Origin of the sequence: Actinomyces sp. HMSC075B09, assembly GCF_001812395.1 — a bacterium.
Taxonomy (GTDB): domain Bacteria; phylum Actinomycetota; class Actinomycetes; order Actinomycetales; family Actinomycetaceae; genus Gleimia; species Gleimia europaea.
In genome coordinates this window covers 230,687-288,357 of sequence record NZ_KV808731.1, presented here as the reverse complement: position 1 = coordinate 288,357, position 57,671 = coordinate 230,687, and the positions used below count along the sequence as shown (strand labels likewise).

At 56.7% G+C, this 57,671-nt stretch carries 51 protein-coding genes (2 of these 51 running past the window's edge); 33 read left to right on the top strand and 18 right to left on the bottom strand.

What is annotated here, in order from left to right; all coding sequences use genetic code 11:
• The 3 genes from ppdK to feoB form a co-directional block, all read left to right on the top strand.
• On the top strand, window positions 1-303 hold the final stretch of the coding sequence (ppdK, locus tag HMPREF2854_RS02170; RefSeq protein ID WP_070618355.1) for a pyruvate, phosphate dikinase. The gene continues 2,400 nt to the left of window position 1, outside the view; 303 of the gene's 2,703 nt are visible here — the last part of the coding sequence; its start codon lies beyond the left edge, outside the window; its stop codon occupies window positions 301-303.
• 292 nt (window positions 304-595) lie between these two features.
• Window positions 596-820 carry a FeoA family protein gene (locus HMPREF2854_RS02165; protein WP_083309375.1) on the top strand — a complete coding sequence of 75 codons (225 nt, stop codon included), beginning with the start codon at window positions 596-598 and terminating at the stop codon, window positions 818-820.
• Entirely contained in the window at window positions 817-3,042 is a 2,226-nt protein-coding gene (feoB, locus tag HMPREF2854_RS02160; RefSeq protein WP_070618352.1) for a ferrous iron transport protein B, read from the top strand. The genes HMPREF2854_RS02165 and feoB overlap by 4 nt, the downstream gene beginning before the upstream one ends.
• A 286-nt stretch (window positions 3,043-3,328) precedes the next feature.
• Here feoB and HMPREF2854_RS02155 read toward each other — a convergent pair whose 3' ends face one another.
• Window positions 3,329-4,111, bottom strand: a complete 783-nt coding sequence (locus HMPREF2854_RS02155) for a DeoR/GlpR family DNA-binding transcription regulator (protein ID WP_148130871.1) — start codon at window positions 4,109-4,111, stop codon at window positions 3,329-3,331.
• 164 nt (window positions 4,112-4,275) lie between these two features.
• On the opposite strand from HMPREF2854_RS02155, the gene HMPREF2854_RS02150 reads away from it, so the two are divergent.
• From HMPREF2854_RS02150 to HMPREF2854_RS02135, 4 genes are read left to right on the top strand one after another with little or no spacing between them, the layout of a single operon-like run.
• Window positions 4,276-5,694, top strand: a complete 1,419-nt coding sequence (locus tag HMPREF2854_RS02150) for an FGGY family carbohydrate kinase (protein WP_070619499.1) — start codon at window positions 4,276-4,278, stop codon at window positions 5,692-5,694.
• Window positions 5,695-5,696: 2 nt separating this feature from the next.
• A complete protein-coding gene (locus HMPREF2854_RS02145) occupies window positions 5,697-6,881 on the top strand; it encodes an ethanolamine utilization protein EutH (RefSeq protein ID WP_070618346.1) in 1,185 nt (394 codons plus the stop codon).
• Window positions 6,871-8,259 (top strand): NAD(P)/FAD-dependent oxidoreductase, encoded by a 1,389-nt coding sequence (locus tag HMPREF2854_RS02140; protein ID WP_070618343.1) that lies wholly within the window; start codon window positions 6,871-6,873, stop codon window positions 8,257-8,259. Before HMPREF2854_RS02145 ends, HMPREF2854_RS02140 begins: the two co-directional genes overlap by 11 nt.
• Window positions 8,252-9,496 carry an NAD(P)/FAD-dependent oxidoreductase gene (locus tag HMPREF2854_RS02135; RefSeq protein ID WP_222563158.1) on the top strand — a complete coding sequence of 415 codons (1,245 nt, stop codon included), beginning with the start codon at window positions 8,252-8,254 and terminating at the stop codon, window positions 9,494-9,496. Before HMPREF2854_RS02140 ends, HMPREF2854_RS02135 begins: the two co-directional genes overlap by 8 nt.
• Before the next feature lie 136 nt (window positions 9,497-9,632).
• Here the strand turns inward: HMPREF2854_RS02135 and HMPREF2854_RS02130 are convergent, their stop codons facing one another.
• The 6 genes from HMPREF2854_RS02130 to HMPREF2854_RS02105 form a co-directional block, all read right to left on the bottom strand.
• Window positions 9,633-10,271, bottom strand: coding sequence for a sugar O-acetyltransferase (locus HMPREF2854_RS02130; protein WP_070618340.1), 639 nt, complete (start codon window positions 10,269-10,271; stop codon window positions 9,633-9,635).
• Window positions 10,271-11,293 carry a LacI family DNA-binding transcriptional regulator gene (locus HMPREF2854_RS02125; RefSeq protein ID WP_070618336.1) on the bottom strand — a complete coding sequence of 341 codons (1,023 nt, stop codon included), beginning with the start codon at window positions 11,291-11,293 and terminating at the stop codon, window positions 10,271-10,273. Before HMPREF2854_RS02125 ends, HMPREF2854_RS02130 begins: the two co-directional genes overlap by 1 nt.
• 21 nt (window positions 11,294-11,314) lie before the next feature.
• The gene (locus HMPREF2854_RS02120) at window positions 11,315-12,148 is read right to left on the bottom strand and encodes a carbohydrate ABC transporter permease (protein ID WP_052038770.1); all 834 of its coding nucleotides are present in this window, start codon (window positions 12,146-12,148) and stop codon (window positions 11,315-11,317) included.
• Window positions 12,148-13,050, bottom strand: a complete 903-nt coding sequence (locus tag HMPREF2854_RS02115; RefSeq protein ID WP_070618333.1) for a carbohydrate ABC transporter permease — start codon at window positions 13,048-13,050, stop codon at window positions 12,148-12,150. The genes HMPREF2854_RS02120 and HMPREF2854_RS02115 overlap by 1 nt, the downstream gene beginning before the upstream one ends.
• Window positions 13,051-13,118: 68 nt before the next feature.
• A complete protein-coding gene (locus HMPREF2854_RS02110; protein WP_070618330.1) occupies window positions 13,119-14,390 on the bottom strand; it encodes an ABC transporter substrate-binding protein in 1,272 nt (423 codons plus the stop codon).
• Window positions 14,391-14,422: 32 nt separating this feature from the next.
• The gene (locus tag HMPREF2854_RS02105; protein ID WP_070618327.1) at window positions 14,423-16,648 is read right to left on the bottom strand and encodes an alpha-galactosidase; all 2,226 of its coding nucleotides are present in this window, start codon (window positions 16,646-16,648) and stop codon (window positions 14,423-14,425) included.
• Between the two features lie 201 nt (window positions 16,649-16,849).
• Here HMPREF2854_RS02105 and HMPREF2854_RS02100 point away from each other — a divergent pair, with 201 nt between their 5' ends.
• From HMPREF2854_RS02100 to HMPREF2854_RS02085, 4 genes are all read left to right on the top strand, one after another.
• Window positions 16,850-18,403 (top strand): hypothetical protein, encoded by a 1,554-nt coding sequence (locus HMPREF2854_RS02100; RefSeq protein ID WP_070618324.1) that lies wholly within the window; start codon window positions 16,850-16,852, stop codon window positions 18,401-18,403.
• Entirely contained in the window at window positions 18,403-18,942 is a 540-nt protein-coding gene (locus tag HMPREF2854_RS02095; protein WP_070618321.1) for an NUDIX hydrolase, read from the top strand. The genes HMPREF2854_RS02100 and HMPREF2854_RS02095 overlap by 1 nt, the downstream gene beginning before the upstream one ends.
• 113 nt (window positions 18,943-19,055) lie before the next feature.
• Window positions 19,056-22,103, top strand: coding sequence for an FAD-binding and (Fe-S)-binding domain-containing protein (locus HMPREF2854_RS02090; protein WP_083309322.1), 3,048 nt, complete (start codon window positions 19,056-19,058; stop codon window positions 22,101-22,103).
• Between the two features lie 83 nt (window positions 22,104-22,186).
• Window positions 22,187-23,434, top strand: a complete 1,248-nt coding sequence (locus tag HMPREF2854_RS02085; RefSeq protein WP_070618318.1) for a hypothetical protein — start codon at window positions 22,187-22,189, stop codon at window positions 23,432-23,434.
• A 33-nt stretch (window positions 23,435-23,467) separates the two neighbouring features.
• Here the strand turns inward: HMPREF2854_RS02085 and HMPREF2854_RS02080 are convergent, their stop codons facing one another.
• Window positions 23,468-24,622, bottom strand: coding sequence for an alpha/beta hydrolase (locus tag HMPREF2854_RS02080; protein WP_070618315.1), 1,155 nt, complete (start codon window positions 24,620-24,622; stop codon window positions 23,468-23,470).
• Window positions 24,623-24,859: 237 nt separating this feature from the next.
• Here HMPREF2854_RS02080 and HMPREF2854_RS02075 point away from each other — a divergent pair, with 237 nt between their 5' ends.
• Entirely contained in the window at window positions 24,860-26,257 is a 1,398-nt protein-coding gene (locus HMPREF2854_RS02075) for a C40 family peptidase (RefSeq protein ID WP_070618312.1), read from the top strand.
• 128 nt (window positions 26,258-26,385) lie between these two features.
• On the opposite strand, the gene HMPREF2854_RS02070 is transcribed toward HMPREF2854_RS02075, so the two are convergent.
• Window positions 26,386-26,874: an inorganic diphosphatase gene (locus HMPREF2854_RS02070; RefSeq protein WP_016444233.1), complete on the bottom strand. Its 489-nt coding sequence runs from the start codon at window positions 26,872-26,874 to the stop codon at window positions 26,386-26,388.
• A gap of 95 nt (window positions 26,875-26,969) precedes the next feature.
• Here HMPREF2854_RS02070 and dacB point away from each other — a divergent pair, with 95 nt between their 5' ends.
• Genes dacB through HMPREF2854_RS02030 form a run of 8 tightly spaced genes read left to right on the top strand, consistent with a single transcriptional unit; the run spans window position 26,970 to window position 36,025 of the window.
• Entirely contained in the window at window positions 26,970-28,352 is a 1,383-nt protein-coding gene (gene dacB / locus HMPREF2854_RS02065) for a D-alanyl-D-alanine carboxypeptidase/D-alanyl-D-alanine endopeptidase (RefSeq protein WP_148130870.1), read from the top strand.
• A gap of 3 nt (window positions 28,353-28,355) precedes the next feature.
• Entirely contained in the window at window positions 28,356-29,477 is a 1,122-nt protein-coding gene (gene tilS, locus HMPREF2854_RS02060) for a tRNA lysidine(34) synthetase TilS (RefSeq protein ID WP_070618306.1), read from the top strand.
• A 50-nt stretch (window positions 29,478-29,527) separates the two neighbouring features.
• Window positions 29,528-30,079, top strand: coding sequence for a hypoxanthine phosphoribosyltransferase (gene hpt, locus HMPREF2854_RS02055; RefSeq protein ID WP_070619490.1), 552 nt, complete (start codon window positions 29,528-29,530; stop codon window positions 30,077-30,079).
• A gap of 35 nt (window positions 30,080-30,114) precedes the next feature.
• A complete protein-coding gene (gene ftsH / locus HMPREF2854_RS02050; RefSeq protein WP_083309321.1) occupies window positions 30,115-32,142 on the top strand; it encodes an ATP-dependent zinc metalloprotease FtsH in 2,028 nt (675 codons plus the stop codon).
• 2 nt (window positions 32,143-32,144) lie between these two features.
• On the top strand, window positions 32,145-32,714 hold the full coding sequence (gene folE / locus HMPREF2854_RS02045) for a GTP cyclohydrolase I FolE (RefSeq protein ID WP_070618303.1): 570 nt from the start codon (window positions 32,145-32,147) through the stop codon (window positions 32,712-32,714).
• Window positions 32,714-33,559 carry a dihydropteroate synthase gene (gene folP / locus HMPREF2854_RS02040; protein ID WP_070618300.1) on the top strand — a complete coding sequence of 282 codons (846 nt, stop codon included), beginning with the start codon at window positions 32,714-32,716 and terminating at the stop codon, window positions 33,557-33,559. The genes folE and folP overlap by 1 nt, the downstream gene beginning before the upstream one ends.
• Window positions 33,560-33,590: 31 nt before the next feature.
• Window positions 33,591-35,567 carry a 2-amino-4-hydroxy-6-hydroxymethyldihydropteridine diphosphokinase gene (gene folK / locus HMPREF2854_RS02035; RefSeq protein WP_070618297.1) on the top strand — a complete coding sequence of 659 codons (1,977 nt, stop codon included), beginning with the start codon at window positions 33,591-33,593 and terminating at the stop codon, window positions 35,565-35,567.
• Window positions 35,564-36,025 carry a DUF3180 domain-containing protein gene (locus tag HMPREF2854_RS02030; RefSeq protein ID WP_070618294.1) on the top strand — a complete coding sequence of 154 codons (462 nt, stop codon included), beginning with the start codon at window positions 35,564-35,566 and terminating at the stop codon, window positions 36,023-36,025. The genes folK and HMPREF2854_RS02030 overlap by 4 nt, the downstream gene beginning before the upstream one ends.
• Here HMPREF2854_RS02030 and HMPREF2854_RS08490 read toward each other — a convergent pair.
• Window positions 36,018-36,296, bottom strand: coding sequence for a hypothetical protein (locus HMPREF2854_RS08490; protein WP_083309320.1), 279 nt, complete (start codon window positions 36,294-36,296; stop codon window positions 36,018-36,020). The genes HMPREF2854_RS02030 and HMPREF2854_RS08490 overlap by 8 nt on opposite strands.
• A gap of 85 nt (window positions 36,297-36,381) precedes the next feature.
• On the opposite strand from HMPREF2854_RS08490, the gene HMPREF2854_RS02025 reads away from it, so the two are divergent.
• A complete protein-coding gene (locus HMPREF2854_RS02025; protein WP_148130869.1) occupies window positions 36,382-36,912 on the top strand; it encodes a hypothetical protein in 531 nt (176 codons plus the stop codon).
• 29 nt (window positions 36,913-36,941) lie between these two features.
• On the opposite strand, the gene disA is transcribed toward HMPREF2854_RS02025, so the two are convergent.
• Together disA and radA are read right to left on the bottom strand one after the other, a co-directional pair.
• Window positions 36,942-38,021, bottom strand: coding sequence for a DNA integrity scanning diadenylate cyclase DisA (gene disA, locus HMPREF2854_RS02020; RefSeq protein WP_083309319.1), 1,080 nt, complete (start codon window positions 38,019-38,021; stop codon window positions 36,942-36,944).
• Window positions 38,018-39,430: a DNA repair protein RadA gene (gene radA, locus HMPREF2854_RS02015; protein ID WP_070618288.1), complete on the bottom strand. Its 1,413-nt coding sequence runs from the start codon at window positions 39,428-39,430 to the stop codon at window positions 38,018-38,020. The genes disA and radA overlap by 4 nt, the downstream gene beginning before the upstream one ends.
• A gap of 159 nt (window positions 39,431-39,589) precedes the next feature.
• Between radA and ppk2 the strand changes: the two genes are divergently transcribed.
• Window positions 39,590-40,474 carry a polyphosphate kinase 2 gene (gene ppk2, locus HMPREF2854_RS02010; RefSeq protein WP_070618285.1) on the top strand — a complete coding sequence of 295 codons (885 nt, stop codon included), beginning with the start codon at window positions 39,590-39,592 and terminating at the stop codon, window positions 40,472-40,474.
• A 120-nt stretch (window positions 40,475-40,594) separates the two neighbouring features.
• On the opposite strand, the gene HMPREF2854_RS02005 is transcribed toward ppk2, so the two are convergent.
• Window positions 40,595-41,266, bottom strand: coding sequence for a potassium channel family protein (locus HMPREF2854_RS02005; RefSeq protein ID WP_034507172.1), 672 nt, complete (start codon window positions 41,264-41,266; stop codon window positions 40,595-40,597).
• A gap of 79 nt (window positions 41,267-41,345) precedes the next feature.
• Window positions 41,346-42,806 (bottom strand): TrkH family potassium uptake protein, encoded by a 1,461-nt coding sequence (locus HMPREF2854_RS02000; protein ID WP_070618282.1) that lies wholly within the window; start codon window positions 42,804-42,806, stop codon window positions 41,346-41,348.
• 222 nt (window positions 42,807-43,028) lie between these two features.
• On the opposite strand from HMPREF2854_RS02000, the gene HMPREF2854_RS08485 reads away from it, so the two are divergent.
• The 10 genes from HMPREF2854_RS08485 (at window position 43,029) to HMPREF2854_RS01955 (ending at window position 53,143) form a co-directional block, all read left to right on the top strand.
• On the top strand, window positions 43,029-43,127 hold the full coding sequence (locus HMPREF2854_RS08485) for a 30S ribosomal protein bS22 (RefSeq protein ID WP_005504750.1): 99 nt from the start codon (window positions 43,029-43,031) through the stop codon (window positions 43,125-43,127).
• A gap of 66 nt (window positions 43,128-43,193) precedes the next feature.
• Window positions 43,194-43,874: a histidine phosphatase family protein gene (locus HMPREF2854_RS01995; RefSeq protein ID WP_083309318.1), complete on the top strand. Its 681-nt coding sequence runs from the start codon at window positions 43,194-43,196 to the stop codon at window positions 43,872-43,874.
• Window positions 43,871-44,683: a DeoR/GlpR family DNA-binding transcription regulator gene (locus HMPREF2854_RS01990; RefSeq protein WP_148130868.1), complete on the top strand. Its 813-nt coding sequence runs from the start codon at window positions 43,871-43,873 to the stop codon at window positions 44,681-44,683. The genes HMPREF2854_RS01995 and HMPREF2854_RS01990 overlap by 4 nt, the downstream gene beginning before the upstream one ends.
• 207 nt (window positions 44,684-44,890) lie before the next feature.
• The gene (locus tag HMPREF2854_RS01985; protein ID WP_016444216.1) at window positions 44,891-45,346 is read left to right on the top strand and encodes a ribose-5-phosphate isomerase; all 456 of its coding nucleotides are present in this window, start codon (window positions 44,891-44,893) and stop codon (window positions 45,344-45,346) included.
• Window positions 45,347-45,550: 204 nt separating this feature from the next.
• A complete protein-coding gene (locus HMPREF2854_RS01980) occupies window positions 45,551-46,525 on the top strand; it encodes a DUF7973 family transport facilitator (RefSeq protein ID WP_034507165.1) in 975 nt (324 codons plus the stop codon).
• Between the two features lie 110 nt (window positions 46,526-46,635).
• Window positions 46,636-47,499, top strand: a complete 864-nt coding sequence (locus HMPREF2854_RS01975; RefSeq protein ID WP_070618277.1) for an HAD-IIA family hydrolase — start codon at window positions 46,636-46,638, stop codon at window positions 47,497-47,499.
• A 149-nt stretch (window positions 47,500-47,648) separates the two neighbouring features.
• Window positions 47,649-49,220 carry an FGGY-family carbohydrate kinase gene (locus tag HMPREF2854_RS01970; protein ID WP_070618275.1) on the top strand — a complete coding sequence of 524 codons (1,572 nt, stop codon included), beginning with the start codon at window positions 47,649-47,651 and terminating at the stop codon, window positions 49,218-49,220.
• Window positions 49,221-49,235: 15 nt separating this feature from the next.
• Window positions 49,236-50,606: a sn-glycerol-1-phosphate dehydrogenase gene (locus HMPREF2854_RS01965; RefSeq protein WP_070618271.1), complete on the top strand. Its 1,371-nt coding sequence runs from the start codon at window positions 49,236-49,238 to the stop codon at window positions 50,604-50,606.
• Window positions 50,607-50,746: 140 nt separating this feature from the next.
• Window positions 50,747-52,423, top strand: a complete 1,677-nt coding sequence (locus tag HMPREF2854_RS01960; protein WP_070618268.1) for a ribulokinase — start codon at window positions 50,747-50,749, stop codon at window positions 52,421-52,423.
• An 18-nt stretch (window positions 52,424-52,441) separates the two neighbouring features.
• Complete coding sequence (locus tag HMPREF2854_RS01955) at window positions 52,442-53,143, top strand: L-ribulose-5-phosphate 4-epimerase (RefSeq protein ID WP_034507154.1); 702 nt, start codon at window positions 52,442-52,444, stop codon at window positions 53,141-53,143.
• Window positions 53,144-53,287: 144 nt separating this feature from the next.
• Here the strand turns inward: HMPREF2854_RS01955 and HMPREF2854_RS01950 are convergent, their stop codons facing one another.
• From HMPREF2854_RS01950 to HMPREF2854_RS01935, 4 genes are all read right to left on the bottom strand, one after another.
• Entirely contained in the window at window positions 53,288-53,872 is a 585-nt protein-coding gene (locus HMPREF2854_RS01950; RefSeq protein ID WP_070618265.1) for a PLDc N-terminal domain-containing protein, read from the bottom strand.
• A gap of 62 nt (window positions 53,873-53,934) precedes the next feature.
• The gene (locus HMPREF2854_RS01945) at window positions 53,935-54,816 is read right to left on the bottom strand and encodes a 1,4-dihydroxy-2-naphthoate polyprenyltransferase (RefSeq protein WP_070618262.1); all 882 of its coding nucleotides are present in this window, start codon (window positions 54,814-54,816) and stop codon (window positions 53,935-53,937) included.
• Window positions 54,817-54,820: 4 nt separating this feature from the next.
• Window positions 54,821-56,146 carry an AMP-binding protein gene (locus HMPREF2854_RS01940; protein WP_070618259.1) on the bottom strand — a complete coding sequence of 442 codons (1,326 nt, stop codon included), beginning with the start codon at window positions 56,144-56,146 and terminating at the stop codon, window positions 54,821-54,823.
• Window positions 56,147-56,241: 95 nt separating this feature from the next.
• Window positions 56,242-57,219, bottom strand: a complete 978-nt coding sequence (locus HMPREF2854_RS01935) for a 1,4-dihydroxy-2-naphthoyl-CoA synthase (protein ID WP_070618256.1) — start codon at window positions 57,217-57,219, stop codon at window positions 56,242-56,244.
• 218 nt (window positions 57,220-57,437) lie between these two features.
• Here HMPREF2854_RS01935 and HMPREF2854_RS01930 point away from each other — a divergent pair, with 218 nt between their 5' ends.
• A protein-coding gene (locus tag HMPREF2854_RS01930) for a siderophore ABC transporter substrate-binding protein (RefSeq protein ID WP_070618253.1) crosses the window boundary here: on the top strand, window positions 57,438-57,671 show its beginning. The gene runs 762 nt beyond the window's last position; 234 of the gene's 996 nt are visible here — the first part of the coding sequence; its start codon is at window positions 57,438-57,440; its stop codon lies beyond the right edge, outside the window.

Below are 57,671 nucleotides of genomic sequence, written 5' to 3'. Positions count from 1 at the left end.
GGCTTCTCGCGTGACGACGTGGAGGGCACGATCTTCCCGACCTACATCCAGGATTCTGTGTTCGGTGTCTCCCCGTTTGAGACCATTGACCAGGAGGGTGTTGGCGCCCTCGTTCGCATGGGTGCAGAGCGCGGTCGAAGCACTAAGCCGAACTTGAAGCTCGGTATTTGTGGTGAACACGGCGGTGACCCGGATTCGATCCACTTCTTCCACAAGACGGATCTGAACTACGTGTCCTGTTCGCCGTTCCGCGTTCCGGTAGCTCGTCTAGAGGCCGGCCGCGCAGCGGTAATGGAGGGCTAATCAGGGCTTCTAACGAGCTTAACTGACAGCTTCTTTGTAGTTGGGGCTGGAGAGAGTTTTAAAACCTTTCTCCAGCCCCCAACACTATTTATGAAACATAAACGTTTTATGAATACAGGCATTTACGATCGTATATTGTTGCGTAGTTCATGCATTGTTACGGCTATGGGCATTTGGAGCATTGATAAATTTGCCCGCAATCACGCGAAAAAGCGATTTTGGCGTTCTTGAGGTGGGTTGATTTACGCAACGGTCGTTGCAGGTTAGGTATGCCGTATCTAATCTTTTCGGTGTGAAACTTTCTGAGTGTAAGCGCGGCGATACTGGCCAGCTGCAAAATGTTGAAATCCAACCGTGCTATCAGCTACGGGTGCAAGAACTGGGCCTGCGTTCAGGAGCGCATTTCACAGTCGTAAACCGCGCCGCCTTTGGAGGCATGGTCCTAAATATCGGAGGAACGCGAGTCGCGGTAGACCATCGTTCTTCAAAATTGATTGACGTGGAGTTAGTTAAGTGAGTTGCCCAAAGTGTTCGCCCAAAAATCCGCAGTCTTGCGATAACCCGCAGGCCAGGTCTGTTCTCTTAGACGTCAAGGATGTTCGCCATCCCCGTGACACCGTGGTGCTGGTTGGTAACCCAAATGTTGGTAAGTCCACCTTCTTTAACGCGGTTACGGGTGCTCATCAGGCGGTTGTGAACGCTCCGGGTACAACCGTGGAGCTCATGCAGGGTCGTTCTACGGCGCTGGGAGCACGTGTTATTGATCTTCCCGGCACCTACTCGCTGGTGGCCAATTCTGAGGACGAACAAGTCGTCGTCGATACCTTGGCAGGTGCAACAGGGTCTGCTACGGACATGGCGTCGGGCCAGTCTATTGACCTTGTGGTCATGATGCTGGATGCCTCGGCAATGACGCGTAGCTTGTACCTGCTTGGCCAGGTAGCACAAACGGGGCGCCCGATGGTTGGCGTTATAACGATGGCGGATGTTGTCGAGCACGAGGGTGAGGTAGTTGATGCGGCCGCACTTTCAAACACGCTCGGCATCCCGATTCTGGCGGCGGATGTGCGCACGAAGCAGGGAGTGCGCGCGGTTGAAGACATGATCCGTTCCGCTCTGATTTCTCGGCCCCGCGTAAAGTCGATTCTGCCCGATCCGACTGCTCCCGGATTTAACCAGGTGGCAGCGCAGGCAGCTTTCGAACAGATTGATAAGTTGAAGTCCCCGCAGATTTTGGGCATTGGTGAGGGCGCTCCGGTCTCGAGCGCGGTAGATTGCGGTTGCTCCGCGGCAGAAAATACCAGTAAGGGGCCGGCGGATTCTTCGGTGGAAGCGGCGCGCTTGGCTGATACGTCCGAGTTTGATCGCGCGGCAAAACTGTTTGCCTGGGTTGAGCGGGTTGAGGAACAGGCGGGACGTAAACGCGACTCTGCGCGTAAACCGTCTCGTTCAGACAAGATTGATTCCCTCCTTCTTCATCCGCTGGTTGGCATCCCGGTATTCTTCTTGCTCATGTGGCTTCTATTCCAAGCCGCGGGTAACTGGGTTGGCCCCGTGCAAGACTTCTTCGATGGGCTGTTTTCCAGCACCGACGAAGGCGCTTTCTCACTAGCTAACCTTTTGAAGTTTGCGTTCGCAGGCGTGGGCTTGTCCGGCACTTGGGTTGAGTCGCTGTTTGTTAACGGTCTCGCAGTTGGCCTGGGCGTAGTTGCCTCGTTCGTTCCGCTCATGTTCGTGATCTTCTTGGCGATCGCGATCTTGGAAGACTCTGGCTACATGGCGCGCGCAGCGTTCCTAGGGGATCGCGTTATGCGCATGATCGGCCTGGACGGGCGAGTAATCTTACCTCTGATTATGGGCTTTGGATGCAACTTGCCGTCGCTTGCGGCAACTCGCACGCTACCAAACGCCAAGCAGCGGTTGGTTACAACGCTCATCATTCCCTACACCTCCTGCGCGGCTAGGCTCACGATCTATTTGATGATCGCGCGAATCTTCTTTGAAGATAACGCTGGCAATGTCGTGTTCTTGATGTACGTTTTGTCGCTTTTCATGGTGGTGCTCGGAGCGCTCGTGCTGAAGCCGTTCATCACGAAGGGGGAGTCGAGGGCTCCACTGATGCTGGTGCTGCCGGCTTACCAGATGCCGCGTATTCTCGTGATTTTGCAAAATACTTGGAACCGGGCGTGGGCGTTTGTGAAGGGCGCCGGCAAGATCATCGTGGTTATGACTCTTGTGGTGTGGTTGATGAGCGCAATCCCGATGGCAAAGGGCTACTCCTTCGCTGATGAGGAGTTGCCGATGGAGAACTCCTTGTACGGTTCCACCGCGCGCGTTCTTGAACCTGTATTCCAGCCCGCTGGTTTTGGTGATTGGCACATGACTGGCGCACTGATGACGGGATTTGTGGCTAAGGAAACGCTGATCTCTTCGATTGTGACTTCCTACAACCTGGATGAGTCCGCGGCAGGTGACGCGGAGGACGGGGGTGACGATCTTGGTTCGCTGCCCGAGTTGGTAACAGCATCATTTGAGAGGACTGCGGGCGAGCAGTACGCGTCTTTGGCAGCGTTTGGCTTCCTGGTGTTCGTTCTGACTTACACGCCGTGTTTGGCTACGGTTGCGGAGCAAAAGCGCCAGATTGGGGCGCGCTGGACGATAGGCGCAATGATCGTTCAGCTGGCTGCAGCCTGGTTGCTGGCAGTGCTGGTGTTCCAGGTTGGTAGGCTGTTCTGGTGATTGTCCGGAACCAGCCGCCTCTTTACCGGCTGATGGATGAGCTTAGGCAAGGCGCAACTTTGGAGGCTGCCGCCCAGCGGGCGGGGCTGCGAGTTGAGATTGCGCAAGTGATGGTAGATCACTTGAACCGGTCGGGGCGCTTGCAAAGCGCAGGGTCGCTGTGCTCATCCGGATTGGGAGCCTGCGGCGGTGGAACTTCGCAAGAGGTGAAGGTCCACTGCGCAGGCTGCCCACTGTCGGTTGGGTGATGCGGGGCAGGTTCGCCACAAAACTTTTTCAGAACGACTCAGGTACGCATATTAGGGGTTATTACTCGCCCGCCGGATTGCACTATAGTCGTTCGAATTCTCTCCGGTGGGAATTCGTTTGTGATGAGTCCTGACAGTTCGTACCAGCGCGAAACCTCGAATGTGCCCATGCGATTATGCTTCGTCGAGTCGGCAACAATGAAAGTCTGATTAGATCTTGAGGCGGCAATGCGCTTGAGCTCAATTGTATCCGCGTCAAAGTCGGTTGCGCCCGCAATATCAATTCCTCCGCAAGAAATGAATGCGGTGTCGAAACGAATTCGGTCTAGAAATAATGCGGTAGAAGACCCCCTAACGTACCTCTCTTCCCGGTTTAGAATTCCAGGCGTGAGAATAGTCTCTACCTTGTTGCGGGAGGGGAGGGCTTCGGCCACGAGAAGAGAGTTTGTGAATACTGTTCCCTTCCATTGCGGGGGGAGGGCGGCTGCTATGGTTTCTGCGGTTGTGCCTACGTCAATAAAAATAGAAGTCTCATCATTGAGCAACTCCGCGGCGGTTCGACCGATTTCAGATTTAGCATGAGGGTTGATTGCGCGTCTTTCGTGAAAACCGGGTTCAGTGGTTACCTTTAAATCAGTTAGTATCGCACCGCCATAAACTCTATGAAGGAAACCCTGCTGCTCTAGATAAGCGAAATCGCGCCGGATGGTTTCCCCCGAAACCCGTAATGTACGGGCTAGGTCTAGTGTGGAAACACTACCGCTGGACCGAATCTCCTGAATGATGTATCGATGTCGCTCTTGAGCAATTTTTATGGTCACAATCCACACTATTCCACATTCGTTGAGTTGAATTCCAAACGGACTTACGCTTAAAACAACAATCTGAACAGAATTGCGGAAACGGCTGATTCCGTTGAGATTTTGTTAAGCGACGAAGGAGTCGCAAGCACGATAGCAATACTGTGATAACGAAAGGTGGCAACGTGGCTATTCTTGCATTAGACCAGGGAACTTCAGGGTCGAAGGCGATTGTGGTCGATGAGCAGGGCGTTCACGCGGTGGTGGAGAAGGAAATTTTCCCGAAATATTTGGCAAACGGGGGTGTGGAACAGGATCCGCAAGAGCTTTTGAGCTCCATAATTGAGGTGGGCAAAGAGGCTGTGGCAAAAGCAGGCCTGCCCATTGAAGGCGTCTCCTTAGCGAATCAAGGTGAGACCATCCTCGCGTGGGATCCAGAAACGGGCGAGCCTCTTACCACCTGTATTGTGTGGCAGGACCGCCGTGCGCAAACGGTCGTGGAACGGTTGCAAGAGTTCGCGGATGAGGTGCATCAGCGCACCGGTCTAGTGCTGGATTGTTATTTCACCGCTCCGAAGATGACATGGCTTCGTGAAAACCTCACCACCAAAGGTGTGGTAACTACTACCGATACCTGGATGGTTTATCAGCTGACAGGTGAGTTCGTAACGGATGTATCAACCGCTTCGCGATCTTTGCTATTGAACGTTGACTCAACTCAGTGGGATGACAAACTCCTTGAAATCTTCGGGCTCTCTAATGAACGTATGCCTAAGGTTGTAGCCTGCGATGAAATTGTAGGAGAAACGAGTGTGTTCACCGGTTCGCCTGTACCGGTAGGTGGCCTAATCGTTGATCAGCAGGCGGCATTGTTTGCGCAGAAGTGTTTTAATCGAGGCGAAGGAAAGTGCACTTACGGCACGGGCGCTTTCATCCTTGTAAATATGGGTGAGGACGCTCCTCGATTCGATAACGGCCTGACCACTTCAGTAGCGTGGACTCTCCGAGGCAAAACAAATTATTGCTCCGACGGCCAGGTATACACAGCGGCCTCCGCAGTGCGTTGGCTAGAAGAGATGGGCATCATTACCGGCGCTCCGCAGATGGATGAAATTGCAGCGGAGGATTCAGGTGGTGTTCTATTTGCGCCGTCCTTTGCAGGATTGGCAGCGCCATGGTGGAAGCCGGATGCGGGAGCCTTTTTATCCGGCATGCGCCTATCTACAGGCAAGCCACAGGTGGTTAAGGCAATGTTAGACGGTATCGCTGCACAAATTGCGGAGCTGGCTGATCTAACTCACGGAGAACTAGGCGAATCACTTAGCAGGCTTCGTGTTGACGGCGGTCTGACGAGATCTAAAGTGCTCATGCAATCGCAGGCCGATATGTTGCAAACGCCAATCGATACCTATCCATCGGCTCATGCTACTGCTTTGGGTACCGCTGCCTGCATGCGGTTGGCCCTGAATCCGGATCTGACAATTGAAGAAGGACCTTTTGATTGGGAACCTGCTGCAACTTATGAACCGCAACGAAGTGCAGATGATGTCGAGTCATATAGGTCGGCGTGGCGTGCCGCAGTCGAGTCGTCTTTGGAGCTGTAATCATGGGATTGAATCAAATTATTGTCATAATAATGGCGTTTGCCCTGATAGTTGCGGCGCTAGACAGAGCTATTGGAAGCAAGTTTGAGCTTGGTGATCAGCTCGAAGAGGGGCTTAATACGTTTGGTCCGTTAGCGCTGTCAATGGTTGGAATGATTTCCCTAGCACCCGTTTTAGCTAAGGTTCTGAATCCGGTTATTGTTCCTATATACAAGTTTTTCGGTGCCGATCCATCAATGTTTGCTGGTACCTTGCTCGCAAACGATATGGGTGGATTCCACCTCGCAGTTCAGATGGCGCAATCAGATGATGCTGCCATGTTGGCTGGGGCGATTCTTGCCTCGATGTTGGGTTGCACTGTGGTCTTTACGATTCCGGTGGGGCTAGGAATCGTGGAAGAGGAGGATCGTCCATATTTCGCCAACGGTGTCCTGGTCGGCGTTGTGACTATTCCTCTAGGAGTGCTAGCAGGCGGCTTAGTCGCCGGTTACAGCGTGGTAATGATTCTGAAGAATCTCATTCCGATTATCATCGCCGCAGCGCTTATTGCATTTGGACTTTGGAAAGCTCCTGAAGCAATGACTCGAGGATTCTTGGGATTTGGCAAAGCACTCGTCTTTATTATCTCGATTGCGCTGGGTATTGTAGCGTTTGAATTTTTGACCGGTTGGCAAATAATGCCTGCGGGTTGGGAGCTAGTGCCTATCGAGGAGGGACTGACTATCGTAGCGCAGATTTGCGTATTCTTGATGGGAGCTTTCCCCCTCATGTATGTGATTACAAAAGTCGCACGTAAACCGCTAGCGGCGTTCGGGCGAGTTATGGGGATGAACGAGGTTGCTTCAGGCGGAATCGTTATGAGCCTCGCAAATGCAATTCCCACCTTCGGCTTGATGTCGAAAATGGATAAGCGCGGGATTTTTATTAATACCGCGTGGGCTGTTTCCGCAATGGCTCTTCTTGGAGATCATCTGGGATTTACCGCAGGTGTGGCACCAGAGATGATTGTTCCGATGATCGTGGGTAAGTTGGTGGCCGCTATCTCTGCAACAGCATTGGCGTATGTAATCGCGCGTAAACGTTACCCGGCATTTGATCCGAACTCGCAAGCCGTTGTCCGCGAAACGCCAGAAACAAGTAGCCCTGTCGATCTAAAACGCACTGGAGGGGAAACAAATGTCGAATGATTACGATATCGCTGTTATCGGCGCTGGAGTTGTTGGGTCAGCAATTGCGCGAGCTTTTGCAGGAACCAAGTACTCCGTTGCGCTAGTTGACAGCCGAGAAGATGTAGTTGAAGGGACTTCCAAAGCAAACACTGCATTGTTGCATACGGGCTATGATGCTTCTCCAGGCACGCTTGAAGCGCAGCTTGTAGCGCGGGGCTATCACCTAACTAGAGAGTACTGTGCGGAAGCTGGTGTCGGAGTCGATACTACTGGCGCAATCCTCGTTGCTTGGGATGATGAACAAGCGGAGTCGCTACCTTCATTGAAAGAGAAGGCTGAGAAAAATGGGTACAAGGAAACGTACATTATCTCGCCGGAAGAAGTATACGAACAGATACCGGATTTGGGCCCAGGAGCAACTGGTGGGTTGGTAGTTCCGGGAGAGTCTGTGATAGACGCTTGGTCGGTTCCTATCGGATATGCAACGGATGCGGTTTGTCGAGGGGCCAAACTACTTCTGAATCACAAGGTTCTTTCCATTGATGTTGGTTCTGAGTATACGAAGCTAGAAACCACACAAGGCCCTCTGAGAGCTCGTTGGGTTGTCAATGCGGCGGGATTAGGATCCGATGGTGTCGACGCCATGTTCGGCTACGATCGTCTAAAGGTTCATCCAAGGCGCGGAGAGCTACTTGTATTCGACAAGCTGTCACGCCCTCTTACAGACAAGATCATTCTCGCAGCACCTTCGAAAGCTGGTAAGGGCGTGTTGATCAGTCCGACAGCGTTTGGAAACCTCATGCTTGGACCTACTTCGGAAGACATGACAGATAAGACCGACACCTCGACCACAGAAGAAGGCTTTGAATTCCTTTATGAAAAGGGATCGCGCATAATGCCCAAGCTTTTGAAAGAGGAGGTTACGGCGGCATACGCGGGATTAAGAGCTGCGAATAACCAGAAAGACTACCTTATTGAGGTCGACGATTCTAAGCGTTACATAATTGCTGCTGCCATCAGATCAACCGGTCTTACATCCGCTCTCGCGGTTGCTGAGTATGTATTCTCGCTTATGGAAAAGTCAGGCTTGGACCTGACGATGCGCGAGGACTTGCCGCCCACTTACAAGATGCCTCCACTAGCTGAAAGTCTCACTCGGCCATTTGAAGATGACGAAAAAATTGCATGCGATAGCCAATACGGCGAAGTGGCGTGCTTCTGCGAAAGGGTGACTCGAGGTGAGCTCCGGGATGCGTTCCAGTCTCCAATTCCTCCAACCACATTGTTCGGATTGAGACGCCGCACACGAGCGATGAATGGTCGTTGTCAAGGATTCTTCTGTGGCGCAAAAGTGCAAGCAATTTTTGATGAACTTGCCGGAGGTAACAATGAGTAAACAGATGCTAACCCCTACGGTTGCAATTATTGGAGGCGGACCAGCTGGATTAAGCGCAGCCAAACGGCTCGCTCCCGTGCTCGATGGCGAGGTTCTAGTTATTGAACGGGAACAGAACACAGGCGGAATTCCACGCCATGCCGACCATTTAGGTTATGGCATTCGAGATAGAAAACGCTTCATGTCCGGGCCTGCCTACGCAAAGGTACTGACGGAAGATGCTCTGCGTGCAGGTGCGAAACTTATGACGCAGGCAATGGCAACCGGCTGGAGTGACGATAGAACACTTCAAGTAACAACCCCTGACGGCCGTTATGATGTACGTCCAGATGTATTCGTTTTCGCTACCGGTGCGAGGGAGAGGCCTCGTCCTGCTCGAATTATTCCAGGTGATAGGCCTGCTGGAATCTACACCACGGGCCAGTTGCAAAACCTTGTGCATCTATACCACCAAAAGGTTGGTAGACGAGCTGTGGTGATCGGTGCAGAATTAGTTAGCTGGTCAGCGGTTATGACCCTAAAGCAAGCCGGTTGTGACACGACTGCACTCGTCACTGAGTACCCTAAAGGGGAGTCTTACTCGGCGTTCCGCTTGGGCGGGCGAGCCCTGTTCCAAGCAAAGGTAATTACTAACTCGAAGGTAGTTCGAATTAACGGAAAGAGACGAGTACAGAGCGTCGAGATAGAGCACGAGGACGGTCAACGCCGCATATTGGAGTGCGATACGGTCGTTTTTACAGGCGATTGGATTCCAGACAATGAGTTGCTGGTAAAGCGGGGGGTAGATATTGATCCTAATCATCTTGGCCCCAAGACTGATCAGACCATGCAGACGTCCGTACCCGGTATTTTTTCGGTTGGCAACGTGAACCACCCTGTAGAAACTGCAGATGTAGTCGCTCTTGAGGGTGAATATGTAGCTGATCAAGTACTAGCTTATCTGTCCGGGCAACAGAAAGCTGAACGTCCTATAGCAATTAAACCCGTCGGACCTATTAGGTGGATATCTCCGGGAACTTACGTGCCCGGAGGGGCTGATGTCGCTCGTAATCGTCTTATCGCGTGGGTTGACGTGTTTGACGCGACGCCTACGGTATCAGTGAGACAAAGAGGCGTGGAGGTGGCACGTAAACGCGTACCGTGGCCAGCAGCACCAGGCAGGGTCTTCCGTATTCCAGCTGATGTGCTTGATACGGTAGATCCGCTCGGGGGAGATATAGAGATCGCTTTAGCGTAAAACCCTGAATCGGAGGGGTGAGCCCCAAGAACGTGGAACTCACCCCTCCGATTATTTATGTGGAAACTAATGATAGTGGGCCCCTATTAAAAGGAACGAAAAGTTTCGGCGCGGGCGGCGTGTTATGCCAATTGAGCTACTTTTCGAACTCCAAAGTTCCCGGCTCCCTGTACTCCCACTCCAGGTCTTCATCGGTGATTCGCCTGATGATTCTTGCGGGCACTCCAGCCACAACGCACATGGGCGGCACGTTCTTGGTCACCACGGCTCCGGCGCCCACAATAGAGCCCTTGCCAATGGTGATTCCGGGAAGCACAACAGCGTGCGCACCGATCCACACGTCATCCTCAATGTTGATGGGAGCAGAAAACTGCGTGCCATCCTCACGCAACTTAGGGTGAATCGGGTGGTTAGTGGACGTTAGAGTCACGTTGGGACCAAACATAACGTTCTTGCCAATGTTGATCTCATAGTCGTCTACAAGCGTCAAACCCGTATTGGCATAAGCGTTGCCAGAAAAAGTTGTGCGGTGCCCGTAAGCAACCGAAATAGGCGGCTCGAGAAACGCATTTGTAGCGCTGTCACCAAACAGTTCCGCAATGAGTTCTTTACGTAGGGCCTCATCATCAACAGTTGTTCGATTGAAACGCGCAACCAGGCGCTTAGCCCGGTCCCGCTCACTCTTGAGTCCTTCCAAGCCCTCGTAGGCATCGCAGTACAGCTCGCGCTCTTCGATGCGTCTGCGAACTTCTTCTTCTGAAAAATACGCGGCCATTAGTCTATTCCTTCTATTCTTGGGCAGCCGCAAGATTCTCCTGGCACCAGTGAAACAGGGAAAATCACGTGTTCAGGTAAAGGCTCGTACGGCTCTTTAACGAGGGTCTCGACTGCGGTGGTAAGCATTTCGTTAATGGGCTGTCTTACGGTGGTGATTCGAGGTTGAACATACTTAACGGTGTCCGTGCCATCGAAGCCCATGATGGCAACGTCTTGAGGTACGCGCACGCCAGCTTCTGTTACGGCTTTTTGGAAGCCGATAGCTAGTGCGTCAGAAAAACAGAATACGGCGGATGGGCGCGAGTCTAGCTGTAGGAACTGCTTTCCGGCCTCATATCCGCCCTCTAGTGACCACGACGTCATGATGGGGGTGAGGGGCTGCAATCCCGCATCGGATAGTGCCCGATGGTAGCCGGCCAGTCTAGTATTATCGCCGGGAAATAAGCCACCTAATACAGCCAGAATTTGCTCGTGCCCATGGTCGATCAGATGCTGGGTAGCGATTCTGCCTCCCTCGGCAAAATCGGGGCCAAGGGTCGTGAAGTGTTCCAAGCCAATCTGGCGGTCCAAAAGAATGGCTGGAACGGGAAGTTTTTGGTGGCGCCAGTCGTCGTCGTCGAGCGCTGAGACCATAACGATGAGACCGTCCACTCCCCATGAGAGCATTTCGCTGATAACGGTTTTTTCAGTTTCGGGATCGTTATGAGTGTTGGAAAGCAGCATGGAGAGGTTGTGGCGCGACAGTTCTTGGTCCAGTCTGTGCACCACGGCGGAGTTAAACAGGTGCTTTACGTTGGGAATAACAACGCCGCACGTCTGCCTAGCTCCAAGCCGTAGTGCCCTTGCCGTGCCACTGGGGTGGTAGCCAAGCTCTTTGATGGCTTCAAGCACTCTGAGCCGGGTGCTCTCGGCTACGGGCCTAGGCCCGTTGTTTACAACGTAGCTGACAACGGCGGAGCTGACGCCGGCTCGAGCGGCCACCTCATCTCGAGTTACCCGGCGTTTTGGTTCAGCCCGCACGTTGCCACCACCTCGAAATCATTACTTCACCGCGCCCGCGAGCATGCCCTTCATGAAGTACTTTTGCAAGAACAGGTATGCCACTAGCACGGGGATTACGCCGAGGAACGATCCGGCGATTGCTGCGTTCACGTTGGATCCGGCCGCGCCGAAGAAGGACGCGATAGTGGGGGCCAACGTGCGCATCTCATTTGTAGTCATGATGTAGCTACTCAGCGCAAACTCGTTCCAAACGTTAGTGCCGGTAAGGATAACTACCGTGATTGTCACGGGCTTTAGTAGCGGCAAAACGATAGAAAAGAAGGTTCGTAGCGTTCCTGCTCCATCGATTTTCGCGGCTTCCTCCAAACTTCCGGTGATACCGCGCAGAGACTGCGTGTACAGGAAGATCGCCTGGGGAAGAGCGAAAGCTGCCAGCGGCAAAACTAGGCCCATGTAGGTGTTCATCATGCCGAAGCTCTTTAGCAGACGGATCAAGGGAACAAGGATGGACAGCGGGGGAATCATCATGACGGTAAGCGTCAGCATGAGGATAGTTTGATTCCACTTTGTCCGGCGTCGCGCAAGCGGGTAGGAGGCCAGTGCGCCAACAATTACCACGATGGCTGTAGCCAGGATAGTAACAATGGCCGAGTTTAAAATGGCTTGGCCTACGTGTCCGCGCTCCCAGGCGATGACAAAGTTCTCAAATGTGGATTCTCCAAATGGGATCGCCCACGCAGAGCTTTGATCTCGCGAACCTTTAAAGGACGCAACCACGCCTAGGTAGAAAGGTACTAACTGTACAAGGCAGACCAGTACCAGGAGGAAAAGTATGAACTTAGGAGTTTTCAAAGAATTCTTATTTTCACTCATCACAGACCCACCCTCGTAGCGCGCCTATCAAGCCAGCGGTTTGTAATAACCGTGAACAGAACGATTATGAAGAACAGCACCACGCCCTGCGCGGCTGCGTAGCCGGCGGCCTGACTGCCAAAGTAGGTGCGTCCAATCAACGTTGACACGGAGTTGGTGTCAAAGCCCGGACCTCCATCGGTTAGAACCTTAATGATGTCGTAGAGTTTGAGTCCGCCGATTAGGTTAATAACAACGGAAGCTGCGAATGCCGGGTGGAGCATTGGCCAGGTGATGTCTTTGAACTGTTGCCAGCCGTTAACGCCGTCAAGTTGGGCGGCTTCGTGAACTTCTGTTGGAATCGACTGCAGTCCGGATAGGTAGATGATCATCGATACGCCAACGAACTGGAACGAGTTGATGAATACGATTACGGCGATAGCAAAGTTGGAGTTTGCAAGGTATGCGACGGGCTGACCACCAAACGCTTCCAGGATCCCGTTCAACGCGCCTTGGCGGAACCGGAATACGAGGTAGTAGAAGGTGCCCATAACGACCGGTGAGATGAGGACCGGCAGGTAGATAATGGCTCGCACGCTGTTGGAAATCTTGCCGGAACGCTCTAGCAGTACTGCTAGAAAGAGGCCAATGATCTGCTGCAGTATCGTGCTTCCAATTCCGTAAATGAACGTGTTGCGCACTGCCACAAGAAAGTTGGGATCGCGTACTAATCTCGCGTAGTTAGACCATCCTGCACTGGAAAGAGTTGGAGAGTATCCATCCCAACTGGTGGTGGATAGGTATGCGCCCTGGAGCACGGGCCATACGAGGAAGATAGCGAAGATTGTTAAAGCGGGAACATACATTAGGTTCACAGAAGAACCTTTAAAAAATCTGCGCACCGCTGTTTTTGTATCACTCATGGTTCACCTAATCGTGGTAGTGAGGTGGGGTAAAATCTGGCGATTTTACCCCACCTCTAAGCAGATAATTACTTCTGCTGTGAGTACAGCGTCTGGTACTGGTCTGCCATCTGCTGAGCAGCAACTTCCGCTGTCATTTGACCATTGATCACGCCATCAGTGGTGGTAATAATGGTGTTCCACATGCCGTTAGGCAGGTAGAGACGGTCGAAGAACGGCATGGTCGGAATCTCGCCGGGGGCAACGTACTTGTCGAAGCTCGGCTGCAGGTTGCCCAGGTCTACTTCAACGTTGGTTAGGCCAGCGTAAGCGCCCATGGCCTCAAGGAATGGCTTTGCGTTTTCTGGCTGTGCAAGGAAGTCAACATACTTCAAAGCAAGCTCTTCGTTCTGGCTGGTCTTGGAAACGCCGAATGCGCTCACGCCTTCGCCACCAACCATGTACGGTCCGTCAACGCCGGGCATCGGCATGAAGCCAAGGTTTGCATCCGGGTTGTACTCGTAAGCCGTGGAAAGAACGAACGGCCAAGAGATCGCAAAAGCTGCGGTGTTGTCAGCTAGCTGACGCGACATGTCGTCAAGCGTCGCGGACACGTAGTCAGGGTTGAAGAATCCCTTTTCCTGCCACTTCTGAACGTGCGAAGTTACGCCCTGAGCCCAAAGTTCAGTGCTGAAATCGCCATTCTTAAACGCTTCGTTTTGCTCGGGCGTAAATGCGCCAGAAGCAATGTAGTTGCCAATGTCACCTGCGTTGGATTCTTTACCGGATGCAGTGATCGGGGAAATATTGAGCTCGTCCTTGATCTTCTGCATGGCGGCGTCGACGTCATCCCAGGTCTTTAGCGAATCCGGGTCAACACCTACCTTGTCGAGGATTTCGTAGTTGACCAAGAGTCCTGTGGTTGAGTACTCAAGAGGAAGGGCGTAGATGTTTCCGTCAGCGTCATACATGACCTTGTCGAGGCCCTTGCTGACGTACTCCGCCCAAGGCCGGTCATTCAATGGGCGCAAGTAGGGACTGTAGCGGTTAACAGACCAGCCGTGCGTTGAAAACACGTCTGGCACTGAATCCGAAGCCATCTTGACCTTCATGTCATCTTCGAACGAAGAGGACGCGATGGTGAGATTTACCTTTGAATTCGTTTCGCTCTCAAATTTTGCGGTCAGCTCCTTGATCTTGGCTTCCTGAGGCGAACCGGTAGGCATGTTCATGAACACGTCAATGGATCCGCCGTCAGCGCTACCGCCTGCGTCAGAGCCAGAGCCTCCTGAACAGCCAGCTAGGCCGAGTGCCAGTGCTGACGCTGCTACGGTTGCAACGAAAATTTTCCCTTTTCTCATCGTGAAAAGACTCCTTCGTCTTTATTGGTTTCCTACTTTTCGACTATTTCGAAAAGTAGCGTCTGGTCAGTGTGTAGACGGGGTGTCTGCACACCAGAATTTTGGAGAATGGAACCGGTGGTGGTGATTCCATCAAAGTAGCGCCGGCCATCTTCAGCGGGTTGGCTAAGTTCGCCAAACCACAGTGGCGGCACCAACCCTGAGGGCTCACTGCCAACGATTACCGGACGAATAGTGTAGGTACGCGAATCATCCAATCCGCTAAAGCGTAGCCTTCCGCGCGGAGAGATAGCGGAGCGTCCTCGCGTAACCATTTGGAATAGCGCGCGAGACTTATCTTTCGTAACTACTCCGTGTAGCCAAATCGTTTCATCGGGTGTTTCGCAACGAACAATGTCCGAAGAGTGGAGGAAGTCACGGTTCAACTTGTAGAACGCGATCCAATCCTTCAGGTCGGACATCTCGCTGTCAGTGGCTTCAAGAATGTCCCACTCGATTCCAAAATGGCCCCAAAGAGCGGTGCCACCGCGCATGGCCATAGTGGAGTGGCGCCCAGTGGTGTGCGATTCAGTTGATGCCACGTGCGTGCCCATGAGCTCCGGCGGTGACACCTGGTTGTACCAGCGGGTCATCTCTTGGCGCTCAACCGGATCGATGCAGTCCGATACCCAGAATCGATCGGTGTGCTGCAAGACCTCTAGATCTACGCGGCCACCTCCAGAAGAACAGCTTTCAATTTCGAGGCCGGGACATTCTGCCTTGATCTCGTCAAACAGGCGGTAAACAGCGTGTGTTTGAGCAGATACGCCAGCGCGTCCGCCAAGCTGAGTGTTACCCGCTTCGATCAGGTCACGGTTGTGATCCCACTTGATGTAGTCGATCGAATACTCGCGTACTAGCGACACGACGCGGTCTTTAACATACTCAAACGCTTCCGGGATTGCGATGTTGAGAACCTGTTGATGGCGCCACTGTAGCGGTAGGTCTTTTGCATCGGTGCTTCCCTGCGCGGCCATGATCCAGTCCGGGTGCTTACGGGCCAGGTTGGAATCTTCGTTGATCATTTCCGGCTCAAACCAGAGCCCGAACTGCATACCGAGGTTGTGCACCATGTCAACCAATGGCGATAGTCCATCTGGCCAAACATCTTCATCCACGTACCAGTCGCCGAGCCCCTTAAAGTCATCGCGGCGGCCGAGGAACCAGCCGTCGTCGAGGACGAAGCGCTCTACGCCAATTTCGGCAGCCTTTTGAGCGAGCTTCTGGAGCTTCGGAAGATCATGGTTGAAGTAGACCGCTTCCCATACGTTAAGGGTTACGGGACGCTCAGTCTTTGGGTGATTCTTGCGGCTGCGGAACCAGCGGTGTACCTGCTGGGCAGCGTCGTCTAGACCGTAACCGTGCACAGCGTAGAACCAAGGAGTCGAGTACGTTTCGTCCTTGCCCAGCGTAACTTCACCGGGCATAAGCACTTCCGAACCTGCAATGACCTGCTGGCCGGCGATTGACTTTTCCACCCAGGTGCGGTGGTTGCCAGACCAAGCGGTGTGCAGGCCCCAAACTTCGCCTTGGCGGAACGAGAAGCCCTTCGGGCCAACGAAAGTGAAGCCAGGAGCGTCAAAGCCGGTGCGTCCGTGGCGTCCTTCGCGCAGGTCACAGCCTAGAACTACGGGGCGGCTTTGAGCCACGCGTTCCTTGCCCCACCTTCCGGTGGTATCGAAGATTTCATTAGCTTCCAGCGGCAAGTTAAGTGAGATGCCCAGCTCTTCCAAGTGGTAATCGGACTCAGAGAGGTTGGTTAGCTCCGCGCGGATACGCAGTGGGCCCTGTTCGAACGGCTCCGCGAAAATCTTCAGAGCGAGCTGCGAGCCGTCTGAAGTTGCAGAGAACGCAACGGGCTGGTTGTCGACGAACGCAACCCCGTCTTCAATACGACAATTCTCAGGGAGCTCTACGTCCGCGCATCTAAAGCGCGGGGACCAGCTAGTTCCGTCGGCGCGATGACCGGCCAGAGCTGGACGTCCCAACCAGCCGTCAGATTCAAGTGGGATGAGAGTGGAGGAAACGTGGTCATCCGGTGCGTTTCCGTCCAATGATTCTCGATTGCTAGTAACCGCTGCCTTGACGTCAGATGCGGTGAGAGTGCCTAAGGCCGGGCCCCAATAACAAACCTGGGGGATTCCGCCAAAGGAATTGTCCAGAATGAATCCGGTATCTCCGGCGCACATGTATACGGCGTCGATTGCTTTATCTTTCACGCGGGTCTCCTTTGAACTGCGTCAAAACGCTTCTGCAGTGACAAAGCTAACACGATCTACACGCGTAGACCAGTCCTTAGAAGGTAGTTACCAAACCGTTATGTTTATTCTCAGTCTCGAGTTCTTTTAAGATGCTCCACGCCGGGTCCCCATGTGTCGCCTTGCCTTGAGCCGGATTGTTAGGCCTGTCATTATTGCTACGTGAGCGACACAAATGTGCAGGATACAAAAGACATTCGAGGTGGGCTCGCTGGCGGCATTGCCAGTGAGAAACCCCGACAAATCCAGGTGGCGGACTTCGACTCGGTGCGTCAAGCCAGCATGTGGCGCCAGCATGGCAGCGCAGAAGCCACGCGGCGCCTAATCGCAGTTTTACGAACCGCAATCTTGCTCGGAGACGTCCTCACGATCGATCGTAATCAGCTGTTTGATGGGATCTTCTTCCTCTCGCTCGGGCCGCAGGGCATTGCGAGGGAACTGGGGCTAGGTCCCGAAACCGTGCTTCCCCTCAAAGTGAAATGCCAGCCTGAACCCGACCAAGCTACCAGTAGCTCTGGCAAAGACAATGACCGGAGAGTGCCTGCAATGCGGGGAACAAAGGCTGGCCAAGGTGACCTCGTCAATGTTGATCTGCAACTTCAAAAAGTGCGCGAGCCGGCGTTCTTACAGGCATCGTCTGCGCGCATGGCAACAATGGCGGATACAGCCCCAAACGACTGGCTGTGTCACGCGATTGGTGAACATTGGGTACGCGGAGCGGGCCTTACAAAATATGCGAATGAGCTTGAAGATGAGCGCATTGAAGCGCTAATTCGCCGCGCGCAAGATCAGTGGGTGCAGGCCATCGTTGACGGCCTAGTGGCGGTTGACCGCTGGGATCGAGGGACGGGCACTGCCACTCTGGATGTGCCGGGCACACTCCGGCAGACGCTTGCGCAGCAACTGGGGGATGAACAACCAAGGCCTCTGGCGCGATTCGTCCTAGAGCAAACGTCAAACTTCCGCAAAGAAGTGACGGGCAATGTTTTCGCGTGGATGACCGCGAATGAGGGGCAGGCCGAGCCCGCTCCAAGCACGCGAGATCGCTCCGCGCGCGCCCTCGACACGGACACCACGTGGCACGAGGCGCGAATGGCGATGGACATGTGGTCGCGCGCCTACTATCGCGCCATTGCTAACCAGGACGGCGCAATGTACCTGTCGTTTTATGACAACTCATTCGATGCTAGTAACGAGGACCTAGCCGCGCGCTACGGTCTCACACTACCGGGCCGCTCGCGGTTGCAACGGGTGCGCGACCGCGCTTTCTCTTCGCGTCGGGCAGAGACGATTCGTATTGAGGGAGAAATGCTTGACCACATGCTTGTGATTGCGCCTCCCGTGTTCGCGCAGCTGTATCCGCTAACCCGTGAGTCTGCGCGAGACCTGATTCAACGCGGTGAACGGCAGGCAATGTTTGACATGGCCTATGCGGCGCGCGAGGCTGTGAGTGCGCCCGATACGCATTCGCATAGGAAGTTCGTGACGCTCATGCGTGTTTTGTCTATGTCCGTGTTGGCGGTTGTGATTTCTGCGTTGGGTTTGATGACGGACTTGACGGATATGTCAACGGGCGCGCAGATTGTTGCGGTTGCGGTTGCCGGTATTTTGGGTGTCGTTGCCGGTTTACCGTGGGACGATTTGGCAGAACTTTTCCGGCTTCGCGGATCTGCGATGACGGCTACTTTGACGATGAGTAACGAGGGGGAGCATTAATGCCGGGCTGGAAACTGGAGTGGAGTGCGCCGGATTTCCCGGTCCATGTTGACAGCAGGAGCGGTAGCACGCCCACAGGGGAACCTCAGACGCACTACCGCGTGAGCGTGGGCGAGGCCTCTTTTGCCGGTGCTGTAGCGGTTCCAGTTGCTCGTGATACGGGCCGCGTGCTTTTAGTACACCAAGAGCGCATCCGGGTTGGGCGAGCACTGTGGGAGCTACCTCGCGGCATGGCGGAGGTTTCGGACCCTGATCCGGTCGCAACGGCTTTGCGGGAGTTACACGAAGAAACAGGGATTCGCGCTGAGGCCGGCGAGTTCTTGGGAATGGTATTTCCAGATTCTGGTTTCTTAGCGTCCGAGGTGGCTGTTGTGCTCGTAGAAGTGGCGGGCGAGGACGTAGCTAGAGATGCCTGTGATGGTGAGGTTCAGGCGCAGCGCTGGTTCTCGAAAGGGCAGTTGGGGGAGCTGATCCGAGAGGGTGAGCTGCGCGACTCGATTAGTTTGAGTGCGTTGGCGGTGGTGGCTCAGCGGGCTTAGCCGTGTAAAGGGCCCGGATTGTAAAGGCACCGGATTGCCAGAGGTGCGGTGCGATGCTTTTCTGTGGCTGGACACTTCCTCAAAAGAAGGCAAAGTCATGACACACTGAAGGTATGCCTACCGCTCCTGCTTCGTCGTTTCAAACGCTTTATCCGAATAATCCGGATCCTAACCAGCCGGATACCGAAGTTTTGCGCGAGTTTGCTTCCCACCTGTCTGGACGCGTCCGCGGCGAACTCGATTTCACTACCACGGCGCGGGCCCTGTACTCGACGGACGCCGGCAATTACCGTGTGGTTCCTAGCGTAGTTTTTGCCCCGGCAGATAAGGCGGAGGCTATCCTGGCCATCACTACTGCGCGTGACCTGGGCATGCCGATTACGCCCCGCGGATCGGGTACGTCATGCGCGGGTAATGCGATTGGCCCAGGCCTCGTGATCGATTTCTTGCGTCATATGAACCGCGTGATCTCGGTTGATCCGCAAAAGAAGACGGCGATTGTAGAGCCGGGTTGCATTGAGGCAACGCTACAGAAAACGGCCGGGCAATACGGGCTACGTTTCGGGCCGGATCCGTCCACGCAAAACCGGTGCACAATCGGCGGCATGGTGGGCAACAATGCGTGTGGTCCGCACGCTACCGCGTGGGGTAAGACGTCCGAAAACATTGTGTCTTTAGAAGTTGTGGACGGGCATGGCCGCCACTTCACTGCAGGCCAAGGCAGTCTTGCCACTGTTCCCGGCCTGCAAGAATTGATCGAGGCGAACTTGGCTCCCATCCGCACCGAGATGGGTCGGTTTGGACGGCAAGTATCCGGCTATTCCCTGGAGTACCTGCTACCCGAAAACGGTGGCAACCTAGCGGGCATGCTGGTTGGAACCGAGGGCACGCTTGCGTGCGTGCTTGAGGTAGAGGTAAAGCTGGTAGATATTCCGCGCGCCCCCGTCCTCGTGGCCATCGGGTATCCGAACATGATCGAGGCTGGGCGGGACGTGCCCGCAATCCTTGCACATAAGCCCCTCGCTGTTGAAGGACTGGATAAGCGCCTCGTTGATGTTGTGCGCGTACACAAGGGCCCCGGCGCCGTGCCTGAGCTTCCCGCGGGCGAGGGGTGGCTCATGTGCGAGATCGGCGGCGCAGACCTCGATGATGCGATGAGGCGTGCCCAAGCAGTGGCTGGTAGTGCAAACTCGAGTGCTGTTGCAATCTATCCACCCGGGGAGGATGCGGCCCGGTTGTGGCGCATTCGTGCTGACGGCGCGGGCCTTGGTGGCCGCACGCCCGTTGAACTGGACAGTGACGGCAACGTTGTGGGCGGAAATGAGCAGGCTTGGCCCGGTTGGGAGGACGCGGCTGTCCCTCCAGAAAACCTGGGTGACTACCTGGAGGACTTCACCGCCCTCATGGATAATTATGGGATTAACGGGCTGCTGTACGGGCATTTTGGTGATGGTTGCGTACACGTTCGACTAGATATGCCGCTTGGTTCGCAGGCCTCAGTTGGCAAATCTAAAGAGTTCTTGATCGACAGTGCAAAACTGCTCGGCAAATACGGAGGGTCCGTGTCCGGCGAACACGGGGATGGGCGCTCGAGGTCCGAGCTACTCAAATACATGTACAGCCCGCAGATGCTCCAACTTTTTGCGGCTGTAAAGCATCTGTTTGATCCGGAGAACCTGATGAACCCGGGAGTATTAACGCGGCCACAGCCCCTGGTAGGGCCCGCGGGCTCACACCCGGATCACCATGCGTTTGAACAACTACAAAAAGAGATAGCACCTGACAATCTTGAGATCGGGTTGCGCCGCCCCGCCGCTAAACCGATTCCAGCAGCAACCGGATTCCAGTTCCGCCACGACCACGCGGACTTCACCACTGCAGTGCACCGTTGTACTGGCGTGTCTAAATGCCGCGCCGACAACAGTGGGGGCGGGGAGTTCATGTGCCCCTCGTTCAATGCAACCAAGAACGAAATTGATTCCACGAGGGGCCGAGCGCGGGTCCTCGAAGAACTAGCAGGCGGTGAGCTCATCGCAACGTGGGATGATCCGCGCGTGACGCGCGCTCTTGACCTGTGTCTTGCTTGCAAGGCATGTGCGGCGGATTGCCCAGCGGGGATTGACATGGCGAAATACCGGTCCGAGGTCTACTACCGGCGCTATCGGGGAAAGGTGCGCCCCGCCTCGCACTATCTTCTTGGGCGCCTGCCGGTGTGGACCAGGCTAACCGCCACTATCCCCGGAATGGCGGCGATAGCTAATACCGCAATGAAGATTCCTCCGATACGAAATCTCGCATTCAAAATTGCCGGCATTGACTCGCGCAGGCAGATGCCGCATTTGCAAAGCCATTTGTTTAACAACTGGGCGCCAAAGCATACTTGCGCGCGTAAAGCCAGCTCTGCACCTCGATCCAATAACGGGAAGAAGTACGTTGTGCTGTGGGCAGATTCGTTCTCACAGTCCATTAATGACGAGGGTGCCCGAGACATGATTGCGGTCTTGGTATCAGCCGGATATACGCCGCTGCTACCACCGCAGGATCTTTGTTGTGGTTTAACTTGGATTACAACTGGGCAGCTCGATACTGCACGTGAAAAAATCACCACGCTTGTCGAGCAGCTAACCCCGTTTGCGCTTGCCGGCATCCCGATCGTTGGGGTGGAGCCGTCTTGCACTGCGGTACTTCGCGATGATGCTTTGGATCTGAATATTGATGCAGAGGTAGAAGCAGTTAGCTCAGCTGTCTATACGCTGGCAGAACTCCTCACGGCGCCTGCTCCTATCGGACCTGATTCAACGGATTGGATGCCTAACTTGACCGGTAAAGAGGTGGTGGCCCAGCCTCACTGTCACCACTATTCGGTGATGGGATGGGACGCGGACGAGACCCTGTTAAACCGCGCGGGTGCCAAGCTGATCAAACTGTCTGGATGCTGTGGCCTGGCTGGAAACTTTGGAATGGAGGCGGGCCACTATGAGACCTCGGTGAAGGTAGCGCAGCAGTCTTTGCTTCCCACCCTCGCCCAGCACCCGGATGCGATTTATTTGGCGGACGGATTTTCTTGCCGCACCCAGGCGGGGCAGTTGGCGGGGCGCGGCGGTGTGCATCTCGCCTCGTTGATCAAACAAAACCAAAACGCGATGAAGGCCCGTTCGTGATGTATGCGAGCTAAGAAATCCGGTGTTAAACCACACCGCGTTCATGACACAATAGAGGTAGCTCAAACTAGGACGGAACGATAATGGCGCTTTTCGAATTTGATGATGGTCACCTGATCCCCGCCCAATTCGGCCGAAGTGTGCCCGGTGAAATAGCTAGCGACATTCTGGCGTCGGTGCGCGAGCAAGTGTTGGAGATCGTTGGCCGTCCGCTCTTCCCCATTTTTTGGCAAGATGCCGGCGAGGTGGGAGCGGGCCGAGACGGGGGTGAGCCGCGTCTTACAGCTTTGGACGCGTCCGGGCAGGTTGTGTCTATCGAGGTGGTTGAGCAACTGGATTCGCAGACCATGATCGATTCCCTGTCTCGTCTGGCTGACACCGCTTCGCTGGGGTGGAATGATCTTGCGGCGCAGTACCCGTCGGGTATGCAGGGATTTCGCGCTGGGTGGACCAAGTTTCGTGATGCTATGCCGCCGTCTCCCGCGCCCGGCCCGCGGTTGATCCTCGTGGCTGGGAAAATTAGTGATTCTGTGCGCCCCGCATTGGACGTGCTGGCGTCGTCGGGCGTGGAGGTTCACGAAATTTCGGTGCGTGAAATGTCGAATGGGCGCAAGTTCATTGACGTTGAGGCGGTGGGGCCGCGCCTATACGGACACAACCCAAATCTACTTCTGGGATCTACCCCGCAGTCACTTGAACTTGAACGCAAGAGTGATGAAACGGATTCAGTTGAAGAGGCTGAGGGAGCAACCGGTAGGCATTCGGCCGCTGCGCGGTCCTTTGACCCGTGGGAAGAGGACACCCCGCAAGACGTTGCCCCGTCAGAAGCTACGCGCGAATCTGTAGAACCGGAAGCAGAGGCGAGGCCAGCGCCTGTAGAGCCAGAAGTCAAGTCTGCTCACGGGGCGGCAGAGGCAGAGTCCGCGCCGGAACCCGCGTTCGAGGCTGAATCTGCGCAGGCGGGCCAAGCCGATCCGCAGCCGTCTGCGCAAGAGATCCCACAGCTTCAACCGGACGTGGATGGCCTCGAGGTGATTGCTGGCATTCTCGGAGAGGACACCGCGCTCGTGTGGCAGAGCGAAAACGGTTTGCACACGGCAACACTGGCGCCAAGTGGTCTTATTTCGTCACTGGGATGGTCAACAAAAGATCCGAACGAGGCCGCAGCAATGGTCAGCGGTTCTAGCAGGTTTGACGGGTGGCAAAACTGGCGTCTAGGTGACACGCTTGGCCCGACGCTTGCGGAGTCTCTTGAAGAGATCAATCGCGAGATTCGAGACGAATACCAAAATTTAGGTAGCCCGAGGCGGGGCCGCCGCCGTCGTGGTTAATCCTCGTTAGGGTAAGGCCTTTCGCGCCGCGCCTTATTTTGGCGCTAGCTGTACGTCCGAAGGCTTTGGCACTCGCAGGCGGAACAGGTCGGCTGACTCAGTCTGCGCAAAAGTTTCCTGTCCTAAAACGCTAGAACGGAGCCAATGGAGAGTGGCGCTCCACAGTTGCTGACGAACGGGAGGAATCGAAAGCGCCAGATCGTGCACGCCTCCAAACCGGCGAATGAGGACGTTCTTCCCCAGCCGTGCCCCGCGCTCGGCAATCAGGTCCGCGTCTAACACGGTGTCTTGGTAGCGCGCGTCGGAGCTCCATTCGGAGCCCTCATAAGTGTGCGTGGAAGAAATATTCATAACGGGACAGTCAATGTCGAGCCCGCCTGCCACTTCTTGGTGACCGGTGATGACGGCTGCAAGCCAGCCGGCGTATATCGACCGTCCAGTTGCCTTCCACTCGGGAATAAGCCCCCAGCCGGCTAGGGATGGATCATCTTTGTAGGGCACGAGGTCGCTTGGCATCTCTCCGTCGTCTTTGTTCCACCCTCGTAGAGAAATACCGTAAAAGTCGTTACCGCCCGTGGGAAGAACCCGGCGGGGCTCGCGCGATGCAATTAGTTGTACTGCTTGTTTTGTGGGCACGCGCGCTATAGAGGAAGTTTGGAGTTCTAGCCAGGCTGAGTTAAGCCACAGTCCTGCCAGGCGCCCCGGGTGGTGCGCTGCCCACAGCGTCGCGGTTAGGCCGCCCGTGGAGTGCCCCATCAAAACTATGGGGAGGTCTTCGCCCATGATTAGTAGGGCTTCGGCGATGTCTTCGTCGTAGTCAGCCAGGTTTTGCGTCCAGCCAAAGGTTTGGTTCTTTCTCCAAGATCGTCCGTATTTTCGCAGATCAAGGCCAAAGAACTGTCCCCCTGCTAGGGCTACTTGCCGAGCGAGTTCGCGCTGGTGGTAGTAGTCGTTCCACCCGTGAATGTAGAGTGCTTTGAATATTGGCTCTTTCGGGGTGCCTTCGAGGGCGTGGGGGTCGCGGGTGGCGTCATGTCGCACGATAGTGGCGAGGACTTCGCCCTCATCATCGGGTAGAAGCTGCAGGGTTTGTGCTTCAAAGCCGGGACCGAGCACGTCGGGGCTCCACTGGCCCGCGCGGGGAACAGGATACTTGCCAAAACCGGCTTTCGGATTAATATCGCCCATACAACGAGCTTAAACTCTCGCTCCGCAAAATACGTGTGTGCCTGCTAGGCAATTTCGAAACGGTCATGTAACAAACTTTTCAAAGCGAAAAATGTTTAGATTCAAGGCGACACGCCGAGGATTTGTGTAACTGCGGCTACGATTTGTGGAAATGAGGGGCGGTGTTGCGGTAACTTGGGTAAGAGTAATTAGCAGTCCGCATTCGTGGATGGGTTTTGTAACTGGAGATCGTGTTCAGTGAGTAAGTACTTTGGTAAAGGCGCGGTGATTGCGCTTACGGTATCTGCAAGTCTCGTGTTGGCGTTGCCGGGTTTGGCTGTCGCTGACGATGACTATAGCGATCTGTCGGTTGCGCAGCTCGAGGTAGAACTTGCAAAGGTATCTGCCGAATCTGCCGAAGCTAACGTGAGGGTGCAGCAGGTTGCTGAAGAACTTGCTGTTGCTCAGTCGCAGTTGGCTCAGGCGCAGGCCGATGCGAAGGCCGCGAAAGACGCTGTGGCGTCTTCGTGGGACAAGTACAAGGGCGAGCGTGAAACGCTCGCGGCCCTCACCCAGACTACTTATCGTTCTGGCTCTGGTAATGCCCAGCGCCTGGCTCCGTTCTTGACCAAGGATGGCCTGGCTGACATGGAGCGCCGCGGCAAGATCGTTGACACGGTGTCGCAGATTACGGATGCGAAGCTCCAGCGCGTGGCTGCTATGCACCAGGTTGCGAAGGCGATGGAAGACCAGGCGGCAGCTACCGAGAAGCGTGTGCAGGAGGCACAGGCTGAGGTAGAGAAACGTTCACAGGAGATCCAGACTTACGCTGATGGCAGGCAGGCGGCGGTTGCGCAGGTGCAGCAGCGTCGTGATGGTTTGATCGCTCAGCTGGCGCAGCGTCGTGGTACGACGATCGCGGCGGAAGAAGCGCGTCAGGCGCAGATCGAGCGTTCACAAAATGCGCGCCAGGAGGCCGCTAACAGGGCTCGCGTTGAGCGCAGTCAGGGCTTGGTGAATCAGGCTGAGTCTGCCCGTCAAGCAGAGAACGCTAATCAGAGCTCCGCGCGCGATCAGGCTAGCGAGAACAACACTAAGGCTCTAGAGGAAGCAGCTGCGAAGCGCGCGCGTGAAGAGGCCGAAGCTAAGCGTAAGTCTGAAGAGGAAAAGCGTGCCGCGGAGGCGCGTGCGGCTGAGGAAGCTCGGCGCCAGGCGGAGGCCGCGGAGCAGGCTCGTCGTGCAGCGGAAGCCGCGGAGCAGGCTCGTCGTGCAGCAGAGGCTGCTCAGGCTAGCTCAGGTGGTCCGGGTGCTGTGGCGTTTGCGAAGGCCCGCATTGGAGTGCCTTACCTCTGGGGTGGTACCGGTGCCGGTGGCTATGACTGTTCGGGTCTTGCGATGACGGCTTGGGCCAGTCAGGGTGTATCGTTGCCGCGTACTTCCCAGCAGCAGTACTGGGCTACTCAGCGCGTTTCTATTAATAATCTGCAGCCGGGTGACCTCGTGTTCTATGGTCCCGGTGGTTCGGCTAACGGCATTTACCACGTAGCGATTTACGCCGGTGGAGGCATGATGGTTGAGGCAACGGTTCCGGGTGACTACGTTCGGTTGAATCCGCTTCGCTACGGTGACCTTGTACCGTATGGTGGCCGCCCATAATTAGCAGGTTACGCCGCTAGTAATACCGCGCGGCAAGCGCAGAGTTTGCTAAGTGGTTCTATAGACAATTGGTTGGAGGTTCGCCCCAAGGGCGAACCTCCAACCAATTGTTTTGCGCGCGGCCGGGTTTAGAAGCCGGCGTCCTTGGCGCGCTGGTAAGAGCGGCGAATCTCCGCTTCTGCTTCTTCGCGGCCAACCCAGTGTGCGCCCTCAACGGACTTGCCGGGTTCGAGGTCCTTGTAGACCTCAAAGAAGTGCTGGATTTCAAGGCGGTGGAATTCCGAGATGTCATCAATCTCGGTACGCCACGAGGCGCGCTGATCGCCGGATGGGATGCAGATAACCTTGTCGTCGCCACCGGCCTCGTCACGCATGCGGAACATGCCAAGAGCCCGACAGCGGATTACGCAGCCGGGGAAGGTGGGTTCTTCAAGGATGACTAGTGCGTCTAGCGGGTCACCATCTTCGCCGAGCGTGTCGTCAATGAATCCGTAGTCATCGGGGTAGCGCGTTGAGGTGAACAGCATGCGGTCAAGGCGAATGCGCCCTGTTTCGTGGTCAACTTCGTACTTATTACGGTTGCCCTTTGGAATCTCAATAGTGACGTCGAATTCCACCGTTTCTTCCCTTCGCTAAGTGTGATCTCCAGATTACCTGACTAGGGGCCGTGAAAAACGCTTTACACTTAGGGTGTCAAGTGACTGGAGGGCACGTGTTAAAAAGAACTCTTACCGTGATTCTAAGTGTTTTCTTAGCCGTTGCGGGCGTGGGTGGATATGTTTACGCCGATATTAATGATGTTGTGCCCGGTTTCTTGACTAACACCAAACCGATTGTTGGTAAAGAGCCTCCTTTGGGGGAATCTGTGCAACTTGGCAGCGTGGTTAGCGCACAAATGGCCGAGGATGCGCCGCTTGTTGAACCTGGCGAGCTTGCGCCCGCGTGGGAGGCTCTAGAGAAGGCCGGTAGGGAGCAGAAGTTCACTCCGGGTGTATACGTTGCGGATGCGTTAACGGGTGAGGTCTTGCTGGATAAGAATGGGCAGATACCGATGCCTCCGGCCTCGACCATTAAAATTTTGACGGCTATAAACGCGGCGCAAAGTTTAGATCCGGCTGACACTCTTGCCACGCGCATTTTCTTAGATGAGGATGGCGTACTTCACCTTGTGGGGGAGGGCGATCTACTTTTGGCGCAGGGCGCGGGCGGCCCGCAGGTGAATGGCCGGGCTGGTGTTGCCGATTTAGCTGCGGCAACGGCTAAAGCGTTGGAAGATAGCCAAAGATCTGCGGGAAAGCTGGTGTTCCATGACCACATGTTTGATGGTCCAACGCGTGAGCCGGCATTGATGGATGGTTTGGAACATTGGGTGGGGCATGTGGCTCCGTTTGCGATTGATCGCGGAGAGCTGCCGGGGCCGGGATACCAGCCCTATTACGATGATCCGGCGGCAAATGTGGCCCAGGTGCTTCAGGATGCGCTGGCCAGTGCGGGCGTAAACGTGGAGATTCAGGCCTCGAGCGAACCGTACGACGGGCAGGGGGAGCTGCTTGCGAAGGTCGAGTCGGCGCCAATTGCGCAGGTGACGCGCCTGATGCTCATGGAGTCGGATAATACGCTTGCCGAACAGTTGTGTCGTTTAAGTAGTGTGGCGCAAAATGCGGGTTCGACGTTGGAGGACGCCGCCCTAAACCTTGTGGAACAGGTGAAGAACACCGGTGTGTATACGGACGGGTTGAGCGCCGTGGATTGTTCGGGTTTGAACGTGGAAAACAGGGTGAGCCCGCGAACTCTAGTGGAATCTTTACTGTATTTGCGGGACGCGGGGGTGCCAGCCGCGTTTAACATTGTGCGTGATTTACCTGTGGGCCATTTTTCGGGAACGTTGAATAAGCGATTCGAGGGGGATCTCGCGGGTGCGCAGGTGAACGCGAAGACGGGTACTCTCGATGAGGTTTCGTCATTGGCCGGTTTTGTGATGACGAAGCGGGGTCGCGTGTTGGCGTTCCACGTGCAGTCAAGCGGTATGGAGGATGGTGCGGTGTTTACTCGCCCGGCGATTGACGATTTTGCCCTTGCGCTCGCGAAGTTATAGTTCATGGTTTCTCAGTTGATTGGTTCTACGCCGCCTAAGCATACGAGGGCGGTGACGTTGGCGCTTCGCGATGTGGTGAAGCGTAACGGTTTAACACCGGGAGAGTGGGTGGTTGCCTGTTCGGGTGGTCCGGATTCCTTGGCGCTCACGTTTGCAGTGGCAGATTTGGGAGGTCGGATGGGCGCTGAGGTGCGCGCGGTGATCGTAGATCACGGGTTGCGCAATGAGTCTGCGGAAGAGGCGGAACGAACGCGCCTGTTGTTAGAAAAGTGGAAGATCGCAGCCCGCGTGGTGCCTGTAAGCGTTGGCAGTGAAGGCGGCATAGAGGCCGCGGCGCGAGAAGCGCGCTACGGGGCACTGCGAGAGAACTCGGGTGCGGGCGCAGTAGTGTTTTTGGGTCACACGATGGATGATCAGGCGGAGTCCGTGCTACTGGGGCTCGGCAGAGGATCGGGGGCGCGTTCGCTGTCGGGGATGCGGGAGGTAGTGCGCGAGGACGCGCCGTCCTCGCGCACGTGGGTTCGCCCGCTGCTAGGGGTGCGTAGGTGGGACACGGAGGGTATGTGCGCCGAGCTCGGCTTGGAGCCGGTTCAAGATCCGTCTAACCGTCTGCAGGGCGGTTGGGCTCGCGCGGATGGAGGTCCGCTGCCTCGGGTAGCGGTACGTCGTCGTGTGATCCCGTCGCTGGGTGAAGCACTTGGACGCGATGTCGTGCCGCTACTGGCGCGGTCTGCGCAGCTTCTGGATGCGGATGCGAGCGCGCTGGAAGAGTGGGCAGGCAGGTGCTGGAGTCCGGGTGAAGCCCTGGTAGTTGAGGATTTGGCGAGCTTGCCGCCCGCGGTGCGCTCGCGGGTATTGAAGGATGCGGCGGAGCGTGCGGGCGCGTCCCAGCTCGCGCAGGCGCATGTTAGTGCCCTCGATAGGTTGGTTGTTGGTTATGAGGGCGGCGCCCCGATTGATTTGCCGGGCGGAGTGAAGGCTTGGCGCGAACGCGAACCTGAACCCAAACGCGAACCCGAATGCGAACTGCGAGAACAACAGTGTGAACCGCGCGCAAATGAGCGCGGGGAAGGCACGCGAGATCGCACTGTTCGCCGGCTGATAAAAATAATGAAAACCAGCTGATTTGTGCAAGACTGGAAGTACCTATCACTAACTTTTCACGGGAGATGAAAATGCAAGCATCCGACATGGGTTCTGACCTCGAAAAGATCCTGTTTACTAAGGAGCAGATCGACGCGCGTCTGGTGGAGATGGCCGCGGAAATTGATCGTGATTACGAGGGCAAGGAGATCCTTCTAGTAGGTGTGTTGCGCGGTGCGATTATGGTGATGGCGGATCTTTCGCGCGCTATTTCTACGCCGTTGGAAATGGATTGGATGGCTGTTTCTTCCTACGGTTCGGGCACGAAATCTTCGGGTGTGGTGCGGATCTTGAAGGATCTGGATTCGGATTTGACGGGCAAGCACGTGTTGATTGTTGAGGACATTATTGATTCGGGCCTCACGCTTGCTTGGTTGAAGTCGAATCTGTCCTCGCGCGGCCCAGAGTCGGTGGAAATCGCAACGATGTTGCGTAAGCCGGAGGCGGCTAAGGTCGAAGTTGATGTGAAGTACGTGGGCTTTGATATTCCAAATGAGTTCGTGATTGGTTACGGCTTGGATTATGCGGAGAAGTACCGCAATCTGCCGTTCATTGGGACTCTTGCTCCCCACGTTTACAATTAAGAGAATTTCTCGAAGCTATTTGAAAGGGTCCTTACGTGAAGCGACCGGTGCACAAGAAGGATTCGAAGTCGAAGAAGAAGAATTCGCCGAATTGGGCTGCCGCCCTGGTGCCTGTGCTGATCTTCTTCTTGGTTGGTTGGATGGTTTGGAGGCTGTTCCAGCCGGCGCAGATTGAGACGTATGAGGGCGTGGAGTTGCTGCGCTCTGACACGGTTGAGCGCGTGGTGGTGAACGATCCGGCGCAGCGCGTGGAGCTCAAGCTGACTGAGGATTTCGTGCATAAGCCGACTTCTGAGGGTGATCGGGAAGTAAACCACGGCAAGCAGGTCACTTTCGTATATTCGAAGGATCAGGGCCCGAGCATGCTTCGCCTGGTTGAGGGCGCGAATGCGAAGAGCGGGTATAACGTGCTGAACCCGCAGCCGAGTCTTTTTGGTTCGCTTCTGCAACTGATGATCCCGATCTTGCTGTTGCTGGCCGGCTTCTACTGGCTGACTACGCGCGCGGCGGGTGGCCGGATGATGGGCGGTTTTGCCCAGTCGCGGGCGAAGGAGTTTAACCGCGAGAATCCGGAGGTCACGTTCGCGGATGTTGCGGGCGAGGACGAGGCCGTGGAGGAGCTTCAGGAGATCCGCGAGTTCTTGGCCCAGCCCGAAAAGTTCACTGCGGTGGGTGCGAAGGTGCCGCGCGGCGTGTTGCTGTATGGCCCTCCGGGTACGGGTAAGACGCTACTTGCGAAGGCAGTTGCAGGTGAGGCTAACGTGCCGTTCTTCTCGATGTCTGGCTCGGAGTTCATGGAGCTGTACGTGGGCGTGGGTGCGTCGCGCGTTCGCGACTTGTTTGATAAGGCGAAGAAGGCCGCTCCGGCAATTATTTTTGTAGATGAGATTGATGCGGTTGGCCGTCATCGTGGTTCCGGTATTGGTGGCGGAAACGATGAGCGCGAGCAGACGTTAAACCAGATGCTGGTGGAGATGGACGGTTTTGATGACCGCACGAACGTCCTCATGATTGCGGCTACGAACCGCCCAGATATTCTCGATCCGGCTCTGCTACGTCCGGGCCGTTTTGACCGTCAGATCGCGGTTGAGGCCCCAGATATGCGAGGTCGTTTCGAAATCTTGAAGGTCCACGCTAAGGGTAAGCCGTTGACCGCGGATGTGGACTTGAATCAGATTGCGAAGCGTACGCCTGGTTTCACTGGTGCAGATCTTGCGAATGTGTTGAACGAGGCCGCGTTGCTGACGGCGCGTTCAAATGCCGATCTGATTGATAATCGCGCTCTGGATGAGGCCATTGATCGCGTGATTGCCGGCCCGCAAAAGCGCACGCGCGTGATGAACGAGCACGATAAGGCGGTCACGGCCTACCACGAGGGCGGCCACGCCCTGTGTGCTGCGGCGCTTCGTTACACGGCTCCTGTTACGAAGGTGACTATTTTGCCGCGTGGGCGCGCCCTGGGTTACACGATGGTGATGCCAACGGAAGACCGCTACTCGAAGACGCGCAATCAGTTGCTGGATGACCTCGTGTATTCGCTGGGTGGCCGCGTTGCGGAAGAGCTGGTGTTCCGCGACCCGTCTACGGGGGCCTCAAATGATATTGAGAAGGCCACGGCAACGGCCCGCGCCATGGTTACGGACTACGGCATGTCTGAGCGTTTGGGCCTTGTGAAGCTCGGCACCGCTGACACGGAGCCGTTTGGCGCGCAGGGCGGAGGCAATAGCCACGAGACTTCGGATGCGATCACTGCGGTGATTGACGAGGAGGTCCGGGCACTTCTTGATCATGCGGCTCGCGAGGCGTGGCAGATCCTGTCGCGCAACCGCCACGTGTTGGACAACCTGGCTCAGCACCTGCTGGATGAAGAGACACTGACTGAGAACGAGCTTGAAGAGATTTTCAAGGACGTAATCAAGCAGGAGGAGCGCCCGGTTTGGAACTACCAGTCGGACGCTGCGGTTGAGGGCGCCAAGTGGGGAGACCCAGTGGGGATTTCGGATTCTTCTGCCAAGCCGCAAACTCCGCAGCAGGCGAGTCCGCAGGAAAGACCGGGCGAATAGTCATGACTTATGACGCGGCTGGTGTTGAGCGTGCCGTGCGCGACCTGCTGGTCGCAATAGGAGAAGACCCGTCCCGCGAGGGCCTGATTGATACGCCGGCGCGTATGTCCCGGGCTTGGGCAGAGATCGTGGGCGGTTTGGAAGAGGATCCGTCGGTCCATTTGGAGACGCATTTCCAGGTGGAACACGAAGAGATGGTGCTGGTTCGCGACATCGATTTTTACTCGGTTTGTGAACACCATCTGCTCCCGTTCTACGGCAAGGCTCACGTGGCTTACATTCCGGCTAACAACACGGTGACGGGCCTGTCTAAACTGGCTCGCCTGGTGGAAGGGTACGCACGTCGCCCGCAGGTGCAGGAGCGCTTGACGTCACAGATTGCGGACGCCCTCGTAAATAAACTAAAACCGCAGGGAGCTTGCGTGATTATCGAGGCCGAACACATGTGCATGACTATGCGCGGTGTACGTAAGCCGGGATCGTGGACCGTTACGTCGGCTTTGCGGGGCGTGATGAACTCTCCCGCAACCCGCCAGGAAATCATGACTTTGGTGATGGAGGGGCGCAAGTAATGAGTTTCTTGGCTCCGAGATTCAACGGCGTTTCGTTACCCGAGGACCGCACGCTACTGATGGGCATCGTGAACGTCACGCCGGATTCCTTCTCGGATGGCGGTAAGTGGTTTGATACAGATCGAGCGGTGTCGCGCGGCCTTGAACTGGTGAGCCAGGGCGCGGACATCATCGATGTGGGAGGAGAATCCACCCGACCTAACTCGATGCGCATTAGTGCGAGTGAAGAAACGGCTCGTATAGCCGATGTTGTGCGGACGCTGGTAGATGAGGGCGTGGTGGTGTCTGTAGATACCGTCCACGCTACAACTGCCCAAGCGATGTGCGAGGCCGGTGCGCACATAATTAACGACGTGTCCGGCGCGTGTTTGGATCCGCAGATGGCGCAGGTGATGGCGCAGACGGACGCGGTGTGCATAATCCAGCATTGGCGCGGCCTTCCTGGAGCTCCAGACGAGGATGTCCTCACGGATGGCAGTGTGGATACAGTGCTTCGCGAGCTTGACCGTCAGGTTGAGGTCGTATTGGCCGCGGGAGTGAAGCCGGAGCGGATCGTGTTGGATCCTGGCCTAGGGTTTGCAAAAACCATGGATGCTAACTGGCAACTGCTGGCTGGCCTTGATGAGATGATTGCAAAGTCCCCATTTCCGCTTCTGATTGGGCATTCGCGAAAGCGTTTCATAAAGACTCGTAGTGACGACATGGCGGATGTGGATGATATGACGGTTGCTCTCACGGCATTAATCGCCCGGCTTCGCCCTTGGGCTGTGCGCGTTCATGAAGCCAGAGGGAATATGGCTGCTTTGCGCGCGGCCGAATATTGGAATCGCGCGTCTGTAAAATAAGCTAGAACAGTAGGTAGAAGGGAGGCTCATTATGGATCGCAGGAAGAGCGGCCTTGATGTGATAAGAATTTTGGGCCTTACCGCTACTGGACGTCATGGTGTTTACGCGTTTGAGCGCCGGGAGGGCCAGCAGTTCACCGTTGACGTGATCATGTATGTGGATACGCGAGGAGCGGCTCGCGGTGATGATTTGAGCCAGACGGTTGACTATTCCGAAGTTGCCGCCGATGTGAACGCCGTTCTTGCCGGGCCGCCCGTATTCCTGATTGAGACGCTCGCGCAGAAGGTCGCCGAAGTCGTGTTGAAGTACGAGGCGGTCCAGATCGTCCAAGTTGTGGTGCACAAGCCGCACGCTCCGATGGATCTTGAGTTTTCCGATGTTTCGATGACTATTACGCGCGCCCGAAACTCCTCTTTCGAGTCCGTATCTTCAGTGTCGAAGGCCCAGTCGCAAGCTAGTGGCCAAACGATTCAAGAAGAGAGGGCTATGAAGCCCGGCAAGCGAAGCGCTCGCGGACGAGTTCAGGCGCCGGCAGGTGCGCTAAAGGGCGAGGATAAGCCTGCGCGTCGTACTCGTAGCGCGAGACACGAGGCGAAGCGCGCCGCTGCTAATGAACTGGCGCAGAAGTTTGAAACCACATCGACGCGCGAACCCGGTCCGGCGGATTCTCCTTTGCATGAGCAGATGATGAGCGTGGCGATGGCTCGCGCCGAGCGCGAGCAGTGGCTGGCTGATCACAGTGAGCAGTTGGAAAAGGATTTGCAAAACCCCGCTTGCACTCCCATTGCACAGTCCATGCAGGGCTGGCAGGTAGGGGATCCGCGCCCGGCGCCGAACTCGATAAAACCTCCGGTCACGTCCCCTCTGTCGCCGCTACACGCCGTCCTCGTGAACTCGTATGTGGATCATGAGGGGCTAACAAAAGCTCCGCAAGAGCCCGTTACTGCGGTTATCGCTCTGGGTGCGAACGTGGGGAGCGCGCCAAAAACGCTTGCCGAGGCTATTTTGATGCTCGATGCCATGCCGGATGTTTCGGTCACCGGGGCCTCTGCACTATTCCGCTCCGCGCCCGTGTTGGCGCCCGGTCAGGAGGCACAAAGCGACTACTACAATGCCGTCGTGCAGGTAAGTACCACGCTTGCTCCTCTCAATCTGCTTAATGCCACGCAGATGATCGAGAACGCATTTGGGCGCGTTCGCACCGAGCACTGGGGGCCGCGAACTCTGGACCTCGACATTATTACGTACGGGTCACTGCGCAGTGATGATCCGAAGCTAACGCTTCCGCACCCGCGCGCCCACGAGCGCGCATTCGTGCTCTTACCTTGGCTCCAGATTGACCCGAACGCACGCGTTGGCCGTTACGGCCGGGCAGATATTTTGGTGCGTGAAACTGCGGATCAGGAAATCGAGCAGGTTGCCACCAACTGGGTTGAAGATGCCGCTCACGAACCCGATTCGGGGAAGAAGGAAAAAGCGATCCAACAGGACGCTACGGCGCCGGTAGGACGGGTGTATCGGCGCCGCGCTTCGGCCTCTGCGCCCGGCGGAGCCGTGTTTACCCCTAAGGCGAAGCCGCGCTGGATGCCCCTTCCTGCACGAGACAAGTCGCAGCCAAAATCGGATCCCGCTCCCGCGTCGAAAGAGGAGACACCCTCCTCACCTATGTCTGCGCCCGCAACGGTACAGCCGCAGGTTTTGCCTGATACTACGCGGCACGCGCGGCCCCTTATAGGCCGTAAGATCGCGTTGCCACGCTGGCACAGGAGCGCGGAGCAGAGGATAATTGACGACCCGGCAGAGCTACATCGGGCGGACGAGGATCAGCAGAAGAACACTTCCGCGCAAAAGCCACGCGTCGAGTCAGGTTTGGCTGAGGATTTCGCCTCCGGCCTCATCCCTTTGTCGCAGGAGCCGGCCCGGCCGTCGCGTCGCACAATCGTGCGTCCAACGGTTACGGGCGCCATTCCGATAGTTAAGCGACGCGACGAGAATGAGACGCCGTGAAGCCGCTGAGCGTATCTAGCATCGTCATCCTATTTGCCGCTGCCACGGCCGTGGGGGCGGCGGTAGCGGTGCTACTTCCAACGCTCATGATCACTGCGTACACGGGACTTCTTTTCTTGGGCATTGCCGCGGTGCTGTTCTATTTTGGACGCCGGGTGCACGCGCTTCGAAAGGGGGAGCCCCGGCGCATTAGTCCCACGGGAGCGATGAACGTGGCGATGTTCGCGTATTCGGCGGCGTGGGTATCTGCCGCCGCGATCGGATTCTTTTTTGGAGCGGTACTGGCGATGCTCCGTAACGCGCACGCCGAGTACGTGCAAACGTCAATGTTGGGCGCTATTTTGTCGGCTTTAGGGGCCACGGCGTTACTGGTGGTGGCGTTCGTGGTTGAGCGTTGGTGTCATTTGGATGATGACGAAGATGCGGGTTCGTCTGGTGTAGAGCAGGGTGTTAGCTAGTGGTTCCAAAGAATGGTAACGGCAAAGGCCGAGGCGACTGGGAAGTTTGGCCCCAAAGTAGTGGTAGCAGGTCCGCAAAATCCTCACGCCCCTCAACCTCGCGCAGGTCTACGTCGGGTAATTCATTTTCGAGGTCCCAGTCCTCTTCTGGCAGCAGCGCTAGCTCCTCGGCTCGCAGGCCCGCGAGTGGAACGCCGCGGAGCGCTAAAGGTGGCGCGGCCGCTGGCCAACGCCCCGCAGTGTCGAGAAAGCTGCCCGCGCAGTCGAACAAGTCTCAGGCCACTACTCGTAGCGCTAAGGGGGGATCGCGCTCGGCGCGGTCAGCGCGGCCAGGTGTGGTGCTCACGCGAGGGCGTTTGATCGCTGTGGTGTTACTGATTTTGGCGGCTTTGGGCTTGGGAATCTATTTCTTGAGTGCTTCGGCTACGAAGAGCTTGGAGCAACGCCAGCAGAGCTTGCAAGCTGTGCAAGAACAGGACGCGGTGAAGCCCATTGCAGAGTGTCGCGCTGCGGATCTGGACTTTAAGATCACTAATTATGACCGATCTATCCCCGTTGGCGGCCCGTGGAATGCCGCGGTTACGGTGACGAATCGGGGCGCGGACGCGTGTCTTGCAGATGGGTCAGCGAAGTCACTTGGCGTGCGGGTAACTTCGGGTTCCTATGAGTTGGTTGACACCCTGAAGTGTGCTTCACCGGACGCGTCGCTTCCGCTTTTGATTGGCCCGAACCGTAGCTGGAATACAACGCTGTCGTGGGATGGCCACGATTATGAGAGTTGCGAGGCAGGGGAGGCGGGCGCCTCGGGCACGTACGTGTTGCACGTGAGCTATTTGGGTGATGCTAAGGCCGACCTGCTGGTTCAGGTTGTGGAGCCGCAGGAGTAGTTGTAGCCGCTAGATGGCGAGCCTGTGAGCTACCAGCCTACGGCTTCGGGCGATGCCGCTGCGTGCTGTCTGTTCAGTGAACTGGATATGAGGCTCGCGCGGTAAGGGCCTACGCCTTCGATGGTTTGCAGTTCTTCTACAGTGGCCTCACGCAGTTTGGTGAGGGTGTCCCACTTTTTAATAAGTTGTTCGATGATGTTCCAGGGCAGGCGCGGAACCATGGTGAGGGAGCGGTAGCCGCGTGGAGAGATGACACGGTCAAAGTCGGATGCATCTACTACGGGCTGGCCGATTGCTGCTCCAATGTGGGTGAGGTCAACCATGCCTTCACTATCGAGGTTAGACAGTTCCGTTTCGGCTTCGCTGATGCGGTCTGGTTGGCGAATGTAGTCGCGTATTAGGAGGGCGCGTTCGGAGGCGGAACCACGTAGGAGATCATCTAGCTGCAGCTCGATGAGGCGGCCTTCTGTGCCCAGTTCTTCAAGGTAGCCAGAAATCTCGGTGTGGATGCGCCTGATCATTTCCATACGTTGGAGGGTGGTGGCGACGTCACGAACGGTAACAGTTTCGCGTTGCTCTAGCACGGTGAGGGTGGCCAGGTCTTCTTGAAGACGTTGCGTGTACCGATCTAGCGTGTCAAGGGCAAGGTTGGCGCGTGAGAGCAGAGCTTCGGGTTCTTCTAAGCTGCGCCTGAGAGAGCCGACGTAGACGGTGATGACCCGCATTGAGGCGGAAAGGGAGATGACGGGTAGTCCAGTTTGACGCGCGGTGCGTTCAGCGGTGCGGTGACGCATGCCAGATTCCACGGTAGATACGGCGGCGTGGGGGATTAGTTGCACATTGGCGCGGCGGATGCGTTTGTAGTCGGAAGAGATGATGACTGCGCCATCCATTTTTGCAAGCTCACGCAGGCGCGGGCCGGAGAACGCGACATCGAGTTCGAAGCCTCCGGAACATAGGGCTTCTACTTCTTTGTTATAGCCGAGCACGATGAGGGCACCGGTGTGCCCGCGCTGGATGCGTTCAAGGCCTTCGCGTAGGTCGGTGCCAGGGGCGAGTGCCTTGAGGGCTTTGCGCATGGTTTCGTGTTCTGCGGTTGTCATGGTCATTCTTTTCTTTTGCGCCCTGTGTTGTCTGGTGAGGTGAGTCCGACTTTGGCGGCCGTTGCCAAGTCGGTCACCGGATAGATGGTGAGTCCATTAACTGCTTTGAGGTCTTCGCTTCCAGTACTGGGAACGATGGCTTGTTTAAATCCTAGTCTCGCAGCTTCGGTTAGACGGCGTTGCACGCCGGCTGTTGCTCGAATCTCGCCGGTTAATCCCACTTCTCCGATGGCTATAAGCTCGGTTTTGATGGGCCTGTTCCACGCGGCGGACATGATGGCGAGGGCGGTGGCCATGTCGGCGGCCGGTTCGGAGGTTTTTGCCCCTCCGACGGTGGATACGTACACGTCGGTGGTGGAGGTGTCCACGCCCAGGCGGGCTTGGCACACGGCAAGCATCATGGCTACGCGCGAATGGTCAATTCCTGAGGTGGTTCGCCGCGGACTGCCCGCGTTGGTGTGGGCAACTAGGGCTTGCACTTCGGTTGGCATGGGGCGGCGCCCCTCCAGGGTGACGGTGATGCACGTGCCGGGCGTAGTTGTTCCGGTGTGGGAAAGGAATAGGCCGGACGGGTCTGGCAATCCCACGATGCCGGAGTCGCGCAGGTCAAAGCACCCCACCTCGTCGGTAGGTCCGTAGCGGTTCTTCACGGCGCGAAGTAGGCGTAGTCGTGCGTGGCGGTCACCTTCGAACTGGCAGACTACGTCCACCAGGTGTTCAAGAATACGCGGGCCGGCAATGCCGCCGTCTTTGGTGACGTGGCCAACCAGGATGACGGGCAGGTTGCGTTCTTTTGCGGCTCTGATGAGGCGGGCTGCAACCGCCCGCACTTGGGATACCCCGCCCGCGGAGCCCTCCATATCGAGCGTGTAAATGGTTTGCACAGAGTCCACTATCAGCAAGCATGGGTTTGTGGAGTCCACGTGCCCCAAGATGGTCTCAAGGTTTGCTTCTGCAGCCAGCAACAGGTTGTCATGAAGCGCCCCGATGCGTTCTGCGCGCAGGCGAATCTGAGATGCTGATTCCTCTGCAGAAATGTAGAGAACGGGACCACTTCCCACCGCATCTGCAGCGGAACGAGCGGCGACGTCAAGCAGGAGTGTGGACTTACCAACCCCCGGCTCGCCTGCCAGTAGAACCACGGCACCGGGAACAATGCCGCCCCCAAGAACCCTGTCGAACTCGGAGACCCCGGTGGAGCGGTAGCGCGCAACCTCGGCGGACACCTTCGAGATCGGAGCAGCGGGAGAAGATGGGGTGAGTGCCTTTGCGCCTCCAGCTTGCGGCGCGGCCTCCAAAACCTGGGTTTGTTCCAAGGTGCCCCACGCGCTGCACTCGCGGCACTGACCCACCCATTTGGTGGTGGTCCAGCCACATTCACTGCACTCGAAGTGTTCGGTAGGTTTCTTCGCCACGGCCTCTTCTCTCTGTCGTTAATAAAAGGTTAGCAGTGGGTACGGACAAGAAATCTGGCCGCGCTTACATTGTGGATTGAAACCACCAAAACAAGGGCTCTAGCCATGCAATCTCGCCAAAGCGGGCAGGGCGCGGGCTGGGCGCGTTAGAGTTGAGGCATGTCAAGCACCGATAGTATTTCGCAAACCGAAAACCTGCCTAAGCTCGATAAGAAGGCTTACGAGAAGGAGCTGAAGCGGCTCCAGGCTGAACTTGTTGAGATGCAGCAGTGGGTCATTGCAAAGGGTGAACGCATCATCATCCTGTTTGAGGGCCGAGACGCAGCGGGCAAGGGTTCTGCGATTAAGCGCGTCACCCAGTACTTGAATCCGCGCCACGCGCGTGTGGTTGCACTTCCAAAGCCAACGGAGCGAGAGAGTACGCAGTGGTACTTCCAGCGCTACGTTCAGCATTTGCCGTCAGCAGGCGAGATAGTTATTTTTGACCGCTCCTGGTATAACCGTGCGGGCGTGGAGCGCGTGATGGGCTTTTGCTCGCCGGAGGAATACCACCGGTTCTTGCGCCAGGCCCCCGAGTTTGAACGCATGCTGGTAGATGATGGTATTCGCGTGATTAAGTACTGGTTCTCGGTGTCCGCAGATGAGCAGGAGGCGCGGTTCCGTTCCCGTTCATCAGATCCAATGCGGCGCTGGAAGCTCTCCCCGATTGACGTGGAGTCGATTACAAGGTGGGAGGAATACTCGCGCGCGAAAGACGCGATGTTTGCAGCAACGGATACGCCGTGGGCGCGTTGGCGCACGGTTGAGTCTGAAGATAAGAAGCGTTCGCGCATCAACGTTATTAACGATCTGTTGAATGAGATTCCGTGGAAGCGCATTGAGCCCGATCCGGTGGAGATTCCACCTCGGCCAAACCCGGCTGAGCAGAAGGAATATGAGCGTCTTGACCGCGGCAAGTACATTTACGTGGAGGACGTGGCTACGAATCTTGAAAAGGATCGCGTGAAGGCCCGGAAGGCAAAAGCCAAAGAAGATGCGGACTAACTAGAGCCGGCTGTCTGCCCCGGCTTTAAGGCCGTAAGAATAGTGGCGGTTTTCCTTAGGGTTTTGAGGGAAGCCGCCACTATCATTTACGAGGTAGTTGCTTTAGCCGGGGAAATAGCCCTAGGGCCGGTTGGCAAAGTACTCCAAAAGTGAGCCATCGCCAGAGACGATGATGATGTCTTCACGGTCGATGCGCGTGTCGGAGGACGCGTATTCGAAAGCACGGCCGGGGCGCAGAACTCCAAGTACGTTGACGCCGTACTTGGCGCGAACGTCAGATTCTTCCAGGGTGAAGCCCTGCACCTCTTTTGGCGGACGCATTTTCATGATGGCAAAGCCCTGCTTGTCCATTTCGATGTAGTCAAGCATGCGGCCGCCAACCAGGTGGGCGGTGCGCTGGCCAGCGTCAAACTCGGGGTAGACAACGTGGTGGGCGCCGATGCGGCGCAGGATGCGGCCGTGTTCGCGCGAGGTTGCTTTTGCCCAGATGGAGGGGATCCCCAGGTCCACTAGGTTAGCGGTGATAAGCACCGATGCTTCGAGGGAGGAGCCCACGCCGACCACGGCGGAGGAGAACTCGCGTGCGCCGAGCTGCTCAAGCGCCTCCATGTTGGTGGCGTCGGCCTCCACAAGTGGAATACGGCCGGCGAAGATCTGCACTTTGCGCGGGTCTGATTCGACGGCCATGATTTCACGTTTCAGCCGCCCAAGCGTGGCCGCTACAGCGGATCCGAAGCGCCCTAGGCCGATTACGAGCGTGCCGGACGATTGTTTCCAATCGGATTCAGCCACATTTCCTCCCTAAAACTTTGCGTCTGCAGTTTCGCAAGTTCATATCAGTTCCACTCAAGTGTAAGGCGTGTAGGGGCTTCTAGCCGATAATCGGGTTTTCTTGCGGTTGGCGAATCACGCGGCGGCGTTCGCGCAGGGCTAGGGCCGCAGCGATGGTCATGGGGCCGGTTCGCCCCAGGTACATGAGCGCAGAAAGGGTGTGTTTGCCCGCGTCGGGCAGACTAGCGGTGATGCCGGTGGATAGGCCGCACGTACCGAATGCGCTTATGGCTTCAAATAGCAGGCGGTCCAGCGAGTATGGCGTGATGGCTAGGAGGATCATCGTGGCGACGCCAACGAGGAATGCGCCGATCATTGTGACCGCAACCGCGAGACGCACAGTTGAAGAGGAGATGCGGCGTCCGAATGCTTCAATGTCGCGGTCACCGCGCGCTTCTGCGAGGACGGCGAGAGCGAGGACCGCTAGGGTGGTCACCTTAATTCCGCCGCCCGTTGAAGCGGAGCCGCCGCCAATGAACATGAGCGCGTCTTGAATCCACCAGGTGGTGGCGCGCATTTGCCCCTCGTCCAAAATGGAGATGCCCGAGGAACGCCCGTTTACTCCGGCGAGCACGGAGTGCGCGATCCGGTCTTGCACGGACAACAGGCCCATGCCGCCCGTGTTGTTCCATTCGAGAGCCCCAATAATCAGTGATCCGGCGATGGCAAGCGTGATGTAGGTGGTGATCGTGAGCTTGCTGTGAAGCGTGAGGCGGCGGGGCTGCTTCCAGTTTCGGGTCAGGTCCATGATGACGGGGAAGCCAAGCGCGCCCACCGCGGTTCCTACGACGATCGGTGCAATGACCCACAGGTCTGAAGTGAACTGTTCCAGGCCTTCGGGGATGACTACGAAACCGGCATTGTTGAAGATTGAGATGGCCATGAAGATTCCGTACCAGAGGGCCTCGGTGAACTCGTAGCCCAGGGCGAGGAAACGGGGGAACAGTACTGCGAATAGTAGGAAGTCCATGGCAAAAGCGGTCAGGATAACCATGCGGAGCAGCGAACCCACTTGGCCAAGCGCAGCTGTTTTGGTTTCTGTTGCGGCCAGCATGCGTTGGGTGAGGCCAAGGTGGCGAGACACCGCGAGGCCAAGTATTGATGCCATGGTCATAACTCCCATGCCGCCGATTGAGATCGCGGTTGCCAGCACGATCTGGCCAAATAGTGACCAGTAGTTCGCAGTATCTACGCTGGCAAGTCCGGTAACGGCAACTGCAGAGGTCGCGTTAAACAGGGCGTCTGCAAAGGGAGCGCGCTGTCCGGATTGGGTTGCGATTGGCAGGCTGAGCAACGCGGTAGTTACCGCGATGATGGAGGCAAAAACTATCATCGCCAGGCGCGCCGGGTAGGCTTTCGCCCAATGGTCGATTTTGCCTCGAAATCGCTCGCGGAGTGTGGGCTCGTGTGCCTGATAGATCACGGCCGGCGCAATGTTTGGATAGTCCGGGGCAGGGGTGTTCCGCGGGGCGGTTTCGCCGCCAGGCGCAAAGGGATCCAAGGCTGCCTCCTTCAAACACTTATGCGCTAACTTTACTAATTTATAGGAGGAATGTTCACACGCCGTTGAAAACCAGTTATTGGGCGGGGGAATCGCGCGCGCTTTTGCCTGATTACCGTTAGCTGGGTCATAACGGGCGGGCTTTGTTTGACAAATTGGGCGAATTTTCTATAGATTCTCTATGTTTGGTTAAAGGTAAGGCCATAGTTTTAGGAGGGCCGTATGGGCTCCGTGATTAAGAAGCGTCGCAAGCGTATGTCGAAGAAGAAGCACCGCAAGTTGCTTCGCAAGACGCGCCACCAGCGCCGCAACAAGAAGTAGTTCTTCATTTGAAAAAGCCCCGACTTGCGGGGCCTTTTCTATATGTCACGATATTGGAGGCCGGCCTTGCGAACCGTTATTCATTTGATGCGCCACGGTGAAGTGGATAATCCCGAAGCGATTTTGTACGGGAGGATGCCCGGCTTTGGTTTGACTGAACTTGGCCGGCAGATGGCAAATGAGGTAGCCAGAGTTCTCGTGGATAGTGGCCACGAGATTACGGGCGTGGTGTCATCGCCGCTCCTTCGCGCGCAGCAGACGGCTCTGCCCACGGCCCGCGCGTACGATCTGCCGATTCTGAGCGACCAGCGTCTGGTGGAGGCGTGGAATACGTTCGAGGGCGAGGCTGTGAACCGTAACCGCCTGATGCTGGCTCATCCGAAGTATTGGAAGCGTTACGTGAACCCGTTGAAGCCCTCTTGGTCAGAGCCGTATTCGGATTTGGTTTCTCGCATGAGCGCGGCCACCTCGGATGCGCTTTCGCAGTTCGAGGGTGGGGAGGTACTGATGGTTTCTCATCAGCTTCCGATTTGGACACTGCGTTCGTTCGTGGAGGGTCGCCCACTGTGGCATGATCCGCGAAAGCGTGAATGCTCGTTGGCGTCGCTAACCAGCCTGCAGTTTGAAAATGCAACTTTGAAATCAGTGACGTACTGGGAACCAGCTGGCAAGCTTTTAGAGCGGGCCGCGGATATGGTTCCGGGCAGTTCCGACGCTGGGGTTGCAACAGGAAAGGGACAAAAGTGAGCGAGGGCGAATCGAAGCTGATTTCGAAGATGAACCGGCACCTGGGCGATCAGAGTCAGCGCAGGCGAGCTATAGCGAAACGCGTCATTGAGCATGGTGAAGTCTCGGTTGAAGACCTCGCTACCTACACCGGTGTGTCGCTGATGACGGTGTACCGCGATGTGGCGGCCCTTGAAAGCGCTGGGATCTTGCATAAGCATCGCGGGAAGGTTGTGGCGGCAGCCTCGGGCTTGCATGAGGCCACGGCCTCGTATCGTTTGAAGCAGGAAGCCACCTCAAAGAAGCAGATTGCCAAGGCGGTTGCGGCGCTTATTCCCCCGGGCAGTTCGGTGATGCTCGACGATTCGACGTCTGGAGTGTGGGTATTGCGAGAGCTGGCAGATAGTGCCCCGATTTCGGTTATCACCAACTCTTTACTTGTTGCCCGTGAGTTGGAAGAGGAATCGCGTCATTCTCTGCTCGTGCTGGGCGGTGAGTACCAGTCTTGGGCCGCTGCCACCATGGGGCCCGTAACCATCAGTAACTTGGAGGCCGTGCACGCCGATATCTGCTTGATCTCGGCTTCGGGGATTAGGAATGGGACGGTCTACCACCCGTACGCAGACGTTGCAGCGGTGAAGGCAAAAATGATGGAGTCGTCTGAGCTGACGATTCTGCTTTTGGATCACACTAAGTTCAAGCGCCGCGCTATGTATTCCTTTGGCAAGCTCGCCGATATTGACGTGATTGTCGTTGACTCGCAGACCAGTGAAGACGATGTGCAAATGCTTCAGGATTCCGGAGCGAGGGTGATCGTAGCGAAGCCGTGACGCAATAAGCTACGAGGCCGGAATGTAACAAAATATGAAACCCTAGTTTCAAATACTGCGATATGACCCCGTGACCGGGGTCATATTTGTATACTTGACTTCAAGGCGTTGATGTTATTTCTAAAATAAGATTTGTTAAAAGTGACAAGTTTTGTGATACATTGATGCCGACGATGCACGCCACATGCTCCAAGGAGGGAGACATTTATGGGTTTTCGTATAGTTGTTGCCGCGGATTCTGCGGGTCTTGATTACAAGGAAATTCTCAAGAAAGACCTCGAAGCTGACGAGCGCGTAGATGAGGTAATTGACGCTGGTATTCACGCCGGTGAAGATATCGACTACCCGCATGTTGCCGTCAAGGCCGCCCGCATGATCGCGGAAGGCAAGGCTGATCGTGGCCTGTTTGTATGTGGTACCGGTATGGGTGTGGCAATGGCTGCCAACAAGGTGCCGGGAATTCGCGCTTCGGTGGCTCATGACTCGTTCTCGGTTGAGCGTTTGATCCTGTCCAACAATGCTCAGGTTCTAACATTTGGCCAGCGCGTCATTGGCATTGAGTTGGCTAGGCGCCTTGCAAAGGAATGGTTGGGCTACGAGTTTGACACGAGCTCTCCTTCCGCACAAAAGGTTGAGGCACTCGAGTCTTACGACGGTTGCTAACTTCTAAATCTCAGCACTGCTCGGGAAAAAGTGAGGAGCCGCGTCATGCGGCTGGGAAATTGTGCACAACGGTGAACTGTTGAGCAAAACCGCATTCACTTGGGTAGTGTTTATCTGTCAGCATTTTCGTGCGCGCAACGTTGCGTGTTTTCGAAATATTCCCATTACAGATGGTTAGACCATCCATTAACAAAAGGTGGACAAATGACTCCAGATGCAGCATTGACATTCCTTGGAAACATGGATTTGTTCTGGCTTATCGCTGCGGCCGGTGGTGGCTTCTTTGGCGCCGCTATCGGTGGTAACTTTGCGTTCGGTTTCACGGGCATCCTGATTCTCGTGGGCTTCGGTATCGCGATGGCAACGGGCTCCGACGTGGGCTTTAGCTACCTGGCTTTCGGCCCGGTATTTGGCCCGCACATCGTATTTGCTGGTGCTGCTTCGGCAGCAGCGTACGCGGCTAAGAAGGGCCGTTTGCAAGATACCGGCAAGGGCCGCGATATTAATACGGCACTCGCGGGACTCGGTGAGCCCGATGTTCTTTTGGTCGGCGCCCTCTTCGGTATGCTCGGCTACGTAATCAACAACCTCATTGCGATGATCCCGTGGTTCGGTTCGCACACCGATACGGTTGCTCTCACCGTTGTGCTCCAGGGCTTGATTGCTCGCGTACTGTTCTCCAAGACCGGCATGTTCGGCTGGGTGAGCAAGCTTGAAGGCGACAGGCGTTGGATTGCTTGGCAAGAGAAGCCGAGCCAATGGATCACCATTGGTGCTCTTGGTGGCCTATTCGGTGCAGGCGTTGCAACTATGGTTTACTACCACGCTGGTGCAATGCTTGATCCGGATACCGCTGCGATCCTAATGGCGAACGCGAAGACGCTACCGTTCGCAATCTCCGCTATTACGATCTTCCTGCTCGTATTCGGCGTAACGATCCCGGTTTCGCACCACATCACCATTATTGGTGGTCTGGCAGGCGTTACCTTCTTCGAAGCCACTCAGTCGGGCGTTCTTGCGCTCATCCTTGGTGCAGTGTTCGGCGTGATGTCAGCTGCGATTGCAGAGCTTGGTAACCGTCTCTGCTACGCGCACGGCGACACCCACATTGACCCGCCGGCATTCGCAATCTGGCCGTCCACCACGATCGTGCTCGTACTGGGCGCGCTCGTAGCCTAAGACGGTCTCTAACTAACAGTTAAGGAGTGCCGGGCAGTAGCTCATACTCCCGGCACTCCTTTCCTTTTACAAGCCGTTTCGAAAACAACTGCAAAGCACAAGTTGGGAAAATGACTGACACAAAAACTTCCTTGAGCTTTCCGTCCAAACTTTACGATGCCTACGTATTCGATATGGACGGCACCATCTACCTTGGTGATCACCTTCTTCCGGGTGTAAAACGAACCATTGAGGAGCTGCGCAGGCGCAACATTCCGGTTCGCTACCTCTCTAACAACCCGACTAAAGACCCGAGCCAGTATGTAGACAAACTCAGCATGCTTGGGCTTCCTACCGATATTTCAGACATCGCGAACACCGTTGTGACCATGACGCGGTGGCTTAAAGATCATCGTCCGGACGCGGTTGTATTCCCCATTGCGGAACAGCCTTTGATTGATGCCTTCAAAGATGCAGGTATCAAGATGAGTGATAATCCGGAGGAAATCGACATTGTCGTAGCCTCCTATGACCGCACTTTTGAGTACCGGAAGCTGCAGATTGCATTTGATGCAATCTGGTTCCACAAGCGCGCGATCCTAGTTGCAACTAACCCGGACCGCTACTGCCCGTTCCCCGGAGGACGAGGCGAGCCAGACTGTGCGTCTATCATCGCTGCCATTGAGGCATGCACGGGCACGAAAGTGCAGATGATCGCCGGCAAACCTAACGCGGTCATGCTGGAGGAGGCCATCGCGGGCCTCGATGTGGATCCCACTAACTGCATGATGGTTGGCGACCGCCTCCACACTGACATTCAGATGGCTGTTCGTACCGGCATGTACTCGGCGATGCCTCTCACGGGTGATTCCACGATCGAAGAGGTCGCGGAACTCGACGAGATGGATCGCCCCACCTACGTGATCGATCGACTCGACCGCCTTATTCCCGCTGACATTTGGGAAGAAAATGGCTGGACGGAAGACGACGCCTAAAACGTAACCCCATGACCTGTAGGGGTTGAAAACGCCGCGCGATTTCATCCCCTACGAGTCTGCCCCGTGGCGGTCATTCACCGGAACGCTACGGGGGAACGAAATAAAAATTTTCGCCATTTATAGCAATGACGCTGAAAGGAAATCCAATGGTTAATCCGGGTTTTGAAGGTCCATACCTGCTCGGTATCGACTTTGGTACGGAATCGTGCCGCGCTGCAATCTTTGATCTTAAGGGTGAGCCGATTGGTTTTGCGGCAACGCCTTACCGTACCTACCACCCGCATCCGGGTTGGGCAGAGCAGTCTCCGGCCGACTGGTGGGAGGCACTCGGCGCGTCCGTCTCTCAGGTACTCAACAACACGGGTGTTCCGGCTCGCAAGATCGCAGGTATTTCCTACGACGCCACGACCATGACGGTTGTGCCCATGGATGCGAACGGCCAGGAGCTTTCGCGCGCAATCATGTGGATGGACGTGCGCGCAACTAAGCAGGCTGCACGAGCATCAACCATCGATCACTGGGCCCGCCTCTACAATGGTGGAGGCACGCTGGGTGCAACTGCAGAGTGGTTCCCGTTCAAGGCCGCGTGGCTACGTGAGAACGAGCGCGAGCTTTACGATTCTGCCTACCGTCTGCTGGATGCTCCGGACTGGCTGACCTACAAGCTGACGGGCGAGTGGACCATTAACATCAACTCGGCGGCAATGCGCGGCTACTACAACCGCGATTACGGCGGCTGGCCGGTAGATTTTTACGAGCACATCGGTTGTGGTGACGTATTCGACAAGCTTCCCGAGGCCGTGCTGGACCTCGGTACGCCGATCGGTACGCTAACCCCGGCGGCTGCAAGCCACATGTCGCTAGTTCCCGGCATTCCGGTGGCGCAGGGCTGTGCGGACGCGTGGGCAGGCCAGATTGGTATGGGCGTTGTTGCTCCGGGACGTATTGCGGTCACCACCGGTTCGTCGCAGGTCATCAACGGCCAGTCGGACAAGCCACTGCACGGTAAAGGCTTCTTTGGCTCCTACACGGACGGTGTTATTAAGGGCCAGTACACGGTTGAGGGCGGCCTTGTCTCATCCGGTTCGGTACTTAAGTGGTTCAAGGACGGCTTCGCTCGTGACGTTGTAATGGCAACTGAGCGCGTTGGACTTAACCCGTACCAGTACCTGGATAAGGCCTCGGCTCACATTCCACCAGGCTCGGATGGCCTCATCGTCAACGAGTACTTCCAGGGCAACCGCACGCCGTACACCGACTCGAAGGCACGCGGCATCATCTGGGGATTGTCGCTACACCACACCCCAGAGCACCTGTACCATGCCATCAAGGAGGCCGTCTGCTACGGCACGGCACACACTTTGAAAGCAATGAGCGACGCGGGCTTGCAGCCAACCGAGTTGGTGGCTGCAGGCGGCGCAACGAAGTCGCGTGACTGGATGCAGATGCACGCGGATGTTACCGGTCTGCCGGTAGTTCTTCCCGAGGTTGGGGACGCGGTAGTGCTCGGATCGTGCATCCTCGCAGCGGTTGGCTCTGGCCAGTACAAGTCGATCGACGACGCGGTTCGCAACATGGTTCACGAGAAGGACCGCATCGAACCGAATATGGCAACTCACGAAGAGTACAAGTTCTACCTCCAGCAGTACATGGAGGCGTACCCGCAGATGCAGGAGCTCACCCACAAGACTGTTGACCACGTGGCAGCAAACAACTAAGGAAAGAAGTAAGTTATGACAAGCAAATTGATCGAAACTGCTCTAAAGACAGCCACTGAGACTCGCGAAATCCTTTTTGACCACGATGCGGTAAGCCGCACCGGCGAGCTTTTCGCCCGGGTTTTCCCTGGCAAGAAGGTACTCGTCGTAGCGGATGGCAACACCTATGGTGCTTGCGGCGACGCGGTAGTGAAGTCGCTTAAGGACGCGGGTGTTGAGTTCGCTGCCGATCCGTACATTTTCCCGGGTACGCCAACCCTTTACGGCGACTACGACAACGTGTCGAAACTACGCGAAGTTATTCGTCCGCTGGGTGATGAGACCGTGGTTTGCTCCATCGCGTCGGGTACGCTAAACGACATCGCCAAGCTCGCCTCGGGCGAGTTGGGCCGCGAGTACATGAACGTATGTACTGCAGCTTCCGTGGACGGCTTCGCCTCGTTTGGCGCTTCCATTTCGCGCGACGGCTTCAAGATCACGCGTAACTGCCCGGCCCCGGCCGCACTAGTTGCGGACCTCGAGGTTATGGCAAACGCGCCGCAGCGCCTCACTGCTACCGGCTATGGTGACCTGATTGAAAAGATCCCGGCGGGCGCAGACTGGATGCTGGCTGATGAGCTCGGTATCGAAGCGATTGATGACTACGTGTGGAGCCTCGTGCAGGGCCCGCTACGTGACACACTCGCGGATCCGAAGGCTATTGCCTCCGGTGATGTGGATGCGATCGCGAAGCTCGGTGAAGGCAACATCATGTCTGGCCTGGCAATGCAGGCTGCGCAGTCTTCTCGCCCCGCTTCGGGTGCAGGCCACCAGTTCTCCCACGTTTGGGAGATGGAGGGCCACGGCCTCGACTGGGAGCCCCCGCTATCGCACGGCTTCAAGGTGGGTGTTGGCACCGTCGCGTCGTGCGCGATCTGGGAAGAGGCGCTCAAGCTCGACATCGAGAACCTAGACATTGAAGAGGTTGTAGCAAAGCAGCCCACCAAGGCTGAAGTTGAGGCAAAGGTTCGCGAAATCCAGTCCGAGCGCATCGTTGACGAGGCTGTGAAGCACACCCTTGGCAAGCACCTGGAAGGTGACGAGCTACGCGAGCGCCTCACGAAGATCAAGGCTGCTTGGCCAAAGATCAAGGAGCGAGTGAAGGACCAGCTGGTCTCGCCGGAAGAGGCCGCACGCATGCTGAAGGATGCTAAGGCCCCTTACCACCCCGAGATGATCGAGATCGATTGGGATCGCTTCCGCCTGACGCACACCAAGGCGCAGCAGATTCGTCCTCGCTACACCGTGCTTGATGTCCTCGCGGACACAGGCATGCTGGATGAGGTCATCGAGCGCCTGTTCGCTGCGGATGGCTACTGGGGCAAGCACCGCCACCCCGAGGCATAACCTCAAGTACACGCCTAATGTTTGCCCGCGCGCCCTCCATTTTCGGGCGTGCGGGCAAACCCGGCTCCCAGGTATTGGCGAGTCGTTAGAAAATACAAGCTTTAATTGGACCACAGGCCAAGTAGTTCAAGGAGGAACCTATGACCACTGAGTCACCCAAATATGTAATCGGCATCGACCTGGGCACTCTGTCTGGTCGCGCAGTAGTCGTTGACGCGAGCAATGGCGACGAGCTCGGATCAGCAGTGTTGGAATACACGCACGCGGTTATGGACCACACCCTGACCGCGGGTGACAACCAGCAGCTGCCGCCAGATTTTGCACTCCAGGATCCTCGGGACTACCTGGAAGTCCTCTCAACCGTCATTCCGGGTGCGATTGAGGACGCGAAGATTAACAAGGAAGACGTTGTCGGTATCGGCCTTGACGTAACTTCGGCAACCGTGATCGTGACTGACAAGGACGGCACGCCGCTTTGTGAGAAGGAAGAGTTTAGGAACAACCCGCACGCCTACGTGAAGCTGTGGAAGCACCACGGCGCGCAGGAGCAGGCGGACCGCATTGTTGCGTTGGCGCGTGAGCGGAACGTGGACTGGCTGGCGCGTTACGGCGGCGAGCTGTCCTCAGAAATGTTGCTGCCGAAGGCCTTGGAGACTTTGGAGAAGGCTCCGGAGGTATACAACGCAGCGGATCATATTGTGAACGCTCTGGATTGGCTCACCTGGATCCTCACCGGTCACCTGACATACGCGGCTGGCGACTCGGGATACAAGCGCATGTACCAGGATGGCAAGTACCCGGACGAAGATTTCCTCAAGACACTAAACCCTGACTTTGGGGAAGTGTTCTCGCAGAAGATGGCCGCTGAAGTTCTGCCACTTGGCGGCAAGGTAGGTACGCTGAACGAGCGCGGCCAGCGCATCACGGGCCTTTCCGGCAATGTAACGGTGGCTTCGGGCAACATTGACGCCCACGTTACCGCTCCCGCAGTACAGGCAACCGAGGCGGGCCAGTTGACGGCGATCATGGGCACCTCTTCGTGCTACGTCCTTTCGGGTAAGGACTTCCAGCCGGTGCCGGGTGTGTTCGGCATCGTTGATGGCGGCATTATCGATGGTATGTGGGGCTACGAGGGCGGCCAGACCGCTGTTGGCGATATTTACGCCTGGTTTGTTGAAAACTGTGTGCCGAAGGCCTACGAGGAAGAGGCGGAAAGCCGTGGCATTTCGCTCCATGAGCTCCTCACAGAGAAGGCCTCGAAGCAGGAGGTTGGCGAGCACGGCCTGGTTGCGCTCGACTGGCACAACGGTAACCGTTCGATCCTGGTCGATGCGAACCTGTCTGGCATGATTGTTGGCCAGACGCTGGCTACGAAGCCAGAAGATCAGTATCGTGCGATCATGGAGGCCACGGCGTTTGGTGCCCGTGTGATTATTGAGAACTTTGAGCAGCATGGCGTTGAGATCAATGAGTTCATCGCTGCTGGCGGTTTGATTAAGAACCCGTTCCTCATGCAGATGTTCTCTGACATCACCAGGCTCCCTGTTTCTACGGCGCTGTCCTCGCAGGCTCCGGCTCTGGGCTCCGCTATTTTCGGTGCTGTTGCAGCGGGCTTGTACGACACGGTTTCAGAGGCTGCCGCGGCAATGGGCAAGCGGAAGAAGGCTGCCTACACGCCGGATGAGACCAGGTCTAAGCAGTACGACGAGCTGTACAAGCACTACAAGTACCTGCATGACCTCTTCGGCCGTGAAAACGAAGTGATGCACGATTTGAAGCGAATCCGGCGTGAAGCTCACGAGCGTCGCGCGAAGTAGATGGGAGTGATCAACTAGATGATTGAACTATCGAAGCTGCCTGCAGAGGTTCAAGAGGCCGTTCAGCGTACTCGTGAGAACGTTGCGCGCCTGCACGCTGAGCTACCCCGCTGGGAGCTGGTTGTGTGGACGGCGGGAAACGTGTCGGAGCGCGTGCCTGGCACCGACCTATTTGTGATCAAGCCTTCCGGGGTATCTTATGACGAGCTGACTGCCGACAACATGGTGGTTTGTGACCTGGACGGTAAGAAGATTGCGGATGGAACGCCCGATAACCTCTCGCCATCTTCGGATACGGCCGCGCATGCTTACGTTTACAAGCATATGGATGAGGTTGGAGGCGTGGTGCACACGCATTCGACGTATGCGACGGCTTGGGCGGCGCGCGGTGAGGAGATCCCGTGCGTGCTCACCATGATGGGCGATGAGTTTGGAGGCCCGATTCCGGTTGGTCCGTTTGCAATCATCGGTGATGATTCGATTGGTCGCGGAATTGTGGAGACTCTGCGCGGGCACAGGTCGAAGGCCGTGCTGATGCAAAACCATGGTCCTTTCACGATCGGTAAGGACGCAAAGGCCGCGGTTAAGGCTGCTGTGATGGTTGAGGAGGTTGCCCGCACGGTTCACATCGCTAAACAGCTTGGCGACGTGATTCCAATCGAGCAGCGCCACATTGATTCCTTGTATGACAGGTATCAAAACGTGTACGGCCAGCATTAGAAGCCAAGAGCAAAACCGTGGGGTCATTCCAAAAGGGATGGCCCCACGGTCGTGTTTAAGCCGATTTATCTGATTGGTTGTGGGGAAACTTAGCTACGCGCGCTGGTGCTTTTGAAGCCGGGGAACAAATCGCGTGGAGACCAACTACAGGTTCTCGCCCTCGTCCTCGTCTTCTTCTGGCTCCTGCTGGTCTTTAGGAGCATCTGCATCCGAGGAATCAGCAGGTGTTGAGTGGTTTGAGGTGCCTTCGCCGCTCGGGATGGTCAGGTCCTCTGCTTCAGAATCTACGTCTCGCGCTTCGAGGTCCTTACTGTCCCGGTCCTCTGCTCGTTCGGCCTCGTCCATCTGCCGCTCGAATTCGCGCATGAGATTCTCCGACCTCTTTTGACGCATCTGCTTTTCCAAGTGCCAGGCCAAATTCGGGTCATCATCAGGCGCGCCGTACATGTACGGATCCTGGTTCGTGTAGGTGCGTTGTGGAAGTTTTATTGCCGAGTCTTGCGAATACCAAAAGCCACGATTCACCTGCCCACCACGTGCCTCTGCTTGGGTCACGCGAGACACGATAATCCAGGCCAAACCGCCCACGGGCGTCAGTAAAATCGCCAGTAAAAGCCACAGCGGTTTAGGGATTCGAGCGGGAATCTCATCTTTAGGGGTGCGCGCAATGTCAGCAACAGCAAAAACCGTCACTGCCAGTGACAAGATAGCGATCACAACCCTAGCCATTTCCCACTCCTCAATAGGTCTTTAACCATTGTATGCACTGGCCGCGAATATGCTCGCCGGGCTTAGGACACGACTAGGCCAATGCACACAGCCAGACCGGTGAACAGAGTTAAAAAGCCCGTGTTGCGTAGGATCGGCAGTAGCTCACGGCCCTTCGTTCCAGCTAGAACCTTGCGCGAAATCAGGAGCACGGGCGCGGCAAACACGAGCAAATAGGCCGGAACGAACCGGGTTTGTACCAGACCAAGCCCCGTCATAACCACGCCAATGCCCAGCAGCCACGCGTACACGAACCGTGAGAGGCGATCCCCTAGGCGAACCGGCAGAGTCCTCTTGCCCGTCTTTGAATCGGTTGGAATATCGCGAATGTTGTTTACAAACAGCAGGGCAACCGAGAGCATGCCCGTACCTGCCGCGCCGCACCACAGCCACCAGGGCGCCATCTGAATCTGCACCCAAGTGGTTGCAACCGTGGCCATGAGGCCAAAAAACACGAAGACGAACAGCTCAGACAGGCCCACGCCCATGTAGCCGTAAGGGGTGCGCCCTCCCGTGTAAAACCAGGCTGCGGCAACCGCCGCAATGCCAGGAACTAGCAACCACCACTGGCTCGAAATGTAAAGCAGAACGAGGCCAAGTACCCCCGCTAACGCGAAGCATCCCAGCGCCGCAGCGAGCACAACCTTTGGGCTTGTCTTGCCCCCGCCGGTTAGGCGAGGAGGGCCCGAACGCACCGCATCTGTTCCGCGCACCCCGTCGGAGTAGTCGTTCGAAAAGTTCACCCCAACCTGTAGCGCAAGCGCCACTGCCAGGGCAAGGATCGAGCGGGCGGCAGAAAATCCGCCTAGGAAATGGGCCGCCCCAATACCGATAAGCACGGGCGCGATTGCTGCGGGGAGGGTGCGAAGGCGTGCGCCTTCGAGCCAGTCGTTGAAAGTCGCCATGTGCTCAGCGTACCCACGCGGCTTCAGACGCAACCAAATTCGCTACCATTGCGCCCACCGCGTGCCTATCAACTTTGCCTAGCGGCGTAACGGCAAGCTCGTCCACAACCGCAATGACTCGCGGGGCATGATCGCGCCCTAACTGCTCGCCAACCAGGTCTCGGATTTGCTTGGCGAACTTCGCGTACACCTCATTTTCGTGGGCGGGCAGATCCGCACCGGCCTCGTCAATCTTCGCCCTAATGGAAGGCGAGGCGATAGCGACAGCCACTACCTGCCCCCACTTCTCGTCAGGCAGGGCAACAACCGCTACGTCGACAACGTCCGTTGCTGCCGCAATCACGTCCGCAACGCGCGTGGGCGCCACGTTCACCGCGCCAGAAACAATCACGTCATCAGCGCGGCCCAGCACCTGCAGACTGTTGCCATCCCATTCGCCCGCGTCAGAGGTGCGTAGCCAGCGCTGCCCATCCTCCACGTCGAACGGGCGATCAAAACCATCCACATATCCATCCATGAGGACGGGGCCGCAAATCTGGATCCGGCCATCAACCGTGCGGATCTGTACGCCCGGCAGGGGAGTGTCGTTGTAGACGCAGCCGCCCCCGGTTTCGCTCATGCCGTACGTCGTGACCACGTTAATACCGGCCGCGCGGGCGCGATCCAGCAGATTCGAGGAGGTGCCTGCTCCTCCTACCAGCACCGCATCTAGACGCGCGAGCTGCTCCACGAGTTCGCCTCCAGCCTCGAGGGCGTCATACAACTGTTTGGGAACCAAGGATAGGTAGGCGCGGTTATCCCCGTCGTCAGCGCCGGTACGGCAGGCAACGGTAAGGGCCTCCTCGTCAAAACCGGCTGACATGTCCGCGATGATCGGCGAGGCCTCGGCAACGCAGGTGCGAATCAGCGTTTGTAGCCCCGCAACGTGATGCACGGGGAGTGCCACAATCCAGCGTCCCGGCCCGCCCAAAGCCTCGTGCGTGGCCCGGGCAGATGCTACCAGTGCGCCGAACGAGAGCCCCACAAGCCGCGGATTTCCCGTGGTGGAGCCGGAGGTCTCTAAGATCACGTCCACGCTGCCCGGCAACTGCTTGATGCGTTTTTGTAGCGCGGCGTTGGTTTGAGCCGCGCGCGCAGGCATCGCCTCGCTGGCCTCTCGCGGTGCCAAAATAATGCGCTGCTGGCGCTGCACACCCGTCTTTTCAAACCGTTCGTACAGCTCCCACAGCTTGTGTACCGCCGAATAGGTCATGGTCACCGCGCCGGGCGTGGTTCCTCCCGGAACAATCAACAGTTGGGCCGCAGAATCAGCAGGGTTCATCGACGTCATTACAAATCCATTCACATACGAGGGGGCCTGGCCAATGCCGGGCGCGCAAACGGGCAAGGTGCCAGTCTGCTGGGGGAGTGGGCAGAAGAAAATGGTTAAAAATAGTACGGGTAGCTTGACCAGTCGGGGCTGCGCCGCTCTAGGAAAGCGTCGCGCCCCTCTTGCGCCTCTTCGGTCATGTACGCCAGGCGCGTTGCTTCCCCGGCAAACACCTGCTGGCCAGCCAAGCCATCATCGGCGAGGTTGAATGCGAACTTCAACATGCGGATGGCCTGGGGAGACTTCGTTGCAATGATCCGCGCATATTCGAGCGCGGTGGCTTCCAGGTCCGCGTGCGGCACGGCCTCGTTCACAATGCCCCAACGCTCCGCGTCCTTCGCGCTATATTCGCGAGCCAAGAAAAAGATCTCTCGCGCCCGCTTATCCCCAGCTTGACGTGCCAACAGGGCGGATCCGTAGCCGGCGTCAAACGAGCCCACATTCGCATCCGTTTGCATAAAACGCGCGTGTTCGATGGACGCCACCGACAGGTCGCACACCACGTTGAGTGAGTGGCCGCCGCCTGCTGCCCAACCTGGGACAGCGGCAATCACAACCTTGGGCATCGTGCGGATCAGGCGCTGCACCTCCAGAATGTGAAGGCGTCCGGCCCGCGCGTTGTCCATGTTCTGGCGGCGCTTCGAAATCTCAGCTTCATCAGAAATATCGGTCTTTTCGTACTGGTACCCGGCAGCGCCGCGGATGCGCTGGTCTCCGCCCGAACAAAACGCGTAGCCGCCATCCTTTGCAGACGGGCCATTCCCCGTTAGGATTACCGCCGCCACGTCCGGGCTCATACGCGCATGATCTAAGCAAGCGTAAAGCTCGTCGACGGTGTGGGGGCGAAACGCGTTGCGCAGGTGCGGGCGATCAAACGCGATGCGTACCACGGGCAGGTCTTCCCCGGCCAGAGCCCCGTCTTCCTTTCCACGCGAAATGCCGCGATGGTAGGTCATATCAGTAAGCTCGAAATCTTCCACCTCACGCCAGCGGGAGGGGTCAAAAGTGTCCGAAACATTGGGTAAAGCGCTCATGTGTACATCGTAGTTGCTCGCGCGATTTTTAGCTTTCGGGGCTACTTGACCCGCGCAAACAAGGTTCGGTGACGGTTGTAGCCCGCAAAAAGTCGGGGAAAACTCGGGTTGCTAAAGATTTCAGTATTTACGCAATGTGGACGTTGCGTAAAGTTGAAAAAGGTTTCGGGATGTGGTTAGGTTAGCCTGACCTACGTTAAGAAGGAAAGTGAAATCTAATGCGTAAACTATCGCTCGGCGCCGTTGCCGTTGTTGCGTCCCTTGCCCTCGCGGCATGCGGAGCCGGGGGCACGTCTTCCGCGCCTGAAACCACGGAGACCGCAACTGAAGCAGCCGGCGCATTCCCGGCAACCATCACCCACAACGCGGGTGAGACCACCATCGAGTCACAGCCCAAATCCATCGTCGTGCTCGACATGGCCGCGCTCGACACCATCGACGCGCTGGGCGCG

Coding starts and splice junctions, on each gene's coding strand:
- HMPREF2854_RS02145 (WP_070618346.1), top strand. CDS start 5,697: ATGGGATTGAATCAAATTATTGTCATAATAATGGCGTTTGCCCTGATA.
- HMPREF2854_RS02140 (WP_070618343.1), top strand. CDS start 6,871: ATGTCGAATGATTACGATATCGCTGTTATCGGCGCTGGAGTTGTTGGG.
- HMPREF2854_RS02135 (WP_222563158.1), top strand. CDS start 8,252: ATGAGTAAACAGATGCTAACCCCTACGGTTGCAATTATTGGAGGCGGA.
- HMPREF2854_RS02130 (WP_070618340.1), bottom strand. CDS start 10,271: ATGGCCGCGTATTTTTCAGAAGAAGAAGTTCGCAGACGCATCGAAGAG.
- HMPREF2854_RS02120 (WP_052038770.1), bottom strand. CDS start 12,148: ATGAGTGAAAATAAGAATTCTTTGAAAACTCCTAAGTTCATACTTTTC.
- HMPREF2854_RS02115 (WP_070618333.1), bottom strand. CDS start 13,050: ATGAGTGATACAAAAACAGCGGTGCGCAGATTTTTTAAAGGTTCTTCT.
- HMPREF2854_RS02110 (WP_070618330.1), bottom strand. CDS start 14,390: ATGAGAAAAGGGAAAATTTTCGTTGCAACCGTAGCAGCGTCAGCACTG.
- HMPREF2854_RS02095 (WP_070618321.1), top strand. CDS start 18,403: ATGCCGGGCTGGAAACTGGAGTGGAGTGCGCCGGATTTCCCGGTCCAT.
- HMPREF2854_RS02090 (WP_083309322.1), top strand. CDS start 19,056: ATGCCTACCGCTCCTGCTTCGTCGTTTCAAACGCTTTATCCGAATAAT.
- HMPREF2854_RS02085 (WP_070618318.1), top strand. CDS start 22,187: ATGGCGCTTTTCGAATTTGATGATGGTCACCTGATCCCCGCCCAATTC.
- HMPREF2854_RS02080 (WP_070618315.1), bottom strand. CDS start 24,622: ATGGGCGATATTAATCCGAAAGCCGGTTTTGGCAAGTATCCTGTTCCC.
- tilS (WP_070618306.1), top strand. CDS start 28,356: ATGGTTTCTCAGTTGATTGGTTCTACGCCGCCTAAGCATACGAGGGCG.
- hpt (WP_070619490.1), top strand. CDS start 29,528: ATGCAAGCATCCGACATGGGTTCTGACCTCGAAAAGATCCTGTTTACT.
- folE (WP_070618303.1), top strand. CDS start 32,145: ATGACTTATGACGCGGCTGGTGTTGAGCGTGCCGTGCGCGACCTGCTG.
- folP (WP_070618300.1), top strand. CDS start 32,714: ATGAGTTTCTTGGCTCCGAGATTCAACGGCGTTTCGTTACCCGAGGAC.
- folK (WP_070618297.1), top strand. CDS start 33,591: ATGGATCGCAGGAAGAGCGGCCTTGATGTGATAAGAATTTTGGGCCTT.
- disA (WP_083309319.1), bottom strand. CDS start 38,021: ATGACCATGACAACCGCAGAACACGAAACCATGCGCAAAGCCCTCAAG.
- ppk2 (WP_070618285.1), top strand. CDS start 39,590: ATGTCAAGCACCGATAGTATTTCGCAAACCGAAAACCTGCCTAAGCTC.
- HMPREF2854_RS08485 (WP_005504750.1), top strand. CDS start 43,029: ATGGGCTCCGTGATTAAGAAGCGTCGCAAGCGTATGTCGAAGAAGAAG.
- HMPREF2854_RS01985 (WP_016444216.1), top strand. CDS start 44,891: ATGGGTTTTCGTATAGTTGTTGCCGCGGATTCTGCGGGTCTTGATTAC.
- HMPREF2854_RS01980 (WP_034507165.1), top strand. CDS start 45,551: ATGACTCCAGATGCAGCATTGACATTCCTTGGAAACATGGATTTGTTC.
- HMPREF2854_RS01975 (WP_070618277.1), top strand. CDS start 46,636: ATGACTGACACAAAAACTTCCTTGAGCTTTCCGTCCAAACTTTACGAT.
- HMPREF2854_RS01970 (WP_070618275.1), top strand. CDS start 47,649: ATGGTTAATCCGGGTTTTGAAGGTCCATACCTGCTCGGTATCGACTTT.
- HMPREF2854_RS01965 (WP_070618271.1), top strand. CDS start 49,236: ATGACAAGCAAATTGATCGAAACTGCTCTAAAGACAGCCACTGAGACT.
- HMPREF2854_RS01960 (WP_070618268.1), top strand. CDS start 50,747: ATGACCACTGAGTCACCCAAATATGTAATCGGCATCGACCTGGGCACT.
- HMPREF2854_RS01955 (WP_034507154.1), top strand. CDS start 52,442: ATGATTGAACTATCGAAGCTGCCTGCAGAGGTTCAAGAGGCCGTTCAG.
- HMPREF2854_RS01950 (WP_070618265.1), bottom strand. CDS start 53,872: ATGGCTAGGGTTGTGATCGCTATCTTGTCACTGGCAGTGACGGTTTTT.
- HMPREF2854_RS01945 (WP_070618262.1), bottom strand. CDS start 54,816: ATGGCGACTTTCAACGACTGGCTCGAAGGCGCACGCCTTCGCACCCTC.
- HMPREF2854_RS01940 (WP_070618259.1), bottom strand. CDS start 56,146: ATGACGTCGATGAACCCTGCTGATTCTGCGGCCCAACTGTTGATTGTT.
- HMPREF2854_RS01935 (WP_070618256.1), bottom strand. CDS start 57,219: ATGAGCGCTTTACCCAATGTTTCGGACACTTTTGACCCCTCCCGCTGG.